The organism is Leptospira fainei serovar Hurstbridge str. BUT 6, from assembly GCF_000306235.2.
In the GTDB taxonomy this organism is placed as follows: Bacteria; Spirochaetota; Leptospiria; order Leptospirales; family Leptospiraceae; genus Leptospira_B; species Leptospira_B fainei.
The window spans coordinates 168981-226651 of the sequence record NZ_AKWZ02000011.1; the positions used below are offsets into that span (position 1 = coordinate 168981).

At 43.0% G+C, this 57671-nt stretch carries 46 protein-coding genes (2 of these 46 cut by a window edge); 16 read left to right on the forward strand and 30 right to left on the reverse strand.

Going from position 1 to position 57671, the window contains the following annotated elements; genetic code table 11:
* The 7 genes from LEP1GSC058_RS18525 to LEP1GSC058_RS18555 form a co-directional block, all read right to left on the reverse strand.
* On the reverse strand, positions 1-563 hold the beginning of the coding sequence (locus tag LEP1GSC058_RS18525) for an MFS transporter (RefSeq protein WP_016551207.1). 883 nt of this gene lie to the left of the window's left edge; the window shows 563 of its 1446 coding nt (coding positions 1-563); its start codon is at positions 561-563; the stop codon falls past the left edge of the window.
* On the reverse strand, positions 548-1837 hold the full coding sequence (locus LEP1GSC058_RS18530) for an alanine racemase (RefSeq protein WP_039948810.1): 1290 nt from the start codon (positions 1835-1837) through the stop codon (positions 548-550). Before LEP1GSC058_RS18530 ends, LEP1GSC058_RS18525 begins: the two co-directional genes overlap by 16 nt.
* 52 nt (positions 1838-1889) lie before the next feature.
* Positions 1890-2510, reverse strand: a complete 621-nt coding sequence (locus tag LEP1GSC058_RS18535; RefSeq protein ID WP_016551376.1) for a trimeric intracellular cation channel family protein — start codon at positions 2508-2510, stop codon at positions 1890-1892.
* Between the two features lie 4 nt (positions 2511-2514).
* On the reverse strand, positions 2515-3318 hold the full coding sequence (locus LEP1GSC058_RS18540; RefSeq protein ID WP_016551265.1) for an SDR family oxidoreductase: 804 nt from the start codon (positions 3316-3318) through the stop codon (positions 2515-2517).
* Between the two features lie 70 nt (positions 3319-3388).
* Positions 3389-4504, reverse strand: coding sequence for an MBL fold metallo-hydrolase (locus LEP1GSC058_RS18545; protein WP_016551250.1), 1116 nt, complete (start codon positions 4502-4504; stop codon positions 3389-3391).
* A 102-nt stretch (positions 4505-4606) separates the two neighbouring features.
* Positions 4607-4975, reverse strand: coding sequence for a hypothetical protein (locus tag LEP1GSC058_RS18550; RefSeq protein WP_016551347.1), 369 nt, complete (start codon positions 4973-4975; stop codon positions 4607-4609).
* 48 nt (positions 4976-5023) lie between these two features.
* Positions 5024-7258, reverse strand: a complete 2235-nt coding sequence (locus LEP1GSC058_RS18555) for an adenylate/guanylate cyclase domain-containing protein (RefSeq protein WP_016551190.1) — start codon at positions 7256-7258, stop codon at positions 5024-5026.
* Between the two features lie 214 nt (positions 7259-7472).
* Between LEP1GSC058_RS18555 and LEP1GSC058_RS18560 the strand changes: the two genes are divergently transcribed.
* Entirely contained in the window at positions 7473-7952 is a 480-nt protein-coding gene (locus LEP1GSC058_RS18560) for a peroxiredoxin (protein WP_016551214.1), read from the forward strand.
* 1 nt (position 7953) lies between these two features.
* A complete protein-coding gene (locus tag LEP1GSC058_RS18565; protein WP_051133844.1) occupies positions 7954-9750 on the forward strand; it encodes a M61 family metallopeptidase in 1797 nt (598 codons plus the stop codon).
* Here the strand turns inward: LEP1GSC058_RS18565 and LEP1GSC058_RS18570 are convergent.
* On the reverse strand, positions 9737-10489 hold the full coding sequence (locus tag LEP1GSC058_RS18570; protein ID WP_016551242.1) for an SDR family NAD(P)-dependent oxidoreductase: 753 nt from the start codon (positions 10487-10489) through the stop codon (positions 9737-9739). The two genes, LEP1GSC058_RS18565 and LEP1GSC058_RS18570, sit on opposite strands and share 14 nt — an antisense overlap.
* A gap of 95 nt (positions 10490-10584) precedes the next feature.
* Between LEP1GSC058_RS18570 and argB the strand changes: the two genes are divergently transcribed.
* Positions 10585-11457, forward strand: coding sequence for an acetylglutamate kinase (gene argB / locus LEP1GSC058_RS18575; RefSeq protein WP_016551066.1), 873 nt, complete (start codon positions 10585-10587; stop codon positions 11455-11457).
* Between the two features lie 130 nt (positions 11458-11587).
* Positions 11588-13336, forward strand: a complete 1749-nt coding sequence (locus LEP1GSC058_RS18580; RefSeq protein WP_016551251.1) for a GAF domain-containing SpoIIE family protein phosphatase — start codon at positions 11588-11590, stop codon at positions 13334-13336.
* A 32-nt stretch (positions 13337-13368) separates the two neighbouring features.
* Here LEP1GSC058_RS18580 and LEP1GSC058_RS18585 read toward each other — a convergent pair whose 3' ends face one another.
* Entirely contained in the window at positions 13369-14664 is a 1296-nt protein-coding gene (locus tag LEP1GSC058_RS18585; RefSeq protein ID WP_016551180.1) for an ATP-dependent 6-phosphofructokinase, read from the reverse strand.
* A gap of 113 nt (positions 14665-14777) precedes the next feature.
* On the opposite strand from LEP1GSC058_RS18585, the gene LEP1GSC058_RS18590 reads away from it, so the two are divergent.
* The gene (locus LEP1GSC058_RS18590; RefSeq protein ID WP_016551124.1) at positions 14778-15800 is read left to right on the forward strand and encodes an LIC_20087 family outer membrane protein; all 1023 of its coding nucleotides are present in this window, start codon (positions 14778-14780) and stop codon (positions 15798-15800) included.
* A gap of 397 nt (positions 15801-16197) precedes the next feature.
* Here the strand turns inward: LEP1GSC058_RS18590 and metH are convergent, their stop codons facing one another.
* The 11 genes from metH to LEP1GSC058_RS18650 all read right to left on the reverse strand — a co-directional run bounded on the left by metH (position 16198) and on the right by LEP1GSC058_RS18650 (position 28511).
* Positions 16198-19935 (reverse strand): methionine synthase, encoded by a 3738-nt coding sequence (metH, locus tag LEP1GSC058_RS18600; protein ID WP_016551299.1) that lies wholly within the window; start codon positions 19933-19935, stop codon positions 16198-16200.
* The gene (locus LEP1GSC058_RS18605; protein ID WP_039948814.1) at positions 19932-20231 is read right to left on the reverse strand and encodes an indolepyruvate ferredoxin oxidoreductase subunit alpha; all 300 of its coding nucleotides are present in this window, start codon (positions 20229-20231) and stop codon (positions 19932-19934) included. Before LEP1GSC058_RS18605 ends, metH begins: the two co-directional genes overlap by 4 nt.
* Positions 20232-20260: 29 nt before the next feature.
* On the reverse strand, positions 20261-21574 hold the full coding sequence (gene ahcY, locus LEP1GSC058_RS18610) for an adenosylhomocysteinase (protein ID WP_016551225.1): 1314 nt from the start codon (positions 21572-21574) through the stop codon (positions 20261-20263).
* Positions 21574-22614, reverse strand: a complete 1041-nt coding sequence (locus tag LEP1GSC058_RS18615; RefSeq protein WP_039948816.1) for an ArsR/SmtB family transcription factor — start codon at positions 22612-22614, stop codon at positions 21574-21576. Before LEP1GSC058_RS18615 ends, ahcY begins: the two co-directional genes overlap by 1 nt.
* 99 nt (positions 22615-22713) lie before the next feature.
* Positions 22714-23250, reverse strand: a complete 537-nt coding sequence (locus LEP1GSC058_RS18620) for a DUF1564 family protein (RefSeq protein ID WP_084680437.1) — start codon at positions 23248-23250, stop codon at positions 22714-22716.
* A 71-nt stretch (positions 23251-23321) separates the two neighbouring features.
* Positions 23322-24071: a FecR family protein gene (locus LEP1GSC058_RS18625; RefSeq protein WP_039948818.1), complete on the reverse strand. Its 750-nt coding sequence runs from the start codon at positions 24069-24071 to the stop codon at positions 23322-23324.
* A gap of 98 nt (positions 24072-24169) precedes the next feature.
* Positions 24170-25195, reverse strand: coding sequence for a DNA-methyltransferase (locus LEP1GSC058_RS18630; protein ID WP_016551217.1), 1026 nt, complete (start codon positions 25193-25195; stop codon positions 24170-24172).
* Between the two features lie 181 nt (positions 25196-25376).
* A complete protein-coding gene (locus LEP1GSC058_RS18635) occupies positions 25377-25937 on the reverse strand; it encodes a hypothetical protein (RefSeq protein WP_016551291.1) in 561 nt (186 codons plus the stop codon).
* Between the two features lie 61 nt (positions 25938-25998).
* Positions 25999-27027 (reverse strand): FecR family protein, encoded by a 1029-nt coding sequence (locus LEP1GSC058_RS18640; RefSeq protein WP_016551367.1) that lies wholly within the window; start codon positions 27025-27027, stop codon positions 25999-26001.
* Positions 27028-27062: 35 nt separating this feature from the next.
* Positions 27063-27587 (reverse strand): RNA polymerase sigma factor, encoded by a 525-nt coding sequence (locus LEP1GSC058_RS18645; RefSeq protein WP_016551121.1) that lies wholly within the window; start codon positions 27585-27587, stop codon positions 27063-27065.
* Between the two features lie 171 nt (positions 27588-27758).
* Positions 27759-28511, reverse strand: a complete 753-nt coding sequence (locus LEP1GSC058_RS18650) for a DUF547 domain-containing protein (protein WP_156860736.1) — start codon at positions 28509-28511, stop codon at positions 27759-27761.
* A gap of 150 nt (positions 28512-28661) precedes the next feature.
* On the opposite strand from LEP1GSC058_RS18650, the gene LEP1GSC058_RS18655 reads away from it, so the two are divergent.
* Complete coding sequence (locus LEP1GSC058_RS18655; protein ID WP_016551102.1) at positions 28662-28970, forward strand: hypothetical protein; 309 nt, start codon at positions 28662-28664, stop codon at positions 28968-28970.
* A gap of 65 nt (positions 28971-29035) precedes the next feature.
* Here the strand turns inward: LEP1GSC058_RS18655 and LEP1GSC058_RS18660 are convergent, their stop codons facing one another.
* From LEP1GSC058_RS18660 to LEP1GSC058_RS18675, 4 genes are all read right to left on the reverse strand, one after another.
* Positions 29036-29314 carry a TIGR04454 family lipoprotein gene (locus LEP1GSC058_RS18660; RefSeq protein ID WP_010409878.1) on the reverse strand — a complete coding sequence of 93 codons (279 nt, stop codon included), beginning with the start codon at positions 29312-29314 and terminating at the stop codon, positions 29036-29038.
* Positions 29315-29388: 74 nt separating this feature from the next.
* The gene (locus tag LEP1GSC058_RS18665) at positions 29389-31290 is read right to left on the reverse strand and encodes a glycoside hydrolase family 5 protein (protein ID WP_016551335.1); all 1902 of its coding nucleotides are present in this window, start codon (positions 31288-31290) and stop codon (positions 29389-29391) included.
* A gap of 6 nt (positions 31291-31296) precedes the next feature.
* Positions 31297-32178 (reverse strand): patatin-like phospholipase family protein, encoded by an 882-nt coding sequence (locus tag LEP1GSC058_RS18670; protein ID WP_016551222.1) that lies wholly within the window; start codon positions 32176-32178, stop codon positions 31297-31299.
* A 574-nt stretch (positions 32179-32752) separates the two neighbouring features.
* The gene (locus LEP1GSC058_RS18675) at positions 32753-33970 is read right to left on the reverse strand and encodes an MFS transporter (protein ID WP_016551362.1); all 1218 of its coding nucleotides are present in this window, start codon (positions 33968-33970) and stop codon (positions 32753-32755) included.
* 146 nt (positions 33971-34116) lie between these two features.
* On the opposite strand from LEP1GSC058_RS18675, the gene LEP1GSC058_RS18680 reads away from it, so the two are divergent.
* Positions 34117-35394 carry an acetyl-CoA hydrolase/transferase family protein gene (locus tag LEP1GSC058_RS18680; protein ID WP_039948820.1) on the forward strand — a complete coding sequence of 426 codons (1278 nt, stop codon included), beginning with the start codon at positions 34117-34119 and terminating at the stop codon, positions 35392-35394.
* Positions 35395-35556: 162 nt separating this feature from the next.
* Positions 35557-36666, forward strand: a complete 1110-nt coding sequence (locus LEP1GSC058_RS18685) for a GGDEF domain-containing protein (RefSeq protein WP_016551101.1) — start codon at positions 35557-35559, stop codon at positions 36664-36666.
* Here LEP1GSC058_RS18685 and LEP1GSC058_RS18690 read toward each other — a convergent pair.
* The 4 genes from LEP1GSC058_RS18690 to LEP1GSC058_RS18705 all read right to left on the reverse strand — a co-directional run bounded on the left by LEP1GSC058_RS18690 (position 36624) and on the right by LEP1GSC058_RS18705 (position 45213).
* On the reverse strand, positions 36624-38057 hold the full coding sequence (locus tag LEP1GSC058_RS18690; protein ID WP_016551193.1) for a sodium:solute symporter family protein: 1434 nt from the start codon (positions 38055-38057) through the stop codon (positions 36624-36626). The genes LEP1GSC058_RS18685 and LEP1GSC058_RS18690 overlap by 43 nt on opposite strands.
* A gap of 82 nt (positions 38058-38139) precedes the next feature.
* Positions 38140-43416, reverse strand: a complete 5277-nt coding sequence (locus tag LEP1GSC058_RS18695; RefSeq protein ID WP_016551221.1) for a trifunctional serine/threonine-protein kinase/ATP-binding protein/SpoIIE family protein phosphatase — start codon at positions 43414-43416, stop codon at positions 38140-38142.
* A gap of 6 nt (positions 43417-43422) precedes the next feature.
* Complete coding sequence (locus tag LEP1GSC058_RS18700; RefSeq protein ID WP_016551282.1) at positions 43423-44085, reverse strand: transmembrane-type terpene cyclase; 663 nt, start codon at positions 44083-44085, stop codon at positions 43423-43425.
* A 3-nt stretch (positions 44086-44088) separates the two neighbouring features.
* Positions 44089-45213 (reverse strand): oxygenase MpaB family protein, encoded by a 1125-nt coding sequence (locus tag LEP1GSC058_RS18705; RefSeq protein WP_016551220.1) that lies wholly within the window; start codon positions 45211-45213, stop codon positions 44089-44091.
* A 102-nt stretch (positions 45214-45315) separates the two neighbouring features.
* On the opposite strand from LEP1GSC058_RS18705, the gene LEP1GSC058_RS18710 reads away from it, so the two are divergent.
* Positions 45316-46704, forward strand: coding sequence for an OmpP1/FadL family transporter (locus LEP1GSC058_RS18710; protein ID WP_016551100.1), 1389 nt, complete (start codon positions 45316-45318; stop codon positions 46702-46704).
* Positions 46705-46724: 20 nt separating this feature from the next.
* Here LEP1GSC058_RS18710 and LEP1GSC058_RS18715 read toward each other — a convergent pair whose 3' ends face one another.
* Positions 46725-47555 carry a hypothetical protein gene (locus LEP1GSC058_RS18715; protein WP_016551262.1) on the reverse strand — a complete coding sequence of 277 codons (831 nt, stop codon included), beginning with the start codon at positions 47553-47555 and terminating at the stop codon, positions 46725-46727.
* 416 nt (positions 47556-47971) lie between these two features.
* Here LEP1GSC058_RS18715 and epsC point away from each other — a divergent pair, with 416 nt between their 5' ends.
* The 5 genes from epsC to LEP1GSC058_RS18740 all read left to right on the forward strand — a co-directional run bounded on the left by epsC (position 47972) and on the right by LEP1GSC058_RS18740 (position 54235).
* Complete coding sequence (gene epsC / locus LEP1GSC058_RS18720; RefSeq protein WP_016551318.1) at positions 47972-48877, forward strand: serine O-acetyltransferase EpsC; 906 nt, start codon at positions 47972-47974, stop codon at positions 48875-48877.
* Positions 48878-49117: 240 nt separating this feature from the next.
* Positions 49118-49354, forward strand: coding sequence for a hypothetical protein (locus tag LEP1GSC058_RS18725; protein ID WP_016551081.1), 237 nt, complete (start codon positions 49118-49120; stop codon positions 49352-49354).
* A 2-nt stretch (positions 49355-49356) separates the two neighbouring features.
* Positions 49357-50778 (forward strand): TolC family protein, encoded by a 1422-nt coding sequence (locus tag LEP1GSC058_RS18730; protein ID WP_016551308.1) that lies wholly within the window; start codon positions 49357-49359, stop codon positions 50776-50778.
* The gene (locus tag LEP1GSC058_RS18735) at positions 50771-53938 is read left to right on the forward strand and encodes an efflux RND transporter permease subunit (RefSeq protein WP_016551227.1); all 3168 of its coding nucleotides are present in this window, start codon (positions 50771-50773) and stop codon (positions 53936-53938) included. The genes LEP1GSC058_RS18730 and LEP1GSC058_RS18735 overlap by 8 nt, the downstream gene beginning before the upstream one ends.
* 105 nt (positions 53939-54043) lie before the next feature.
* Positions 54044-54235 carry a YgaP family membrane protein gene (locus LEP1GSC058_RS18740; RefSeq protein WP_016551142.1) on the forward strand — a complete coding sequence of 64 codons (192 nt, stop codon included), beginning with the start codon at positions 54044-54046 and terminating at the stop codon, positions 54233-54235.
* A 149-nt stretch (positions 54236-54384) separates the two neighbouring features.
* Here the strand turns inward: LEP1GSC058_RS18740 and LEP1GSC058_RS18745 are convergent, their stop codons facing one another.
* On the reverse strand, positions 54385-54651 hold the full coding sequence (locus tag LEP1GSC058_RS18745) for a metal-sensing transcriptional repressor (protein ID WP_016551377.1): 267 nt from the start codon (positions 54649-54651) through the stop codon (positions 54385-54387).
* Positions 54652-54943: 292 nt separating this feature from the next.
* Between LEP1GSC058_RS18745 and LEP1GSC058_RS18750 the strand changes: the two genes are divergently transcribed.
* Together LEP1GSC058_RS18750 and LEP1GSC058_RS18755 are read left to right on the forward strand one after the other, a co-directional pair.
* Positions 54944-55441: an Hsp20/alpha crystallin family protein gene (locus tag LEP1GSC058_RS18750; RefSeq protein ID WP_016551328.1), complete on the forward strand. Its 498-nt coding sequence runs from the start codon at positions 54944-54946 to the stop codon at positions 55439-55441.
* Between the two features lie 63 nt (positions 55442-55504).
* Positions 55505-57671: the 5' portion of a cation-translocating P-type ATPase gene (locus LEP1GSC058_RS18755; RefSeq protein ID WP_016551111.1), read on the forward strand. It continues 431 nt past the right edge of the window; the window shows 2167 of its 2598 coding nt (coding positions 1-2167); the start codon lies at positions 55505-55507; its stop codon lies off the right edge, out of view.

Consider the following 57671-nt stretch of genomic DNA (forward strand, 5'->3'; position numbering starts at 1 on the left):
CTCCGAGATAAAAAAAGACCGCTTCCGGTTCCTATAAAAATTGCCGGTAAAAGTAAACCCGACAAAAGACCTAAATTTGCAAAAAACAATCTCCAGCCGAAAATTTTATTTCTTTCCTCCCTCTCAAAGGAAAGTTCTCCACCCAAAGCGATATGTGGCACAGCTAAAACCGTCATAAACGTGTTTACAAGAGAATACATTCCGAGCAGATAAAAAAACTTCCCGATCTGGGATTCGATGACGGGCGGAGTGAATAGAAAATACACGCTTACCCCGAGAAGCAGACCGCCTCCGATAATATAAGGTCTTCTTCTTCCCATTTTCGAATCGGTTCGATCCGAAATCGCACCCATCAAAGGATCGCTGATTGCGTCCCAGAGAATCGCGAACAACATTGCAATTCCGAAGAGTGAAGGCCTTAGGCCTACGACCAAAACGTAAAATTCTAAAAGATAAATTTGAGCAAGAGTTTCAACTGCGGTTATTCCGATTTCTGTCGATGCATATCCTGCTTTTATACCGTTTGTAAGCGACTTTGCTTTCGAATTTAATTTAGAAAGCATTTCCAAATGCCCGTCAATTTCCCATTGCGCACCAGATGAATTTCTCCCATTTCTGCCATAACCTTTTCGCTTTGGGTCGGGCGGAAAAAAACGTGATCGTCCGGATAAAGATTCGTCGCTTTCGATCCGTTTAATATTCCTTGATTCGTGCTCGCGCCGAAAAGAGAATTATCTTGAAGACCTTTCGGAGACTCTTTCTTTGCTAGAAAGGCTCCCCCGTACGTAAAATAAGTGACCTGTAAATTCGGGTCCCATATAGGAAAAAGAAAGGAAATCGATTCCAAAAAAGGAATCGTAGTCCCTTCCAACCTTTTCAATACCGGAGTCGCGATAAACACGGCGGGCGCATGGTCTTCAAGGCTATCCACATCAAAGTCCGTCGGCTTTACAAGAGCGGAACCGACCGAAACATCGTTTACGATTCCGATATGATTTTGATAGAATCGATACGTTTTACTTCCTCCTCCGTTAAAAATAAGATCTCTCTCGAATAATCGAGAATGGTTATTTTTCCCCAACTTCATAAAAGAAGAATACTGCTCCAATGATCGCCTTAGAGCATCTTCCATTCCGCTAATCTTGTTCCCTAAAACCGTCGGGGCCGAAGCGACATGAGGTTCATATCCCATAAACCCGGAAAAGGTCAGATGTTCAGGATTGGCAGAAATCAACCGCAGAACTCCGTCTATCGATTCCGGATTCGGAAAACCGCCTCGATGCAATCCGATATCGATTTCCAAATTTAAGTCAAGTTTGCACTTTTCTTTTTTAGCGAACTCGAGATATTGAATTGCTCGATCCTCCGTGTCCACTAACCAATGAATCTTCTCTACTTCTGCCTTGGAGGTTTTATGAAAGATTTGCGCCAAGGCCAAGGCCGGCATCGGCTTGCCTAAGAGAATATCGAATTTACGAAATTCAGGATCCTTCAGCAACATGACGATATCTTCCGAATGAAAAACCATCAGACGATTACTATCCGTCGCTCGGACTATATACCGCAGTAAATCAAGGGACGGTAAGGACTTTACCACGATTCTATATTTAAGAGGAGGTCGTAACTTTTCCTTTAGAAGTTTCAAGTTCGAATCAAGACGATCTAAATCCAGTAAAACGACGGGTTTACCGGGCCCGCGTTGTTTAAGTTCTAGGTTTAGAGATTTGAAATATTCAGAATAAGGAATTCCCCCGTCCTTGGGCTTTAGAAATCCCAAGAATACGATACATATAAATAAAATCGTTAGAACCCATCTGCGTGAATTAATTCCGTGCATGCTTTTACCGATCTATTCGAAGTTATTTGGAGACGCTCTATTAGACTGATTTCTATTCCGGCAGACGAAATTTGGGCAAGGCGAGATTGTATCGAACCGCAATAATTCGAATAAAAATGATTAGCGCTGCGGAAAGCCCGGTATTTAGATCGACGTTTACGTCAGCTTTACTCAACAAAATGTAGAGTATCGACCCTGCTAGACAGGCTGTAGCATAAATTTCTCGGCGAAAAATCAAAGGTACTTCATTGATGAGAGTATCTCGAATTACCCCGCCGAAAACGGCGGAAATCATTCCAAGGATGGAAGCTGCAAACGGATTCACTCCGTACGAAAGGGAGATTTTGGTTCCGATAACCGTATAGATGCTAATTCCTACAGTATCAAAAATAAAAATCCAACTCCGATACCGCACTAGAAAGCGAGTGAAAATGATCGTTATTAAGAAACCCGCGAAAATCGCCCAAAGAACGTTGGAATCCCGAACCCAAGATACCGGATAATTCCCGAGCGTTATATCTCTTAGAGTTCCCCCTCCGATTGCAGTGATAAAACCGGTAAAGAAAACGGTAAACGCATCATTGTGATGGCCTTTCTTTTCCGAAGCGGCCAGCGCTCCTGAAATGGCGAAGACTGTGACCCCGGCTAAATCGAAATACGCAGAAAAATTCAAGAACTTAGACCGTATATACGGCTTGTTTTTTCTTGCCTTTGCTTCTAAGAGCCGGTCCTAACATAATGCCGAGAAACGGAAAGAACGCTACTAACTTGGCAAGAAACCCTCTTGAACTAGGAAGAAGAATTTCTAAAGGTTTATTAGGAATTACTTTTTGAAAGATGATATTCGAAACGTCCTCCACGGCCAAATATCGATTTCCGGAGAAGGTCAAGGAAGCCGATTCGTAATCCTTTTGTAAATCAAGCATTGGAGTTTTTATCGCGTCAGGACATACCGTCGTTACGAACACGTTTTTCGGCCTGAGTTCTTCCGCGGCCGCTAGAGAAAACCCTCGCACGGCAAATTTCGAGGCACTATAAAGCGTCAGCCCCGAGATAGGAACGACCCCTGCAAGCGAAGCGATATTGATGATATGACCTCCCCCCTGATCGATCATACGTAGAGACGCTTCCCTTGTTCCGTACATTAATCCTTTTGAATTGATGTCGATATGTCGGTCGATATCCTTCGGTTGAGTTTCGTAGATATAACCCGGGAGCAAATAACCGGCAACATTCATCAGAATATCCAATCGCTCCCATTTTTTATACAGGAGATTCATAACCTTCTTCCAATCCGCAGCGGAACTGATATCCAATTTCGAGGTAATAACCCTGTTTCTCTCCGCTTTCCATTTCGACGCAAACGCGTTTAACGCTTTTTCGTTAATATCAGTTAGAAAGATTTCATGCCCTCTCGCAAAGGAATCTTCGGCGAGTTTTTGTCCCAATCCGCCGCTAGCGCCGGTAATTAATATTTTCATGCATTTTTCCTTATATGCCTTGATTTCAGTACGACTGCAAAATCAAGACTAATTCCTCGATTCGTTAACTTTAAACGTCGGACCGAATCGGATCGCCGAATTGGAGTCGACCGAACGAGAACGTAGGATTCGTGCCCGGGAAGAGCCAAAATCCCGCCATTTCCGAGGATGGAACCACATTATAAAAATCGGGATTTCTCGAGGATGCTCCTGCGATTTCTTTTTCTAATACCATGGAAATATATTGATCAAGTCCGATCTCCAAAGTATTCCCATTTAGAATGACTTCCATGCCGGTTGTCTTTGCATATTTACGAACGCCCGGAATGCGAGATTTGGTCGGAGCATAGCTATCGGCGGAAACGCCGTTTTCGCTCGAAACGAAAATGCCTTCCGGAGTGTGAGCGACCAAACTATGATTTCCGTAAGTATGCCCGGGAGTTTTGATAAGAGCAACTCCTCCGCCCAATTCAACATCCGAATCCAAAAGAACGATTCGATTCATGGAAATTCCTCCCGAACCGTTCGGACAATACCAGTCTGCTTGCGGCGGTAAGAGTCCTTGAATTGAATTCCATTCTTCCCGCATAACTAAAAGTTTCGCATTGGGAAAATATCCGGGCTGCCCGTTCGCGCCTAACCATTTCCGCAAATCCTGGGTATGCAAATGATCGTAAGAAATATAATCCACCTGCGACGGAGCAATCCCGGAGTCTGCAAGACATTCCTCTACGGTATTCAAGATAGGAGCAACGATTTTCTTTCCGAAGTCTTTAAACGGACCGAAGCTTTCGGCAAATCGTTTAAAGAAAGGCGTTTCGGAATTTCCATCAAGGTCCGAAGGAGAGAATAAGAGAGTTTTAACTCTTTCCAACGTTTTATATTGCACAATGAAAAGACGATTTACTATATGCATCAGCGGAGTAGGAAGTGCAAACGCATTTAAGAGACCGTACTTAGTAGGATAAGGAACTTTGATCAAATCATAGGATTTATAAAAGATAACTTGCGGGCCGGAAAGAATTCTTTCCCTAAATCTTCTCGCTCGTTTACGCACATCTTCAAGTCGATCGACCGGAGCAGGGAGATTCCGCGAACCTAGGAAATCCTGAATAGGCTTAATTGTACGTTCCTTCTTTGAAGAAGAACTTGTTTTCTTTGTTTTAGAAGCGGTCGGTTTTACCATGGATTTCCTCGGAGTCTATTCTCACTGATGGAACCGCTTCTTGTCAACTAGGAAGGCTTAACTATGCGGTCGAGTTACATAGTTAAGCGAACATGGATTAGTTTAGAAGGGTTTATATAGAGCGATGTAACCGACGATTGCTCCAAGGAACGGAAGAGCGAACCATAAAAACTTTGCAAAGGAAGGCTTTTTATAGAATAGAGTCAGTAATCCGCCAAACAGTAACCAAAACAAGAATTTCGCAATGATCCAACCGGGCCATGGCCAAATGATCCCTAATCGTGCCAGCATACCGAACCCGCCGAGCAAAATTAAGAAAAGCCCGATTCCGTGGGTAATCGCAATCAATTTTTTTTGCGCGTTCTCCTTCGTACCTCCCCCAATTGCATGCAGCGCAATCCCGCCGAACGCCAAAAACAAAAATAAGATTCCGAGAATATGAACTAGTTTGTAAACTGTGTAAGAAATCATCGAGGATAGATTCGAGCATCGCCTTCCCGCAGGAAAGCGAAAAAACGCCTATTTTTCCAGCAGATGTTGTACGCCGACCCAATTTCCGAGCGGTGGTGTTTCTATATATTCTTGGCAGCGTTTACGATACAATATTGCGACTATATCTTCGGGAAAAACCTTCAAAGCTTGCTCGAAGTTTACTAACGCATCTTTAAAATTACCGACTTTATATAATATAATCCCGCGCGATACTAACGGTAATGTAGCTTCCTTAAGTTTGCGAATATGCGGATCGTCGGCCTCATAAACTTCGTAAATAATGATGGGCTGGCTTTTGCCCTTCACGACAACGGAATCCACTTCGCGAATTGCAACATCGTCCGAAATTGTTAAGCTAGCTAATGTATGTTGGGTTATTAGAATGTCGGCCTTATACAAGCTCGTAAGACTCTCCAATCGAGAGGCCACGTTTACCGTGTCGCCTATCACGGTCGTATCTAATCTGTCGGAAGAACCTACGGTTCCCAACATTAGATTGCCTGTGTTGATTCCTATTCCGATTCTTACTCCCTTTAGATGTCCTCCCTTAACTTCTACATCCAGTTCGCGAATCCGTTTCTTCATCGCGATCGCAGCATATACGGCACGGTCCGCAGCAGACTTACCTTCCCATTGGTCCGGAGACTGAACAGCTCGTTCTGCGGAGAAAAGCGCCAAAATCGCATCCCCCATAAACTTATCCACGAAGCCGTCGTATTTTTGAATCAGAGGCTCCATGCTAGCCAAATAGCCGTTGATAAATCGGAAATTTTCCTCAGGAGTCATTTTTTCCGAGATCGTTGTGAAAGACCGAATATCGGTAAACAACACGCTCATTTCTCGAAGAGCGGAGTCTCCCAAATTCACGTCCACTGCGGAATCTTTTCCAAGCACACTTAAGAATTGCATAGGCACAAATCGAAAAAAAGCGTTTTTTTGTCTGGCCAATTCCAGCTTTTGATGACTGAGTTCTATGTTTAAATCTTCGGACTGCTTATATAGTTCGATGAAACGATTCGCTAAAATTGTCGTTAAGGATATTACGAATAAAAGATATGCGAATTGCGTAAACCGAATTCCAAGCTGGAAGAAAACCGAATCGAGTATATCGTAGACCGCAATAAATACGATGACGAACATACTGATTGCCATTAAAGAAGCGTCTTTCTTACGCAGATACACCGCCTTCCCGATGAAATACAAAAGATATGCCAACGTGGGTACCATTGAAAATTGCCAAAGACGCAGGCTTGTCATGAGGTACCGAAACGGCGCCAATAAGGAGAAGAAGAAAATCACGAAACTCCAACCTGCAATTATCAGGATCGGAAGATTGGGAAGAGCTCGCCCGTAAAAATAATCATGCAGGAAAAGTAGAAACAAGGAGGCCAATAAAGCAACGGATCCGTATTCTAACCTTGTTATAATGGCAGTATCGGCAATAACTTCGAAGGAAAGAGAAGAGCGACAGAGAGAATAAAGCGCCATCGCGATTGAAAAGACGCCGAAATAAAGATTGTATTTATCCGTGGTCCGTTTCGAAAAAATCAACAAATGATATAAACCGAAAAAAACGTATATCGTATTTAAACTTAGATTTAATAAGACACCTGCCTCTCGCGTAAAATCAGCGCTTTTGTTTATCGAATAATCGCCGTCCACGTAAAAACCCAGATCCGGATTTCGCGGAGCTAAAAGTTCAGGAAGGGAGACTGCCGGCGCGTCGCCGATTAAACGAAATACTAAAATATTCGTCCCCTGTCTTAATAGACTGGAATCCAAGGGCAATCGAAGTTGACGAATCGTTCTTCTCCGATCTATCCGTCCGTCGGGAGCCAAATGAACTTCGCTTTTTAGCAAATGCCCGTTCAGAAAAATTTCCCAATTTTCCCCTATGGAATTGATGAAGAGTGAAATCGGTTCGATGAAGGAAAGTTGCTTTGGATCTTCCTGCAACGTGAAACGGGTCTGAAGAGTAAATTCCTTCGTCCCGGTGGAAATCGGACTATCATAAATCGCATTCAAAACGATGGGAAAAGATTCGATCTTCCTGACTTTATTGGAAGATTCGTCGAATCCGTTTTTATGTTCGGGAAGAAACCCTTCTAAAGAGTACCAATCAAGTCGTTTGAGATCTATATCTTTCCAATGCGATGCCGATATGGTCTCCTCGGCGATCAAAGGAAGACAGAAAATTAAGGAAAGAGAGAGAAACCAAGAAAAAATCGAAATTTGAACATTCGTCTTCTGTTTAAGCGACATGCGTTAAGTTTATATTCCTATTCCCGGAAGGGATTTCTGTTAAAGACCTTTCCAAAAGACGGGGCATGTATGTTTCGGCCACCCTGGCGTTCCGGAACGAGGTAATCTATTTGATGAGCAAAAGCATGATAATTCAAGTTTTTTACGGCAATTTTTTCCTTTTCCCCAACGGGAAATTTAGTACAACTATCCTGAGAAGAGGAGGAAGACGCTCATGGTGGACAAATGGGAAGGCAAGAAATTGCCGGATGTAAGCTTAGAAAGTAGTACCGGTGGCACAGTTCATTTACCGAAGGACGCCGAGGGTTCCTGGACCTTGTTGTATTTCTACCCCAAAGACGACACTCCCGGCTGCACCAAACAGGCCTGTTCCTATCGAGATCATTTGGAAGACTTTCGGAAAGCGGGCGCAAAAGTTTTCGGAATCAGTTCCGACTCCTTGGATAGTCATCAGAATTTCATTAACAAATTCAATATAAGTTTTCCTCTTCTATCCGATCCTCACCAAACTTTGAGCGGACAGTTAGGAGTTTATGGAGACCAGGAATGGCAAGGCCGCGTATTCAAAGGATTGTCTAGAGATACGTTCCTTGTAGGCCCCGACGGTACCATTAAAAAAGTTTGGAGAAAGGTGGACCCTACTAAAACAGTTTCCGAGACTCTAGATGAAATTTTAAAGGCGGCGCGAGCCTAACGTGGGAATTAAGTATTCTCTAGACACTTATCTACCACATCAACATTACCTACAGGTGGAAATGGAGGTCCACCCGAAGAAGAAAGAAACCTTTCTTTCCATTCCTACCTGGTCCCCTGGGTCGTATAAAATTAGAGATTATGCGAAATCCATTCATAAAGTACGTTTAGTAAATCCTAAATCGGGATGGACCATAGAGCAAACGGATTTGGATACTTGGAAAGTATATTCCAAAGGCGAAACGTTTCGCATTTCGTATTTAGTATTCGGCTTTGAACATACGGTTCGCACGAATTATTTCGCCAATGAGTTTATTTTAATTCATCCGCCCGCAACATTTCTATACTGCAAAGACTTATTGAATTCCGAAGTGGAAGTTTCCTGGAAATCCCTTTCGCCGTTCAAGCACTGTCATACAGGATTGAAGCGAAAAGAGAACGCGAAGTTAACTTGGAAGGCTTCAAATATCGACGAACTATTCGATAGCCCGATTCTTCTGACTAACGAAAAAGAAATCCGTTTCGAAGCGCAATCCTGTAGCTTCGATCTTGTCGTTCTGGGACATGTCTCGAGCGCGGAAAAACGAAAAATAGCCGTTGATCTTTCCAAAATCGTGGATACGCAAATTCGATGCATGGGAGGCACCGAAAATTCGTATTATTTATTCATACTTGATATGACGGAAAACCTTTATGGAGGATTGGAACATCTTAATTGTAGCGTAAACCAGTTCGATCCCCTCGGCGCATTTTCGGGAGAAAACTATCGAACTTTAATCGAGCTTCTTTCCCACGAATATTTTCATCATTGGAACGTAAAACGGATTCGGCCCATCGCATTGGGACCGTTCGATTACCAAAAACCCAATCTAACTAAGGAACTCTGGATTGCGGAAGGAATTACCAGCTTCTTTGACGCTTATTTTCTTTTATTATGCGAAATATATAATCCTCAGCAATATCTGAACAAGCTCTGGAAGGACATTCGAGAGTTGGAGGATTCCGAAGGCGAAGGCTGGATGAGTTTGGAAGACTCCAGCTTTACCGCATGGACTAAATATTATAATCGCCCCCTTGATCCGAATTTCGGAAACACCGGGATCTCGTATTATACGAAAGGAGCAATTCTATCATTGAGCTTTCAGTTATTCATTCTCGCAGAAACCGGAGGGGAGAAGTCATTGCTGGACGTCATGCGGGAATTGTATAAAAGCTATTATTTGGAGAAGAGGCGCGGATTCACTAAAGCCGAGTTTTTTCAAGCGGCAAAGAAAGCCGTAGGCGTGGATTTGAAACTCGAATTCGACTCTTATATAGTCGAACCGAAAAGAATACCGATCGAGAAATACCTGGCTAAAATCGGAATTGAAAGGACTTCTTCGCAGCCTAAGTTGGAACCCGGTTTTAGAGCAAGGGAAGAAAAAGGAAGGTTGATTCTTAATAAGATCAACCTTTCCAAATCAATCAAAAATTCCGATCTAAGCACGGGTGACGAATGGATTTCCATCGATGGATTACGAGTCCTACCCAATAATTTCAAGGATTTATTAAAGAACTATAAACCTGGAGAGAAAGCCGAACTTTTAATCGCAAGACGCGGAGCAATTCTGAAGCGTAAAATTCAATTTGATAAAAAACCGTCGTCTAACGAATTTTGGATAAACGATAAAGTCGACGAAACCGCTTTATCCTTGCGAGAAATATTCTTATCTTCCAAACCGGCGCTAAATTCGATAAGCAAAGTGGAATCAAAGAAGAAAAAAAACGGAGTCGCTGCAAAGACAATTAAATCGCGGTGATCCCTCCGTCCACAGCCCAATTGGCTCCGTTAATATAACGAGAGTCGTCCGAAAGTAAAAAGGAAGCGACTCGCGCTATCTCTTCGGGACTCGCAATCGTTTTTGTCGGAGTCATAGAGAGTATTTTTTCCCGATGATCATCTACCTGATCTTCCCGGATTCCCATTTTTGTTTCTATATATCCGGGACTGATAGCGTTGGCAGTGATTCCGAATTCTCCCCATTCCGCAGCTATGGATTTTACGAAACCGGCTAAGCCATGCTTCGATGCGGAATAAGCGACCGACAAAGCTCTCCCTTTGATCGAAAGGGACGAGGCGATATAAATCAAACGGCCGAATTTTTGAGTCGATAAGATCGGTAAAAGCGTCTGCGTAATTTGAAAAGCCGAACGAAGGTTAACCGAAAATATCGCATCCCATTCTTCTAATGTGACTTCCGTAATTTTATGATATGGCCCGCCGTACCCGGCGCAATGTACAAATCCTGTTAAGCGACGTTCTTGTCCGGGAGAAGTCAGATTTTCCACCAACGATCTACATTCTTCCTTCACTCGAACGGCGGAAAGTAGATCTATGGAAACGAAAGATTCTCCCGACTCGATTTTTGCCGGGGGATTCTTATCCCAATTCCAGACCGAGAAGCCGGCGGCAGTAAAATTTCGAACTAAGGCTCGCCCTAATCCTCCGCTGCCGCCTGTAACTAAAATGGAACCGAATTCTAAAGGATTTTTTAACAAATGCTTACCGGTTTTAAAAAGATCGATCGATAGAGAAGAAGCTTTCCCGTATTTCCGAATCGACAGGGAGAGGCGGAGCGATTTCCCTGTTTGGTATGGAACAATCTTTCGAGCGGGTCAACCATATTCTTGAAGCCCTTCCTTACATCACAAAATACTCGGGGAAGACCGTCGTGATTAAATATGGCGGCGCGGCTATGGCAAAAGCGGATTTGAAAGAATCGTTTGCGAAGGATATAGTCCTGCTCAAATACGTAGGAATTCATCCAGTGATCGTTCATGGTGGCGGGCCGGAGATCAATAGACTTTTAGACTCGCTTCATATTCCGACCGAGTTTGTTCACGGCCATCGAGTAACCAACGCCGAGACGATGGACGTCGTGGAAATGGTTCTAACCGGAAAAGTGAATAAACAGATTGTTTCGATGATCAACGCCGAAGGAGGAAACGCCGTTGGACTTTCAGGAAAAGACGGCAACCTGGCGGAGGCTTCCAAAACAAAAATTGAAATCGAGGTAGAAGGAGCGGTTCCTCAATTAGTCGATGTGGGATTGGTCGGTAAAATAGACAAGATCGACCCGACAGTCGTACTATCTCTCCAGGAAAAAGGGTTCATTCCTGTGATTTCCCCCGTGGCAGAATCGACCCGAGGAGAATCGTTAAATATTAATGCGGATACTTTCGCCGGCGAACTTGCCGGGGCTCTCAAAGCTGAAAAGCTAATTCTTCTCACCGACACTAGCGGAATTTTAATCGATGGAAAACTCGTAACCGGCCTAAATAAAGCGTTGGTAAAAGATTATATTCGGAAAGGAGAAATAACGGGCGGTATGATCCCGAAAGTCGAATGTTGCCTTTCCGCAATCGACCATGGAGTCCGCAGAACTCATATTATAGATGGAAGAGTGCCGCATTCGATTCTCATCGAAATTTTCACCGACCAAGGAATCGGATCGTTGATAGAGTGATAAATTTCCTCAACTTCGATCTGCGTGCCGGAAAGTTCCCGAATCTCCTTGACAAAGCAGAGCTTTAGGCTGAAATACAATTTCTCCGAAGCCAGAACCCTTATTTTTGCGAAGTCACTGAACTAGCCTCATGAGTTTTAAGCAGCTCTCTCTTTCCTTAATTTCCGATATCACCGCCCGCATCAACTCCACCGATAATTTGGAGGAGTTGCTCGGAATTATCATAGAAACTACCAAAGACGTTTTAAATACCGAGGGATGCTCCTTGTTACTGTACGATAAGGAAGAAGATTGCTTAGTATTTCAAATTGCCAAGGGCGACAAAGGGGAATCTCTTACCGAATTGAAGGTTCCTAGAGGTAAGGGAATTGCCGGCATGGTTCTAGAAAGTTTGGAACCCGTGATTACGAACGATGCGGCTAATGACCCTCGTATTTATAGAAATATCGATCAAGCGGTCGGATTTACGACTCGGAATCTAATTTGCGTTCCTATGAAAACTCAGGGAGAGATTCAAGGGGTATTAGAAGCCGTCAATTCGAACGAACGTCCTGATTTTACTTCGAAAGATATTAAAATTTTAGAATATCTCTCGGACTTGGCGGCGATTGCAATTCGAAATAGACGCTTAATCAAAGATCTTAAAGACAGGGCGAGAGAACTCGACTGCTTGTACCAGATTTCCCAGGCTATTTCGAATATCAGCGAGTTGGATCAGTTTTTAAACCTGACCGTCCATTCGATTTCCGACGTTCTAGGCGCAGAAAGGGTTTCGTTAATCTTCCAGAATCCGCGAACTAAATCTTTCGAGCTTTCTAAATCGGTCGGTTTTGGAATCGAAGAGGAATCCCAACTTGTGGACGAGTCGCAGGGAATTCTGAATCGGATTCTTTCAGACGGAAAACCTTTGCTTGTTCAGGGACAAACCGATATCGATCCGAACCTTTTAAATCCCATACGATATAAAACAAGATCCTTTGTTTCAGTACCGATCAGGCAGGATGGAAAAATTATCGGAATATTAAACGCAGCGGATAAAAAGAGCGGGGACAGTTTTTCTCCGCAAGACCTTTCCATCTTAAGTACGATATCGAATCAAATTGCTGAGGCTTATAATAGCCTCCTTGTCAAAAATCAAAAAGAAAAACTGACTTCAATCCGACGAGATATGCAAATAGCTTCGCAGATTCAGCTCAATTCGCTGCCAAGCATTCCCAAAAAAATGCATTTGTTGGAGATCGAGACAGCTTATACGGCTTCCAAAGAAATCGGGGGAGATTTTTACGATCTTGTCTATCATAACCCGGACGAAATCAGCCTTCTGATAGCGGATGTCTCCGGAAAAGGGATCTCCGCCGCTCTTTTTATGGAATTTTCCAAAACGATTATCGCGGGTGAAGTGGCTCGAAATTCATCCACGAGCATCAGTTTAATGGGAGCAAATCGTATTATTCAGGAGAAATCAGGATACTTTATGTTCGTAACCGTAATGCTGATTCGAATCAATATGCTCAAGAAAAGAATCCGTTACTCCAGCGCAGGGCACAACGAGCAACTTTTATACAAAGCGAAAGACAAGAAAGTTATAATGCTTTCAGGAAAAGGTATGCCCCTCGGAATCAAAGAATCAGAAATTGAGGAGCACGAAGTAGAATACCAGCCCGGAGATTTGGTCGTTCTCTATACCGACGGAGTTAGTGAAACGACAAATGAAGCCCGGGAAATGTACGGATTAGAAAATCTTGCAAAACTTATCGAGCGAAACGGGGACATGCCCGTAGAAAATCTGAAAGATTTGATTTTGGATACTACGGATGCCTTCAGGGGAGAAGCTGACCCCCATGACGATTATACTCTTGTTTTAGTCCGACTGAATTAAAGATTTCATCGTCGGTTTTGTAGGAACTATGACTATCCGGCAATCATCCGAGGAGGCTGTCCGGTGGAAGCGAGGAGCGTCCGCCATAATGTGCTCTTATTCGGCTGCAAGACCTTCCTTTCCTGAATGGCAAGATCAATGGGCAAATGAGTGAATACATTATTCCAAATTCCGATCACCATATCTGTTTTTCCCGCCATGCCTGCGTGAACCGCATTTTGGGCGAGAAAGCCGCAGAAAATAGAATCTTCCGGATTTGCAGGAATGGATCGGATTATATAACTGGGATCGATGTATTTTACGTTGGTTTCTATATTCTCTTTTTTAAAATACTCGATGATTTTATTCTTTAAAAAGACACCGATATCACCGAGTTTCAAGTTTCCGGACGCATCCCTTTCTTCATTTCTTCCGAAGAATTTCTGACCGGCGCCTTCGGCAACTATGATGACTGCATGCCTTCTTTTTAAAATTCGATCTTTCAGAATTTCTAGAAAGGCGCCCTTTCCATCCAAATCAAAATCGACCTCTGGAATCAGACAATAATTCACATTCTGAGACGCGAGAGCTGCATTGACTGCAATGAATCCGGAATGACGACCCATTAGTTTTACGACCCCGATTCCATTAGGGGCTCCTTTCGCTTCAACATGGGCACATTCTACCGCCTCCATCGCCTTCGAAAATGCCGTAGAAAATCCGAATGTCTTTTGAACATAGTTAATGTCGTTATCAATGGTCTTGGGAATCCCTATGACGGAGATTTCTTCATTGCGTTTTTCGATTTCTCGAACGATTTCTTTTGCTCCACGTAATGTTCCGTCACCACCGATGCAGAATAAAACTTTCACTCCGTAAAGAGCAAGCGTATCAACCATATCTTCGGGAGCCTGATTTCCTCGCGATGAAGCTAGAATAGTTCCACCGTCCGCGCCGATATGAGCAACATTTTCCGGCGTCAATTCTACCGGACGATGAGCATAGCGTTTCACTAGTCCCTGATATCCGTATGGAAAACCGAGAATTCTTCGAACTCCGTAACGATATGTCAATTCCATTACGATTCCGCGAATTACATCATTAATACCCGGGCAGAGCCCTCCGCAGGTAACAATTCCTGCCGTTACATTTTGCGGGTCGAAATAAATTTTTTCTCGAGGGCCTGCCTGTTCAAAGAAATCCACTTCAGATTCGAGGTAATGCCTCCAATCCTCCCTGTTCTCAAAAACCGTTCTGAAAATAGCTTTTGATTCTTCCGGTGTATAATATTCATAACCGGCCGGACTCACTATTCTGCATTCGCCAAAATTCTTTATTTTTGTCTTCATCCCGGTTTTTCCTTACTATGATACATAGACGTTCCCTTTTTTTCGACGTTTCAAATCGATTTTTCATTGGCAAGAGGGATTCCTTCGTCATATATCATTAATAGAGGATGTAAATGGGAAGAAAGATTCTAAAAAAGAACTCAGCTCGTCCCATATTCCGGTCTGCCACCATTTTTTTCTTACCTGTTTTTCTTGGGTTATCAATGATTTATGGGGAAACAGATTCGGGTCTTCTTTGGGACTCGTTTGGTGTTTTTAGTTCATCTGAACGGTCTTCGCGAAAGGCCGCAAATAACGAGAAAGAAAGCGGTATGGGGGAAGAAAAACCCGTTTTATTCTTCTCCGCGCTTACTTTTAAAGGCCCATTCGAAGCGAAACTTTTGAGCGATTTCATTCCAACAGAAAATCAAACTTGGGAATCAATTCCGGGAATGAATACTCTGCTCCCGAAACCGCCGCAGACCGGTAGAGGTCGTCGAGAATTTTTTGCCCTATACCCGTCTCTGGGAAAAGAAGAAATTTTCGTCATGGCTTTATCGACCACAAGTCAGCCGAAACCCGGTTCGGGTGAGGCGTATGTAGGAGCAACGACAGAACGCCGAGCTTTTGATGCGTTAACTGACGTGCGAAGCCAAAGTACTCCGTTACCTGGCGCAAATCAAAATATTTCACGCGGAATAGATAACCAAGCCGGTAATTTATTACTAGGATATTTTACCGGTCATGCCGGAGTCCATATGGGCTTAGGAATGAGAATGGCTGGGAACGGTGTAGGGTTAGCCGTGCCGGAATCTGCTAGATCATCGATCGGAGTAAGTTATTCGATTTTTTCCGGAGCGAGCAATCAAAATCAATTAGATTTCTTTTTGCAAGTTTCGGGGGTTAAACGCTTTAATGACAAAACGTTAATTCCTGTCGAACCGACTGTCACGTTTAAGGGCTGGCCGCAAGGGTATGAATACTATGTTAACCCAGGGTTTTCGGTTTCTACCCGAAATCTACGTTTTGAAGGTTTAGTTCGCGTTCCCCTCCACCAACCATTTCCAACCACAGACGGTATGCTTACGTCCGAAATCCAAGGACAGTTAGGAGTAAAATACAGTTTTTCCGAAAGTTCCCCAAACCTACCCAAATGATGGGATCGGGGAGTTTGTCGTAGTTACTACAATTTCCTATTATCGGGTAGGATATATCGTCGTAGTTCCTACAAACCCTGTTTTTCAAACGAGAGTTTTAAATCTAACTTACTAATAAGATGCTTCTTCCTCGAAATCCGAATGGTCTTTAATAACTTTCCCCGATCTTCTGTAAAAACCTCAATCCAAGTTTCATTTACTGGACAGGCGTTATCCTCACAAGCCCACTCACTAGCTTTCAGGAAAGCTACAGATCCTCCAATTCTCTTTCGAATCTCCGATGCTAACCATGGATGGAATGAGAATTCCGAATCTGGATCGCAAACTTCCGAAAATTCAGAGTGAGTCTTTAATATCTGTGTAGGAACTTCTACCCTCATCAAACCGCTCCTTTTCATTAGACTGTAGGAACGACTTCTTTGGGATCGTACGCTAAATTTGGTGAAAGCCATTTTTCAATTTCAGCGATACTTGTATTTTTGCGCTTAGCATAATCCTCGATCTGATCACGATTAATCTTCGCGACAGCGAAATATTTCGACTCAGGATGAGCAAAATACAGCCCACTTACCGAACTCGCCGGCCACATTGCAAAATGCTCGGTCAAGGTTATGCCCGTGTTCTTTTCAACCTGCAAAAGATCAAAGAGAGTACGTTTTTCCGTGTGGTCCGGACTTGCCGGGTAACCGGCAGCTGGGCGAATGCCTTTGTATTTTTCTCGGATAAGATCTTCCACAGGGAGATTTTCATCAGAAGCATATCCCCAATATTCTTTTCGAACTTTAAGATGCATATATTCAGCGAATGCTTCCGCTAATCGATCTCCTAAAGCTTTCGCCATAATTGAATTATAGTCGTCCAATTTTGAGTCAAAGATCTTTGCAAATTCTTCGACTCCATGCCCCGACGTAACGGCAAAACCTCCGATATAATCGATTAATCCGGACTCCTGCGATGCAATGAAATCGGCCAAGCAATAATTCGGCTCCTCTTTGCCTTCCTTTGAAATCTGCTGACGAAGCGTATGAAAAACAGCAAGAATCTTCGATCTTGTTTCATCTTCGTAAACTTCAATATCGTCGCCAACGCTATTGGCGGGAAAAATACCGATCACTCCTTTCGCCCTATAACGTCGATTCTTAACGATATCATCTAAAAGCTTACGCGCATCGTCGTATAACTCTTTCGCCTGCTTTCCGTAAATTTCACTTTCAAATATGGACGGGAAGCGGCCTTTTAATTCCCAGGCTTGAAAGAAAGGCGACCAATCAATATATGGAACCAAAGTTTCTAATGAAATCTCCTCATCGAAAACTTTTATTCCCGTGATATTCGGTTTTGAAATCCTAGTCGTATTCCAATCGGAAACAAATCTGTTTTCTCGCGCTTCCTCGATCGAAACTAACTTGCGCTCGCTTCTTGTATTGAAATAAATCTCGCGCTGAGATTTCTGATCTAACCTAATCTGTTCAACATATTCGCCGCGCAACGACGGATTCAATAACTTCCCTACAACATTTACGACTCGAGAAGCGTCGATCACATGAACAACCGGATGGTCGTATTTTTCCGCTATTTTTACCGCAGTATGTGCGGAACTCGTAGTAGCTCCGCCGATAAGCAACGGAACAGTAAAACCGGTCCTTTGCATTTCGGAAGCGACATATACCATCTCGTCTAAAGATGGAGTGATCAAGCCGGATAATCCGATTATATCCGCCTTTTGTGCTCTAGCTTCCTCTAAAATTTTTTCGCAAGGAACCATCACGCCTAAATCTACTACATCGTAATTATTGCAGGCGAGAACCACGGAGACTATATTTTTGCCGATATCATGAACATCGCCTTTCACCGTCGCAATCAGAAATTTTAGCTTTTGCGAAACTTGGGCCTGTTTTTTATTTTCCTCCTCCATAAACGGCAAAAGATAAGCGACTGCCTTTTTCATAACGCGAGCGCTTTTTACGACTTGTGGAAGAAACATTTTTCCGGAACCGAATAAATCCCCGACGACCCTCATTCCGTCCATCATCGGACCTTCGATGACACTCAATGGTCGTCCGTATTTTACTCTAGCTTCTTCCGTATCTTGCTCAATGAATTCAACAATTCCTTTAACTAGTGCGTGCTCAAGTCGTTGTTCAACGGAACCGGATCTCCATGCGTCTTCTTTTTTATCGACCTTATCGCCGGCCTTGACCGTTTCCGCAAAATCAATTAATCGTTCCGTTGAGTCAGGTCTACGATTCAAAAGTACGTCTTCGACGAGTTCCAATAGATCTTTCGGTATCTCCTCGTAAACTGCAAGCATCCCGGCATTTACAATAGCCATATCTAAGCCTGCTTGAATCGCATGGTATAAAAAGGCAGCATGCATTGCTTCCCGAACAGGATTATTTCCTCGGAAGGAAAAGGAGATATTACTCAATCCTCCGCTAACTTTAGCCCCTGGACATTTTACTTTAATTTCGCGAATCGCTTCAATAAAATCGACTGCATAATTATTATGTTCTTCTATTCCGGTCCCGACGGTTAAAATATTTGGATCGAAAATAATGTCTGACGGAGAATAATCCGCCTCGTTAATTAATAATTCATAGGCTCTCTTACAAATCCTAACCTTCTCATCTTTACTGGCCGCCTGTCCTTGTTCATCAAAGGCCATGACGATAACTGCCGCGCCATATCTTCTAACTTGGCGAGCTTGAGCTATGAATTTTTCCTCCCCTTCTTTCAAAGAGATGGAATTCACTATCGGTTTTCCTTGAATACACTTTAACCCTGCTTCCAATACAGACCATTTAGAGCTGTCGACCATGAAAGGTACTTTCGCGATATCCGGTTCTACTGCTATCAAGTTTAAGAATTGAGTCATTGAAGCTTCGCCGTCGAGCAATGCTTCGTCAAAATTGATATCTATTATATTTGCACCGGCTTCTACCTGTTGTAAAGCGACTGCAACGGCTTCTTCGAAATTTCCATCTAAAATCAGTTTTTTAAACTTTGGCGATCCGGTAACATTCGTTCTCTCGCCAACCATTATAAATCCCTTATCCGGCGTAAGGTTTAAAGGTTCTAATCCGGACAATCTCGTGAATTCCGCGATCGTCGGTATTTTTCTAGGTGGATTACCGGAGACGGCTTTTGCCGCTGCGGCGATGTGATCAGGAGTCGTTCCGCAACACCCGCCGGCAATATTCAACCAACCCGCCGCTGAAAATTCCCCTAAAAATTTTCCGAATTCTTCCGGAGTCTGGTCATAACCTCCAAACGCGTTAGGGAGTCCCGCATTCGGATAACAACTAATAAAACAATCTGCCACTCTCGAAAGTTCTTCTATATACGGTCTCATTTCAGCTGCGCCTAATGCACAGTTAATTCCGATTGATAACGGATTTGCATGGTAAACGGAATTATAGAATGCCTCGATTGTTTGCCCAGAAAGCGTTCGACCGGAAGCGTCAGTGATCGTCACGGAAAGAGAGACCGGAAGTCTTACTTTGAGATCCTCAAATACATTTTCTATTGCTACGATCGCAGCTTTAAGATTCAGCGTATCGATATTTGTTTCCGGAAGGAGCAAATCCACTCCTTCCTCAACGAGAGCCCGTACTTGTTCGTAAAAGGTTTCTACTAACTCATCGAAGGTAACAGCGCGAAATGCAGGGTTATTAACGTCTGGGGAAAGGGAAAGAGTCTTATTTGTAGGCCCAAATGCACCGGCTAAGAAAACCGGGCGATTCGGTGCCTGCAATTTGAATTTTTGAATAGCAGACTTAGCTATCCTAACGGCCGTCCGATTAAGTTCGTCGACGATGGATTCCATCGCATAATCCGCTTGAGAAATATTATTCGCATTGAATGTGTTCGTTTCTATTATATTAGCGCCGGACCGCAAAAATTCCAAATGGATGCTTTCAATTATATCCGGCTTAGTAAGTACGAGTAGGTCATTATTTCCCTTTAAGGAAGACGTATGAGTTGCAAAACGCTCTCCTCTATACGCCGCCTCATCCAAATTATGTCGTTGGATCATCGTGCCCATTGCACCGTCCAAGACGAGGATCTGCTCTTGTAATAGAGTAATCAGTTCTTTCGCTTTCGAATTTGTATATGCTGGGAAATTTTTCTTCATAGTGATTTAGTATTGCACGGTTCTTTTAGTAAAGGCTGTTTCAACTCACGAATAACGGGTAAGAACTTCGACTCAATCGCATTTTTTAAGATCCAGTCTTTCCAGATCGGCGGGACTTCATCTTCAGGGAAAATCGCGTTTGCGGGACACTCCCGCAAACAGTCGTTACAATGGATACAAATGTCCGGATCGATCAGAACAAGGCTCTCGCTTTCCCGAAACGCTTCAACGGGGCAGGCAGCGGCACAGTAAGTATACTTACACCCTACGCAAGGTTCAGTAACTACGTATGCCAAAATCTGCCCCCGTTTCGTATCTTTACCGATTAATACCGGTAATGTTCTGGTTTATATGGTCCTTCGATTGGCACGCCTATGTATTCCGCTTGTTTCGCGTTCAACGTCGTAAGACGAACACCTAACTGTTCCAAATGCAAAGCGGCAACTTTCTCGTCCAATTTCTTGGGTAGACGATATACGCCTATTTCATACTTGTTATTCCACAGTTCGATTTGGGCCAATACTTGATTCGTGAATGAGCAGGACATTACAAAAGATGGGTGTCCAGTTGCGCATCCAAGATTCACTAAGCGTCCTTCCGCTAGAACAATGATCGCTTTTCCGTTAGGAAACGTATATTTATCGACCTGCGGCTTGATTTCCAATTTGGTAACGCCTTTTTCAGAATTTAGGCGCGCCATTTGAATTTCAGTATCGAAGTGGCCAATATTACAGAGAATTGAACCGTCTTTCATTGCCTTCATATGCTCGAGAGTGATGATATCATCATTGCCTGTCGAAGTTACTACAATATCAACCGCCTCAATTACATCTTCTACACGAAGAACTTGATATCCTTCCATTACAGCTTGTAGCGCACAAATTGGATCGATTTCAGTCACAATTACGCGCGCTCCGAAGTTTCTTAAAGAAGCAGCGGATCCTTTACCCACATCTCCATAACCACAAACCAAAGCAACCTTACCTGCAAGCATGATATCGGTTGCTCTTTTGATTCCGTCTGCAAGAGATTCTCTGCATCCATAAAGATTATCAAACTTTGATTTAGTCACAGAATCGTTAACATTGATTGCAGGAATTTTTAATTCACCTTTCTTTAAAAGTTTCTCGAGCCCTTTCACGCCTGTAGTCGTTTCTTCGGAAACCCCTTTGATGTTTTCAAGAAGTTTTGGATACTTTTCATGTATATACATGGTTAGATCGCCGCCATCATCGAGAATCATATTTGGGCCCGCTCCGTTTTCAAAGAATAGAGTCTGCTCAACACACCACCAATATTCTTCTTCGGTTTCTCCCTTCCAAGCAAACACTGGAACACCTGATTTTGCAATCGCAGCTGCAGCATGATCTTGTGTAGAAAAAATATTACACGATGACCACCGAACCTGTGCTCCTAATTCTGTCAGAGTTTCAATGAGAACTGCCGTCTGAATCGTCATGTGCAGAGAGCCTGCAATACGGGTTCCTTTCAGCGGTTGTTTCCCTTTATATTCTTGACGTAATGCCATTAGGCCAGGCATTTCTTTTTCTGCTAGAATAATCTCTTGGCGGCCCCAATCGGCGAGCGAGATATCCTTAACCTTATAGTCTAAACCTTTTTCTTGCGCTGCAGTGGACATTAAAGTCCTCCTTTTTTCTTAGCTTTAATAATTAATACTTTGAAGTATTTCTGAGATTCAATTTCTTGCACGGACTCAACTATAAAACCCGAATCTTCTAACCAATCACTTAAAAGCTCCGGCTCAAAACCCAACCATAGATCTGCAAAATTATCGCGCATAAACTCTTGATTATGTTTTTTAAGATCTACGATAAGAAAGGTTCCGCCATCCTTAAGAACTCGATGTACTTCTTTCATTGCTTTAGGCGGATTAGAAATATGATGTAACACCATCGAAGCTACTACAGCATCGGAGGACTTCGCTAACTCCCTGGGTAGCATTTCAAGATCTGCCGCAATGAAGTTTACTTTTGGATTATTCAGAAAAGTCAGGCTTGCTTCTCGAATCATACTTTCGGAGGAATCAATACCTATAACCTCCTGACTCTTAGTTAGAAGATAAGGAATTAACCCGCCGGGTCCACAACCTAAGTCAAAGGTCCTACATAACGAATCGGGTAAAAGCTGGAGAATTTTCTTTCTATAAAGCAGAGGATCTAAGACATCCTGCTGCAAATTTTCCCAATCCTTTGCGACAAAATCAAAATAACGAGTGGTCTTAAGATCCCTTTGCTTTAGTATTTCTTTTGCTTTTTCAATATCCCTTACTGAGTAAGGCAGGTCTCTTTCATGAGACATTAGGATATTGAAAATTCGAATTTGAAAATTATTCTCGACTGTCGGATCTTTGACTTTGTAATAAACCCATGAGCCTTCCCGCTGAAAATCGAGGAATCCCGCATCCGCTAATATTTTCAAATGACGGGAAACTCTGGATTGGCCCATCGCCAAAACTTCGGTCACTTCCTGGACGTTAAGGGGTGCGATTGACAAAATCAGCAAAAGCCTAATTCTAGTTTCATCTGAAACCGCTTTTAAGGCAGCGAGGATTTCTTTAGATGGCGAATTTGCGCTATACTGGAAATCAGGTTGAACCGGAAAATCTACTAAACCCTTTTCGGTTAATGGCGAAGTATTCAAACTTTGCAAATCAAACATCTCTCTGGTTTTACCCACCTTTTCCTGATATCAAGATATCTTGATTTATTCAAGCTAAAAACTGCGCTTAGTTGGAAAAATGCGATCAAAGTGAGGAATTCAAAGAATCGACCAGGAAATTGCTCCTCTCGCCAAATAGAACACGGTCGGTTCGAGTAGGCAGGTTAGCGATATCTGTTTAAGAGAGTGGTCGATCTCTCGATAAAAAATGGAAATTCCCGGTCGTGGCGGCATTTTACCTTTCCAAAATAGAGATATTATCTTCTGCCAAATGGAATTTTGATCCATTTCAATTAAATATACGATGAGGAAATTAATAGAAACTCCGTGAGCAAGCGATAAGGTTTTCAATTCTTGATAATCTTCTTCAAATGGCCGGTAACTATAACGAATCAAATTAAGTCCCCGATCTTGAAACGTAACTCGGAGGCGATTTTTACAAAGACCCTCGTGAAGGTGCAGAGACAATTTGTATTTAAATAGCAAGTGCGCAAGATATTCAGAAAAGTTTCCGTTCCAGCTCAACCAAACTTTTTCCCATATTCGCGCGGGGATTAAAACTGTAGATGGGGTGTTATGACGGCGTATCGTGACTGTTTGTCTTTGTTCGCCCCGAAATGTAGCTATTGAATGCATAATAGTAAACTTGTATCATTTTTACTCGCTTGCGCAAAAAAAAAATTCCAGATCTTTGAGCGGGGATTTTTCTACTCCTGATTCGCCTTCGTATTAGCATTATGCAATAATTCTTGGTTCTTAAAAATCTGATCCCTAAGAATTTTATAATTTTCTTCCTTCATTCTACGAAACTCGTCCATAATCTTCATCTTTTCCTTCATAAAATCTTGCAATGGTTGTTTCAATAAACCTGTAGGAGAAAAGACAATCTCTTCGTCAGAACGGACGGACGTCGTGTTATTGGAATCAGTCGAAACGCCTACTTCTCCTTCTTTTACAAAAATGCCGTTTGGAATATTTGAATCTTCGTGATCGGGATTACTTGCACGTTTCTGCTCTGATTCTTCCCCAATAACAAATTGGGTACCTCGAACGCCTGCAGTATACGAAGCCGATGTAATTACAAAGTTTTCTTTTTTCGAGTTTTTATCCACTTTCGCAAAAACCTTACCGGAAATAAGGTCGATAGTTGACTTATTTTCTTTCGCCGACGATGAAAGTTCCGAAATTTGAATTTTGGTATATGGCGATATCCTGATAACCGAATTTGATCCGATCTGAAGATCGACCTTACCGTTTATCGTTTCAATTTGATCTTGCTTTTTAAGAATTGTATTCTTTTTCACTTCGCTCTTTTTGCCATTCTGAACATAAAAAGCGTCTCCAGTAACAAAAAGGACCACGGCAATTTCTTCGGCCGATTCGATCGGCAAAATTGCCATAGATAGTCCTAGACAGAAACTCGTAATTATTTGCTGACCAACAGCATGAACTTTCATATAGATTACCTTCTGCCCATTGCAAGTAAACTCGTACAAAGAGAAGTAAACTTTAAGTTATATTTTTTAAAAAATATTGTAGCCTATGAAGATTTAACTCAACAATTTTTTGCCTTTTGGGGTTCGAAAGGGACGTGATTTACCGTGTAGGATAAATGACTTTTACGATGGACCGAATGCACACTTTCCCATTTAAAATTTCGCTCTTGGGCAGTCACCACACCTACATTATAATTTTCATTGATGTGAATCGCATTTTTTCCTTCCTGAAAACGCCTAGAAATGAAATCCGCGTGCTCACGCCATCTCCGACTTAATATCTCAGCGGATATTTTTATGGAATCCTCAATCCTCAACTTCCCAATCTCCAATACCCCAGAATCGACATCAAACCCGATACTATTTCGTGCAGCCAATATCGCTGCTAAAGAAGTTGTTCCAGTCCCTACAAACGGATCTAAAACTAAATCCCCTTTTATCGATAGCATATTCACTAATCTATACGCGAATTCGAGTGGGAAAGCGGCCGTTCTGTTTCGTGTAGTTGCTCCTACACCTTTCATAATCTGTTTTTCACCTTTAATTTCCCAGATATCGGAAAACCATTTATTCCTTTCTTCCCAGAAAAAAGCGCTTTCTCGTCGGAGTTCTAATTCAGTTTTTGAGAATATTCTTTTGCTACCTTTTCTGAAGATTAAAATATATTCATGTTCGTAAGTGACGTAAGCGCCGACTGGAAACATCCCTGATCCCATAAATTTAGTCGGTGAATTGGTTTGTTTTCGCCATAGAATATCCGGAAGACAGGTAAAGCCCAATTTAAGGCAGGATTGAAGAATTCGAGAATGGTTTGAAAATAACTGAAATTCTTGCTTAAAGCTGCGTGTCGCGTCGCCAATATTAATAACAAGAATCCCACCTTCCTTTAACACTCGGAAACTCTCTTTCCAAACTGCATCGAGTTGTAAATGCATCCTCTCGAAGGCTTCGCTCGCTTTACTTTCCGAAAGTAATTTTTTTATTTTAACATCCCATTGCTTAAAAAGATCGTCCCACATTTGTACCATTGGGTAAGGCGGTGAAGTTAAGATTAAATTTACGCTCAGATCCTTCAGGACTTTCATTTTGCGAGAGTCCTTTAAATAAAAGACGTGAGTAGTTTGTGTCGGAATGATAGGACTGATCACTGTGTTTTCTTGAACCTGCGCGGAATAGGTTCTATCTTTCGGAGAGCTAATCGTAAAACGAAAAAATAAAGAACATTTAAAGAAAACCGATCTGTAAGACCAACTGCCGGGTCATTCGTCACTTTTTACCATGCATTTTTTCATCGATCAGTTTATTCAATAAATCCGCCAATTCCTGAAATTCATCCCCATGGCGTAACCTTATTCTTTCGACCGGCTCCCCGTCTAATAATGATCTTAAATTCTTTTTAATATTATAAATCGGTCCGGCCATTTTATGCGAATATACAATCACAAAGATCGCTGAGAGAAATAGATATAAAAGTGAAAATAAAAGGATCCCTCTAAACTGAATCGTGAACATATCTAAACTATGATCGTAATCAGGGAGAGCGATGTCTCGTTCGACAAATTTTTCCTTCTCCTCGCCATTCACGAACTCAAACCCTTTTTGATAGACTTTGACTGTATCCTCTCGGAGTCGAAAAACGACGCCTTTATCATACTTCGTGGAATGCGTCCAAAAGAGAAACCCTAAGGTCAGAAATAGCCCCAAAAGAAAGAGCAGCGAAAAGTTTAGAAAGAATCGTAATTGAAAATCCTTATCTATCAGATAATTGACAAGGTGTCTTTTATATCTAGAGGGTTTATGAGATGGATTAGGGGTTTCTTCCGGCATTGCAATTCCCTTCTTAGGTAGCTTCCCGGAGAAATTACCCTGTGTCAAAAATATTTCTTATTTACCGAACTTGAATCACTTCCTGAACACTATCTCTCGGGATCCGAATTTCCTTTTGGAGCGTTTGAAGATATAGGAAATCGCCATCCATATCGATGATGACTCCTTCTAACGAAGATTTATCAGTCAAAACCACTCTCTCAAATCTCTGGTATTCCTTAAAAAGTTCGTCTTTCGTCGAAAACGATTTTGTAGTGTCTCGAGGGATCTCTTCTACCGTTAGCCGGGTAAATTCGTTGCTTAGCTCAGTCAACTCGGAAGAGGTTAGAAACGATCTCTGGAAGCCTCTGGAATTTAGACGAATCCTCTGGCCCGGTTCCAACACCTGCTCCCCCTTATCCGCTTCGTTACCTCGGATAGCGGCGACCCGGCCCTCTAATACCGAAACCTGCGTTCCGAATTCTGCACTTTCCGTTACTGAAAATTTCGTACCCCGAACTTCAACAACCCCGTTCGAAGTGAGAATTTTAAAATCCTCTTTTTTAAGATTTTTGTGAATGTGTGTGAGAAGTTTTCCGGAGTGTAATCGAAAAGTTCTCTTTTGGTCGTCCACTACTTCTAAGTCAGTTTCAGACTCTAAAAGCATCGCTTCACCTTTTGCGACTGAAAGTGAGAGGGTAGAATTGCGGTCCGTAGAAAGAACCTGCCCCTTTCCAACATTCTCACCTTCATTAAGTGCTAACCGATCCTTTGAACCGGCTGCCGAAAGATAAACTTTACCGTTTAAATGGAGTACGAGAATCGAAGAACCGGAGGTCGTCTGTTTGAAAGCTTTTCCCGTTCTAAGAAGAAAAAGTAAAGGAGTAATTAGAATAACGGCTGCTGCAAGAAAATACCAAGCTTTATGTCTAAACATTTTTACGCTTGTCGATGAGGCTTTCTTATAAATTTCTTCGAAGGAAGAATTTGATAAAGGTTGGTCTACCCAAGATTTGGCGATAAGAGAATTCAATCTGTCGATCGACGGAGTTAAATCATTCGATCCACCTTCAATCGCTTCCCTTATTCTTTTTTCCAACTCTTCGTCCATTCTCTCCAACTCTTTCTTTCTAATATCTTGCGCTCTTATGCTCCGGGAATGATCTGGCGTTCCTTTGCGATTTCTAAAAGCTTCCCGGTAGCCCGAACAACCAGGCGCGAAGCGGTAGCAACGGAAATCCCCATTACTTCGGCAATATCTGTTAACGTATAATTTTCAATATTCTTCAATACGATTGCATATCTTTCGTCCTCTTGAAGTGCACCCAGGCAATCCTTGAGCCTTGCTTCCAAGTCCGAAAGTTCCGCTTTACGAACAAATGTCGGACCTTCTTCCTGAAAGACTCCCATATCCTCCGTTCCGGCTTCCCGAACAGTGGAAAATTTCTTTGCATGGTTAATCGAACGATTTCTAGCTATTGTATAGAGAAGTTTAAGGGATTGTTCCCGATTAAGATCAGAATCAGCGTATTTCTTAAAGAAGTTGAGGAAAGTATCCTGCATTAAGTCGGAAGCAATCTCCGGATTTCCGGTATATTTATATAGGAAATCAAAAATTCTCCCGCTGGATTCCCTATAAAGGGTTTCCATAAAATCTTTCCGGGACTCCATTCAGCAATAATCCTAGCAGGAAAACCTAATTCAAGTCATTTCCGACCCGAACGAGCGTCTGCTCCTTTTTCCGATCCCTTCCACCTCCAGTGTTTCTTATTCGTCCAATTTTTTTAACACCTAAGGAAAAAGGTTTTTCCACAAAGAGGAAGTTTTTCTAAAAAAAATCGCCTAAGGAATTTTATTCAGGCTCCAATCATAATCTTTAAATTTGATAGAAGTCCCGGATGGAATTGTGGAACCGCTATTTTTATTGTAAAAATCGATCAGGCTGCCCCCGTCCCGAGTGAAATCCTCTTTGAACCAATCAAAGATTTTGCAGAGATATAGAGTTTTCTGAGCTGAATCGTAATAGTTCCTACTAGGATCCTGCAAGAAAGCCTTGGAAATCTTGTTCAATTGGTCTTTGATATAGATCGACTTGAATGATTCGTTCAAAAGCGGAGGGCACCCCAAAGAGGCGCAATTGATCGCGATATGGATCCGGGGTTCCTTAAAATCCTTTCTAAGCTTTCCGTGTTCGATCCAGTCTAAGTTCCTACGCTCTCCAAGCAGCTCAAAGAATTCCTGTTTCCAAGGACTGGAAAGTAGGCTCCCGATCTCTTTAATACTTTTTACGGGAAAATGATCTAAGATCAGTTTTACGGTAAATGCGTTGTACGCATTTATTAGGAAAGTAAGTTTTTCCGATTCATTGAATTTAGAATATTCTGCCGAAGTTACCGAGCTTAGATTCTTTAGATAGGAATCGAACGACGCAATGTCTTTTTTAAATGCGACATAATCAACAAGCCCTGACCTCACATGTTTCTTCAATAGGGTATCCCAGACGGTATGCTTATGGTCGAAAGCGGAGAGACTCGAAGGAAGAATGGAAACGATAAGCAGAATATAATAAGATAGAAATCTTTGCATAAATATCATCCGGATTTTTCTCGTCTTTAACATGGATCCTTTGGAACCTGAAGAAGAAACCTTTCTCTTCAAAAAAACTCTATGATTCCGGCGTAAGAAAATCCACCAAGAAAAAGAGGTTTCGAATAAAATGACCGATATTGTATACGAAGCGAATCGATGAATTTCTTAAACGCAAAATTCGGCCTGCCGCTTATCGCAATTCTTTTCTTAGCCGTTGAGCAAGTCGGTTCCTCCCCCGCTAATATCTTTCCGAGAGAAACGCCGGAATCTAAGCCGCTATTAAGAGTTCTACCGGCTTTCAGGAAAGAAGAATGCGACTGGGCAATCCGTTGGGATATCTGTTTAAAATGCGTTCGAAATGGAGTTCGATATGCTCAGCGAATTCATTTTTTCCCCTCAGGACCTTACAGGGAACACGGTTGTTATACGGAAGAAAAGGGATTTTTTCTTTTGGAAGAAGATTAGAGGTATATACGAAAGAGATAAAATACCCGGGACCCTTATAGTGTCCCGGGTATTTGAAATAAAACTTATTTCTTACAGACTGCGAGAGCTTGGATATCCTTCGCTGACTTAAGACAACTCAATTCATATTTACCCGACATACATTCCTTAAGCAACATAGGGGCAAGAGACGGACGAAGTGAATTTAATTTCTCGATTTCTTCAGTAGATTTACCTTCTGTAAGATTCTTGAATAAGTCGTTCACTACGGGTTCGCATTCCGCTTGGCTAACCTTCGGGCCACCACAGGAAACAAGTACTGCGAGGACAAGCGCGGGGAAAATAACGAAGGATAGTTTTTTCATGTAAAACCTCTGCTTTTGGTTCTTTTAAGTAGTTTAAACTTCGCCATTTTACCGCCTCCCTTCCTTCTGGAAAGTTATTTTTTGGAAGGCAGAACGGTTATACCGTAATGAGAAATCCCTTTTTCTCCCTTGAATGATAGAAGCCTACTCTTGGAGTCGAATTTAAACGTTCCGGCGTTCACTAAAACTTCGAATCCTTTTTTATAGTGAATATCCGGTAAGAAAATTTCAGTTCCGGGCAATTCTTCTCCGTCTTTACGGAAAGAATATTTAAACAAAGATTTTTCCATATCAAAGTGGATAGCTTCCGGAATTCCTTTGGTCCGAATCGGATACGGTCTTGAAAACGCTCGGACGGCTCTCCCCCCATCTTTATCGATGTCGTGAGGGGTGTCGAGGGAGAACAGGGATAAATCCTCCTCATTCCAGCGATCGCCCAAACTATGAGTATTGTCAGGAGTATAATTCCATAAAGTATAATGCACAAATTGCTTTTCTAACGGAATCAGCATGCGATCCATGGCCGATTCTAAGGGTTTGTAATCCTGATTTAAAAAAGCCGTTCTTCCGTTAAGATCCATAGGAATCCCGGTCTCACCGATTACGGTCGGGCAATTGCCCATCTTTTTCAAAGACATCTCTTTAATCATTTTTACGGTATCTTCATAGGCGCTTTGAACGTTCTTTTTGCCGAATACCGGTTTTTGTTTAAAAATGTGAATCCCGAACCAAGGGAGGAAGCGTTTAAACATTAATATGGAAGCATCATACCAGTGAGTCGCATTCACAACACCGCTTTCACCTCCTTTGCTGTCCTCTTTCCATTCCATTTCCAAACGTGTAGGATCGCTCTCTATAAAAATAAAAAATCTTTTTTGAACCGATTGAATTCTCTTCTTGAACTGCTTTATAAAAGGAGTCATATACTCGGGAAAAAACTCCACCTTTCTTCCCCGATACTTGTAAAAATAATCGGATTTAAGAAGCATCGGAGCTCCGTTCGGGTCGTAATCCCAAACCCCGTGATCATGCCATACACATCGATTTCCTTTCTTCCAAAGGGGAATTCTATGAGAATTTAATTTCGTTTTTCTGACATTGATTCCTGCAAATCCGAGCATATATGAAATATTTGCGTTTAAAGATCTACCTTCAGAAAGAAACATCTCCTGGAACGGCGACGTGGCGACAACCTTCCCGAACCCAAATCCCGAAAATTCTCCAAGATTTCTCTTTCCGATCCATCCCGGGGACGGCTCGTTCAGGGAATCAAATCCTATTACATTTTTATATTTTACTAATTTCTTCGCAAGTTTGCAGATCGATTCAAAATAATGATCCTGAAGAAAATCCTGTACGTTTTTTCCGCGAATCATCAAATGCGGAGCAAATGTTTTCCCGCCGAAAAAAAGGGTAAACATCGTTGCACACGCATATTTTTGATAATTGAGCGGCCATGACATGCGTTCATAATTTCTGCCTTGGTGATGATGAACGATTGCGGTATCCGAATCTCGAATTTTACCGATATCCATTCCGATTTCTTCCAGCGTCCAACCGGGCGCACCATCCCCGCCCGTAAATCTAGACCAAACGTCTTGGTGCGGATCGATGAAAATATAAAAGCCTTTTTTCTCGGCTAAAGCGACCATCCGTTCCACATAGTCTAAATAAGCAAGATCGTATTTGCCCGGACCTTTGTGTTCTATCGCTTCCCAAGTAACTAAGAATCGTAAAAAATTAAAACCCCATTTCTTGAGACGATCCAAATGCTCTTTCGCTTGCGCTTCCTCTAACGGCCTCCCGACGAAGGATACATTTCTATGATCGTAAAAAGTAAGGGTTTGATCGAAATGCGTAGTTCCGTCCGGACGAAACGGAACTTTCGAACTTCCGGATAGATTCACTCCTCTCAATTGAAGTAGGAAACCTTCGGAATCGTAAAAATTTCCGTTTTGAGCGCTTAATTCTAACATGTTTTCCTAATCTTCCCCGAATTGGACTTTAGCGTCTTCATAACCGCGGCTAATTAAGTAATCAGCTTGAACTTGTGAGAAATTTAAAATACTTCCGAACCCTAAGGAAGTTCTCGGACCAATGACTCGAATTCTAATTTCTTCCTTTTCGGCAAAAGAAAAAACCGACTCTTGGAAGAAGCCCCTCTTCCCTCTTCTGCGCTTCTTTTTCTCATACTGCAGATTCGACATGACAGTTTGAAAGGAACCGATCAACGATAATTCGAACACCCTTTCTAGGCCGTCTCTCCTGCTTCGGGGCAACGGCATATTAACTCCTCCGACGGGCGAAAGCAACACTACAACGATATCCGTTGCTCCGCGCTCTACCGCAGGTAATATCGGAGTATTTGCCATAATTCCTCCGTCCCAATGCGGTTTTCCGTCCACATATTGCCAAGGAAATATAAGCGGGATAGCGGAAGACGCCATCACATGTTCGATATCAATATCTTTGTTACGAAAAAAAACAAGTTCGGCTGTTAAAATATTAACGGCGGTAATAATGACTTGAATTGGACTTTTGCGAAGATTCCTGAAATCCAGGTGCGAATATAAAAGATATTTGAGAGGGGTGGTATCCGCGAGCGGAGAGAATCGCCTAAAAATAAGATCTACGAAATCGTTCCAAATGGAATATTTCATCACCTTTTGGACTTCAATTGATTTCCATAGATCGATGATCTGTTTGGCGTTTAAACCGCATCCCATTGCCGTAGCTGTAATAGCTCCTACAGAGGTGCCGCAAACGATATCCGGCTTGAATCGAATTTCTTCTAAATATTTCAGGACGCCCGCTTGATATGCTCCCCGAGCCCCGCCGCCTGATAAAATTAAAGCACGCTTCATTCTCGAAGATCCGTTCGCCAGTTTTCTTCTCTGCGAGTAAATTTCAAGGCAGAATACTAGTGTTCCGAAATCTTCCAGTGTTAAGCGGAATGGATATTCGTTGCGTGGTAGGAAAAACGGAGGGGCCGGAAAGAAATGGTTCTCGAAATGTAGGAACTATGACACCTTTCAAAATCCGTTAGAAGAGCAATCGTGAAAAAATTTATCGCGTCCCGAAAGAAAAATTAGCAAAATTGAATATTTTGGAACTGAATAAGAGGAACTAAAACCTCCTGAGCGTCTGCATCTTTCGATTTCAAAACGAATTCTCAAATGCCTAGAAGTGACCAATTTCTAGAGCTCAGAAAGGCCAGTGGTCTGATGGTATTGCAATAGGTCCCAGAGGGCCTTTGCAAGCGGCTTGGGCTATTGCTCAGCCACCTCACAGGTCATTTTCTTGCTGCAACTATCGCTACTCAACTAAACCACCTCCTTTTACGTGTAGCCAGAACGTATTCTGTCTCATAAAAAAGTCAAGAAATGTCCGAAATTTTTTACGAAATTCCCGACAAGTTGGTACGAGGTCGGTAAGATTTTAGGAAACGATCTTAACCTTACGAGAAAGATACAGGCCGATTAAATTGAAACCAACTGCCAAATAACCGACGATATCAAACCTTGCGAACGAGCCGTCGGGAAGAGTGATCAAAACAAATCCTGCAATCGTTGCACCCAACCCTGTTGCGATGCTTTGTAAGCCGGAACTTACCGACATAAAACTTCCGCGCAATTCAGGGCGAACAGCCGACGTCATTAAAGCCATAGCAGGAATGATCCGGCCCGATACTAAAACCATAAAACTGGTAGTCACCAGAAGCGCCACGGGCAAAGGAACTTTGGGCAAATGAGTGAGCACAATAATCGGAACAATCGCTATGAGAACCATATTTAGAAAAACTTTATGTTTCCCGTATTTGTCCGCCATTATTCCGATAAATCGCGAAGAGAAAAAGGTGCAAAGGCCCCCGATCAAATATATCAACTGAACGTCTTGTTTTGAAAAGCCTACGTTTCTTTCCATATACACCGCAATCGAAGTGACTACCACGAACCCGCCTAAAATGACCGACATGAAAAAGACAATCGCTTTAATGTGATTTCTATCGGATAAAACGGCATACAGTTGTGAGAAATCCAAAGCTCGGGCTTTTGCCTGCTTTGATGGAATGCTCGGTAAATAAAAAATTGCGCTTAATAAAATCGGCAGACTCAAGGAGACCACGAACCCGAAACTGTAGTTCCACGAAAATCTATGAGCGATCCAAAGTCCGATTGGAACCCCGGCAACGGAAGCGACCGAGAATGCACCCATTACTGCACCCATCGCCCGTCCCCGTCTTTCGATCGGGAAGACATCGCCGATGATTGAAAGAACAATTCCGCCTATCATTCCGCCGAAAGTTCCCGCGATGATTCTCGCTGTTAAAAGGAAATAAAAAGAGTCAGCGATCGCACAAAGAATCGTTCCGAAAATGAAACCGGTGTATAGAAATATTGCGGCAGATTTTCGATTAAACCGATCGATGAAATTAGCCCCCAATAATGCGGCAGCCGCGGCGGCATAAGAATAAGATGCGAGAACAAACGAAAATACCGCCGTATCAATTCCGAATTGTTTTAAAAAATAATCCTGCAGCGGAAACATAATCATGAAATCCATGATATGAGTGAACTGAATGCTGGCTAAAAGGAAGATCAAAAACGGTTCGCTAAGAGCTGCTTTCGGACGGGCGACGGTAGAGGTTGACTCCATATACTACCACGCTTTAGAACGTAAAAAAGAAAGGGAGAAAATTTTGCTTTCTGACAGTTTCGCCGGATAAAAAATCCTTTTTTTAGAATATACTTTGCTGTGTGATCGGAAAGTTAGAATTTAGTCTAGTCGCCCCTTTCCACAATATGAATGTAAAATTTACCACAGCAGACCAAGCAGTTTCATTAATCCAATCTTACAATCGCGTCTTTATTCACAGCGTATTTGCCGCTCCACCTCTCTTGATCGAGGCAATGTCGAAAAGAGCTAACGAGCTTAAGGATGTGGAAATCGTCCACATCCATACGGAGGGTCCCGTTCCGTATGCGATGCCTGGGAACGAAGCGAGCTTTAGAACCAATGCTCTTTTTGTGGGCCCGAACATGCGAAAAGCAGTAGAAGAAGGACGCGCCGACTATGTGCCCGTTTTCTTAAGCGAATGCCCGGCTCTATTTCGAAGGGGAATTCTTCCTATTGATGTCGCACTAATTTCAGTCTCCCCTCCGGACAAACACGGATTTTGTTCTTTAGGAGTTTCCGTCGATATCGCAAAGGCCGCAGTCGATACCGCTAAGAAAGTTATTGCTCAGGTAAATCGCAACATGCCGCGAACGCATGGGGACGGGATTTTGCATATAAGTAAAATCGACGCGTTTGTCCAAGGCGACACCCCGCTATTAGAAGCGCCTGCAACTATTCCGGACGAAGTGGAAACGAATATAGGCAGATACATCGCCGGATTGGTGGAAGACGGTGCGACTCTACAGATGGGCATAGGCGCAATTCCGAATGCCGTTTTGACTTTCTTAACAAATCACAAAAATTTAGGAATTCATACTGAAATGTTTTCAGATGGAGCCATATCTTTGATTGAAAGTGGCGTTGTAAACGGTACCCGAAAGAAAACTCACCCGGGTAAAATCGTTTCCGGGTTCGTAATGGGGACGAGAAAACTCTACGATTTTATCGACGATAACCCTGAAGTGGTTTTATTAGATATCGGATACGTAAACGATACGTCGGTAATTCGTAAAAACCCGAAAGTTACGGCTATCAATTCCGCAATTGAAGTCGACTTAACCGGACAAATTTGCGCCGACTCGATCGGGACCAGGCAGTTTTCAGGCGTGGGCGGACAAATGGATTTTATCCGGGGGGCTTCCCTTTCGGAGGGGGGAAAGCCGATTGTTGCTTTGCCTTCTTCCACTTCCAAAGGCGAGTCCAGAATAGTCACAATGTTAAAACCGGGGGCGAGCGTTACGACCACGCGCGCTCATGTTCATTACATAGTGACCGAGTACGGAGTTGCCGATCTTTACGGAAAAAACTTGAGACAGAGAGCGGACGAGCTAATCAGAATCGCGCATCCGAATCACCGCGAATCCTTGGAGAAGCAAGCCGCCGAAAGATTTCGCGGGTTTTAAGAACGTTTGACAAAAAGCAAAACGGCTTACGACGAGGAGAAAGTTCAATTTCTTTCCGATCTATCCGCAACTTTCATTATGAAAAAAAGTATGAATTAGCATCGTTATGCGCTAAAGACCGTATGATCCGTTTCATTATTCCGTCTATGAAACTAATTGGATATGAAACTCTGGGATTACATCACCGAAGATTTTCTACGGGCAAAGTCTTCTCAAATTCGGGAAATTCGCGCATTAGATAACGGGAAGACGGTTAGAGTACTCTGCGTCTCTTCCATTCTGATATCACTCCTTTTAATTGTTCAAAACGTGATTTCGCCCGGATTGCCCGAAGGAAGTATTATCCAGCTTTTATATATCGCCTCGTTTACCGGAGTGGCAATTATTTCTTTCGTCTGGTATCTGCTCTTAACTCTAACGTCAAATTCTAGCATCATACGGTTTCTAACTAATTCCTACGGTTTTATCGCCACATTCATGACGACTACTCTCACTCTGATAGATTTGGCGCATATCAAGGATTATTCCGCCTATTGCTTCGGTTTGTTGACTTTACCTCTTTTTATCCGGACTAGTCTCGCCACTTACATCGCAATCATAGCGGTCAACTTTACTTGGTTTTTGTTCGGCTATCATCTGATGCTAAATGAAGAAATCGATTTTAGCACATTGGCCCCTATCATCGCTTTTTCCATCGGTAGCCTTTTTTCTTCGATCGTAGTCGAACGGACAAGATTGAAAGGGAACTTTCTGCAGCTTGAACTTGAAGAATCGAATCGGAATCTTCGAGAACTTTCTCATAAGGATCAACTCACAGGTCTATACAACCGTCGTCATCTCATGGAAGCCCTGCAAACTATGGTTTCCGCCGCAAATAGATACGATTTTCCCGTCTCCGCTTTATTATTAGATTTAGATCATTTTAAAAAGACAAACGATTCGTTCGGACACCAAGTCGGAGATCGATTACTGGCAAGAATCGGCGGCTTATTATTCGGTTTAGTTAGAGATTGTGATATAGCTGCCCGGTATGGCGGCGAAGAATTCTGTATAATTCTTACGAATACCGCAAAAGATGGAGCTCTCTTTGTGGCCGAGAGAATCCGCAAAAGGATAGAAAACGAAACGTTCGACGGAATTCCATGGAACGTGACGGTGAGTATCGGAGTTTCGATGCGGGAACCGAATCAGTCCGTCGAAGATTTTCTACGAGTCGCGGACGAAAAACTTTATGAATCCAAGTCGGCCGGGCGTAACAGGATATCGGCTTGAATCGATTCCCTTTTTTCCAATCTTGCAATCGGGAAAAAATTTCCGATTAATTGGCCAATAAAGCTGATTGCCAATCCGAGCAATGAAGCCGGAAGCCAATCCGGTCCCCAATATTTACAACCGATCCAAGCGGAAGTACCCCAAAACATCGCAAAAATCGAACCCGTTGCCGTCGAACGTTTCCAAAAAAGAGCGGAGACAAGCGGAACAAATAATGAAACCAAACTGATCGAAGAAGAATCGGCGACAAGTTGATAAATGTTCGTCTGGCTCAAAGCCATTGCCGTCGATATCACGGTGACCGATAATACAGAAAATCGTAATATTCTTAATAATCTAGCTTCTCCGGGGTTTTTAAGAAGAGGACGAATCAAATTCTCGCCTAAGACGGTTGCCGGAGCGAGAATAGCTCCGGAGGCGGTACTCAGAATAGCGGAGAGTAATGCACCGAAAAAAAGAATTTGAATCAAAAGAGACGAATGGATCAACACAACTTGCGGAAGAATCATTTGACTATCGCCTGCCGCAATATCCGGGTAAACTTTTCTCGCGAAGTATCCGGCCAAAAGCGGCAGAAAAGCTACGGTTAAATACATGAGCGCTCCTAAATAGGAACTGTAGACTGCAACCTTCTCGGATTTGGATGACATGACTCTTTGAAAAATATCCTGTTGCGGAATAGACCCTAATCCTATGGTAATCCATGCGGCAATATAAGCTAAAACCGCTTTCAATTCGAGCGGTGGAAAGAAATTGAAAAAGCCGGGCTGCGAATTCGAAAGAACGGTATTAAAGCCGCCGGCTTTCTCCTTTAAATCCCAAACTAGCACCGCTAGCCCGACCACGATCAAAATTGTTTGTACAAAATCGGTGATCGAGATAGCCCACATTCCTCCTACGTACGTGTAGATTAGTACCACGATCGATGCGAGCAGGATTCCAACATACATTTCGAAACCGAACAAAGAATTGATGACGATCCCCATCGCGACTAGCTGGGCCGCTATCCATCCGAAATAAGAGGGAATCATGAACAATGCCGAAAGAAATTCGATTTTCTTCCCGAACCGATTCCGATACAAATCTCCGAACGTAAGGATGTTCATTCTGTATAAAGGTCGGGCAAAAAATAATCCCACTAACGAAAGGCAGAGCGCCGCGCCAAAAGGATCTTCGATGACGGCAAGAACCCCGCCGTCCACAAATTTTGAAGATGCTCCCATCAAAGTTTCGGAACCGAACCAGGTTGCAAATAATGCCGAAGATGCAAGAAAGAGAGGTAGTCGTCGACCCGCTAAAACATAATCCTTGGAATTTCTCACAAATCTTGAAGAGATCGCTCCTACAAGCAGCGTGATGAGAATGTAGAATATGACAAAGAAACCTAACAACTTTTCGATAGCCCGTCCGTAAGATTTTTCACGCTTCGCGGCCAGAATCGGTTTTACGTTTTAAATTATCGAGTTTAAATCGCTACTCGATATTCAGAATGATAAGCGTAATATCGTCCTGCACCGGAGTCTCACGAAGAAATTCATATACTCCGGCGATGATTTTCTCCGCCTGCCGATCTGGATCGAATTGTACCGTAGATAGCACCGAATTTAAGAACCGTTCCTCGCCGTACTCGATTTTATCCGAATCGAATTGTTCGAAAATTCCGTCGGAGAATAAATAAAGCCTATCTCCGGACTGGATATTGAATTCGCTATTTTTATAAGGATAATCTTTTACAAACCCTAATATCGCCCCTGTTTTAGGGAGATCCTTCGTTTCTCCGTCGCGCAGCAAATATTGAGAAAGGTGTCCTGCAGACGCGTATTTCAGCTTCATCTCATTCAAATCTAAGTCCGTCAATGTCGCCGTAAAATACAGAGTTTTGTATTTAGTTAGAATCGCATTATTTAATTCTGATAATACTTCCCCGGGGTCGTCGAATTTGAATTTAAGATTTTCGTATTCTCCCTTGATTGCCATCGTAATCAAAGCCGCTTGGACTCCATGTCCGGTCGCGTCCGCCAGGAAGAATCTGTATTTGCCGTCCTTTACTACCGATAAGTCGTAAAAGTCCCCGCCGACCTCGTCCATAGGTAGATAGTTGACCGAGTAACGTAAACCCGGTATCGTAAAATGTTCCGGCAGAATACTCCTTTGAATCCTCTTGGAATATAGCATATCCTTCCGAATAATTTCCAAGGATCTTGCCAATTCATCCGTTCTCTCGGCGACTTTCTGTTCCAATTCGGAATTCATGGACGTGATATCTTCGTAAAGTTTCGCGTTCTCCAAAGAAATTGCGGCTTGCGCCGAAAGAATTTCCAAAATTTCCAATCTATGCTGATCGAAAATTCCGGATGTCAGACGATTCTCCAAATAAAGAACGCAAAGAATTCTACCTTGTTTCGTAATCGGCATGCATAATAGCGATTTGGGTTTGCTTCGTCTTACGTACGGGTTGACGGAGTATAAAGGATCTTTTGAAGCGTCTGCGAGTAAAATTCGTTGTCCCGATCTAAAACAGTAGTAAACCACTTCCGTAGGTAATAGATGGCCTGCTTCATCTAGCGTCATCGGCTTCGGTAGAAACCCCTGCTCTTCGATGTCGGACCCCGCTCGCAAATACAATTCTCTACCGTCCGGAAGCACCAAAAAACCTCTAGTGGCCGCGGCGCTTTCCATGATCATGCGAACCAATTGTCGCAAAAGTTCGCCCAACTCAATCACTCCCGAAATACTTTGAGAAGCTTTCAAAACCGTCCGCAAATCAAGATTATGGGAAGTGGCGAGTATGGAATCGGATAATACCCTTTCCAACGAATGCTTGCCGCTGGAAGAAGCTCTAAGTACTTCTTCAAATTCTTCCTTTAAAGAATCTACGAGAGATTTTGCTCCCCAATATCCGTAAAGTCTAAGCGCATTTTGTAGAAGAAATTTTCCGTATGAAAGACGGTCCTTTCTTATATTCCAGCGAGCGGCGTGTTCAAAGACGACGGCTTTCCGAAGGTCGCTGCTCTCGTACTCTGCCTCCTTAATCGCAGATTCATAATAAACGCTAGCCTCTTCTTCTTTACCGTATAACTCGGCAATTTCGGCCTTTAATACGGAAGCATAAGCGCTGAATGCAGCGGGATAAATTTTTTGCCATCGAGAGAACAGCGACCGTGAATTCCGTAGAAAAAGTTTTTCGGAAAACCTTAATTTTTGACCTAAATCCGCAAATTTAAGCAATAATAGGGATTTATAAAATCTATATTCGGAATATAGAAATAGAATTCTGGACTTTTCCACATCTTCTTTATATTTATCTAAAATACGCTCCGCTTCCCGATAATTTCTGGATAAATATGCGGAAGTTCCGATAAGGGTCGCATACCATGAATTCGCGGTACCGTTTCCGGCGTGAGAAAGAACCGAATCTTCGAATTTTTTATCGCTAAGTACCGATCCCTTAAAGCGTATCGATTCCGTCGTCTTTCCTTCGATGCGGTCCACGTAGGATTCGGACGTATATAAAAATATATTCAAAATATCGTAATTGAGTTTCGATCCTCTTTCGATATTTTCCCGAATCTTCTCCCTATAAGAATAGGAGTTTTCCGCGGAATAAAGTTGATACATATTCTGAGAAAAAAGAGCGTATCCCGCCCACAAATAATCTCCGTGCTGCAGACATTTATGATAAGATTCTTCCGCAAAATCCACGATCGCACGAAAAGGGTGCTTAAAATAATCCAATAGAATTGTGCGACCAAAAATATATCTTCCATAAAGATGATCCGCTTCGAAGCGTTCCAAAATCCCTTCCGCCAGTCTCCAATAACGCAAGGACAACTCGAAGTTTCCGGTGCCGGCTAAGATTACCGAACCGAATCCTGCATATCCGAAAAAGCTGGGGGGAGAATTCCCTTCCTTAAGGGTCAGGTTGATAAGCTTTAAATATAGATACGCCATAACGGTGGCGTCCATATGCTTTCCATAATTGAGTAAATTAACGATAATGTTAACCGCCTCCACTTTGTGCGGATTCTTATTTTCTTTTGCATTGATGAGTTTTTCGGGGCTCCTACCTCTACCGTAAACGATCATCTTTAAAAATTCGAACAGAAGCCCTACGACTCCCGGCTTCCCTCGAAACCGGATCCCGAGACATTCCAAAGCATCGACGCCGATTTTATATGCGGATTCAAGATCGTTAAAAACGTTCATCACCTCCAGCTGCATCAGGTATACGTCGACTTTCTCGATCGGACTCTCGGCCTTTCCCAATAATTCGGTAACGATTTCCTCCGCCTCTTCCCTCTTAGAGAGATAATAGGCGGATTCCGCCAAAGATTTCATAATGTTAAACGAAGTCTTTCTATCGGAACGCCAATGGTTTTTTCTTAAGAGCGATGAGATAAGTCTGAAAATCGAATATGCCGATTCGTATGCGGCGGCGGCTTTTGCCGCGTTCCCTGCTAACACGGTGTAATGAAAGAAATCCTCGCTGCCTTCCTCATCTTCGCGCAATTCTTGGGATCGTACGAGATGGCTTGCTATCTCCAGAACCAATGCCCCGTTACCCGACTCTTTTTCTCTTTCAATCAGAATGCGTGCGAGCCGCTTATGGATTTTACCGCGCTCGATCGGTTCGGTGGCATCCGAAATTCCCTGACTCATCCTGTCGTGAGAGAAGCGAAATTGTACTTCGGATAACGAAGAGAGAAGTCCCGATTCTTCGATTTTCCCCTGCGCAATATATTGTAGAGCCGGAAACAACATCGTTCCCGATTCGCGATAGAATAAAATACCTTCCTTTACGCTTTCCCGAATTCCGCGCGATAGCGAGTCCGGCGTATCCTTGAAAAAATCGTATAATATTCTAAGATCAAACTTCGCACCGATGCATGCGCCCACTCGCAATACGAGCGCAGTCTCTTCCGGTAATCGTGCAATCCTTTCGAAAACAAGATCGAGCACGTTTTCTGTGACGCCTCGTTGAAGAATCCGATCCCATTCCGGAACGTAACGGGACGTAGTCTGATTGAACGTCAAACAGGAGTCCTGAAATAGCGACTTTAAGAACTGATGTAAAAATAAGGGATTACCGTCGGTCTTGGATATTAATATCTCGACTAACTTATCGGCATCGTTAGCGTCTATATACAAACTATCCGTAACGTACTTACGAACGCTCTCCCGACTCAACGGGCCTAGCGTGATTTCTCGGACTTCCAAACCCGAAGCAAGTTCCTTTCCTTTTAAACTGGCAAACTCGCCTTCTTCGATACGACTGGCTAAGACGAATAACAAACCTTCCCATTCTTCGCTTTGTAGAATAAACTCGATTAAGGAAACCGATGCAGGATCCGCCCATTGAACGTCGTCCATCAGTATGACGGCCGGATTCTTTTTATCAAAGCACAGGCATAAAAACCGAAGGACTACTGCGAATAAGGTCTTTTCATCCCGGGCTTTTTTCCGGTCCTTTGTCTTGTCATTAACCCCTAGAAGGTTCACTAGGTCGGGCAAAAAATGAAGTAATATCTCGAAATTTTCACCTAACGTTTCTTTAATATAATTTCGAAGACGTATTATTTCCTCTTCCTTACGCTCCAGGATCGTTCGAAGCAGGTCCCCCATCATTTGTCGAAATGCGAAATAGGGAATGCCTCGCTTATCCTCCTCGAACTTTCCTCGAATCAATTGAACCGAATAAATGTCCAAATAGGAGATCGCATCCTCCACCAAAGTCGTCTTTCCCGTTCCGGATTTTCCTCGAACAACAACAACGCCCCGCTTACCGGATGTGACTCCGACTATAGCGGCTTCGATAGTCTTTCTTTCCTTTTCCCTATCGTAAACCCGATCCGAATCGCGAAACCCGGTCCTCTGTTCGTAGATCCCGGGCAAAAATTCGGAAAGCTTTCTTCTCGAACGTAAAGATTCCTTAATATTCTTTAAATCATGATTCAAACTTTCGAGAGAGCGGTATCGTTCCTCCGGCATTTTAGAGAGCAATTTGTCTATGACATCGGAGACGGCTCTCGGGATATCGTCCCGTAATTTGGTAAGAGAAACCGGAGATCGAGCGATATGATAATGGATTAATTCTAAGGGATCATCGGAATTGAACGGAGGAACTCCCACAAGAATCTGATAAAATAGCGCTCCCAAGGAATATGCATCGGAACGGGAATCGACTGCACGATTTAAGCGTCCGGTATTTTCGGGGGAACAGTATGCAAGTAGATCGAAGGTGTAGCGTTGGGGAACATACCCTCCTTTATCCGAGAGTAAAAGAGAGGCGCCCCCTAGCCAGGCTAGTTTCGAGACGCGGGATTCCGGGTCATAAAAAAAGGCCTTAGGAGAAACTTGATTATGGACGATTCCGACTGAATGTAATTTAAAAAGGTTTTCGGATAATGACAAAGCCATCTCCAGAAATTCCGCTACTTCGATTTTAGGATTTCCAGTGAGTCGCTTTTCCAGCAGGCCAAAAGAAATGTTTTCATAAACCAGACAGATTCTTTCGGCAACGTCTACCATCATTTCGGGTCGTAAAATTCCCGAGTCGGACACTAACTTTCCGAGTTCAAACTCGTTTACGAAATAGAAGGAGGAAGCTTCCTTAGCGTCGCTTTTTTGGACGCGAATGATTTTAGCATCTCGGGCGGAACCGAAAAACCCCCGGTAGGTAACGGAGAAAGAATCCTCATGGATTTGTTCCCCCAATTCATAGGGAATTTTTTCGGTTTTCGCCTTAGCCATGCGTCATTAACTTAGTCGTTTGAAATTTATTAAATAATATGAATCGGCGATAAAACAAAGCACACCTAAAATCAGTACGAAATACTCCGTCGGGAAGTAAAGAAACAAGAAAACCGTAAAAAAAGCGTTTCCGACCAATTTTGCCCAAGAAACAGGATGCGAAAAGAGAGCCGGATTTTTCATCTTAATAAACAAAAGAGGATACAAGCCCGAAATAAATAAATTCAAAATATACGCGGAATTTGAACCGGTAAATAAATCGTATCCCCCCTTATGGAATGCATAAATTAACGTCCCCCAGGAAATTACGAGAAACGCGAGAAGGAATCGATACCCTATGTCGCTTATAGGAAAGGACAACTGCTTTTTACCGTATCGAATCACATGATAGAAAATGACGACATCGAGTACGAAGGCGAGCCGATAGCCCCATAGTAAAATGGCGCCCATCGGCTCTTGAATCACATAACCCCAAAGAAATTCCCAAATGATATTTCCGCATGCGATGAAAACGGGCATTTCTACGAAATGGGATTTAAACGGCGCTATTACTAAAACGAGATACATATAAGCCCAAAATACGACTCCGAGAAAGAGCAGAATATTTTCAGCTAGAGTGTATCTTCCAAAAAGGTCCGGGTCCGAGAAGATTTTGTTTAGGAATTCCATCGCTCATACCCCCCAATTTTCCCGTAACGATGGCGGAATCCAAAAACGGGCTCGCTTTCCGTCATAATAAAAATGATCCATAGAAAATAGAAGTTTAGATGAGAAAAAGGAAACGAGCTTTCCGAATCCTTTATCCTCATCCAAATGAAAATCAACGTCCACGAAAATTCTTTCAAGGAAGCCCCCGAGCAAGTCTTTAGGAGGCCAGGGTAGCCCCAGCACTTTAGAAGTATCTTCCCCCATGTAGGTTTGTATGAAGTAAAGCGGAAGATTATCGAAAAGATTTCCCGGAAGCATATATTCCATAAAATCAATAAGGGATTGAGTCAAAATCTTCCCCGCCTCGGATGACTTTCTTTGGTCTAGGAAAATCGATTCCCCCAGAGCATGGGCGTCCGAAAAACTTTCCGGGCAAAGCTCTAATTTTACTCCGATCAAATGACCCACGACTCTCCATAAATGGATATAAGAATCTTTCTCCTCGTCCGTTAAAAGAATACTAGATTGGGCTAGGCCTTCTATTACTAAGCTTGAAAATGATTGAAGAGTTCCGGCCATATCCTCCTGATTTATGGGTTTACCTAAATCCGGGTTCCAGTCGGAACTTTGAGAAAGAAAGTATCGAATAGAAGCATGTATCAAACGAACTTTCTGGGAAACTCGTATGCCTCGCCCATTAGGACCTAACCCATCGGCTTGCAGAACGGAAATAACAAATTGAGTCGTTTCCATTAATCGCCGATTTACATTGGAAAGGGATCGATTTTGTTCCACTAGACGGCCCGTTTTCAGAAGTACCTGAGCGCCGTCTCCGCACGAATATGCCATTGGAAGAGACTTAACGCAGAGCATCATTAAAATCTGCCCTCCAAAGCGACTAAATATGCCTTGAGCCTGCCGGATTTTATTCTGATCCGTCCAGTCCGGCAGCACTTCGGTAGTTTCGAAATATTCTTCGAAGTATGGCGGAAGCCCCGGGGGAATCGGATCGGAGTTTTTAGCGAGAAAATCGAAAAAAAGTAATGTCTTCGGTTGATCGAATGCGGATTCATTAAAATATTTTCTAATAATCTCATCTGCAATCGGATCCGTTTCTTGTCGCAGCGCTCTAAGTTCCTTCGTATCCATTCGTAGTACCTCCGATTCTTGCTTTCCAGGATTGGCAACTGTAATATCCGGATTTTAAAAAGAAAGCACTTGTAAAAAAAACCGGAACGAAATCCTTGTTTCATGCTTGCGCCCGAAACTCGAAGAAAACGCCTCTTTTCGCTAATATTCTTATGTACGATATTGACTACTCGGGATCTTCTTTCAGTCGGGATCTTTCAACCCTCCCATAACGCTCGATACGGCGGAATGGGAGGAACAAATTTAGCAATAGGCGGTTCACCGATGGACATCGGAACGAATCCGGCCAATTTGGGACTCTCTTCAAAAAAAGAACTCGAATTCGGAGTTTCTTTACCTTACATTCGTTCGGTATATACCGATAAGCTCCAAGATCCCGATCCTAATTTAGCTTATACGAATTCTCAAAATTATAATGTACTTGCGCCACTACCGTACATAGCGATCCGGATTCCTATTACGGAGAAATTAACGTACGGCGGCGGGGTCTATGTTCCCGGTGGAGGGAACGGAAACGTTAGCGAATTGAATCGCGCAACCCCGAACGGGCAAACTTTCCAAAATTGGTCCGGGCTAAACATTTCGGGTCCGATCGGCGATTCTAGAAGAATTAAGGAATCCTATTCGAGCACATTTTACGTAGTAAAGAATACTCATGCTCTTTCTTACAGAATCGGAAATCTATTGGTCGGGGCGGGAATAGAAGGTATTTACTCGCATCAAATAGCCTATCAAAAATACTATGATCCGACCGGATCGGTCGAACTTCCCGGCCAGGGTTTCTACTATAGAAGTAGAAACGCATTTTCTCTCGGTGGAATTTTCGGACTGACCTATCAGCTTACCGAAAATATTAAGGCCGCCTATTCTTATCAAACATCCGCAAAACTTCCTCTAGATGGAGATATGCAGATCGGAGCAAATCCGGGAAGAACGGGAGTCTCGGCAGCTTTCTATCTTCCGGAACGCCACGGACTCGGCGTTTCTTACGGTACGGAAAAGTTTCGTATCGGAATGGACTTCCTTTATTATAATTACAGCTCTTACGTAACGACCTATAAACAAGTACTCGCTTCTTCTTGGTATCCTTCTCCATTCGGAAATACCAATACGATTCCGCAGAATCTAGATTATCATGACGCTTGGGCTGCGGGAATCGGCGGAGAATACGAATCCGATTCTTGGGTCTATCGAGCGGGCGCTCGCCACAATACCGCCGTGTTACGATCCGACGGCACGAATGCTCTTCAGGCAGGAATCATGGTCCAAGATTTAATTTCGGTCGGCCTAGGCTATAAAAGAGATAAATGGAAATTCGATTTTACCTTTTTATACTATCTCCCCGCGCGGGTCACGGGACAACTTACTAGCGATTGGACACTTCTTCATACCGCGTTCGGCCCGACGGACATCAGATTACAGGAATTTCAACATTCTTTAAAGTCGGATATCCCTGCCTTAATGTTCGGTGCAAATAGAACCTTTGATTAAAAAGCGGATCAAAAAGCGATTCAAGAATTCCTTTTTTTTAGCTTCAGGAACAAAATGGAAATCAAACTTATGAAGTCGACGATCGGTAATAAAAGGATTAAAGGATGCAATAGTCCGAGTAATACGAAGATCAGCAAAAAGAAGCAACTGAATGCGCCCCCTCGAATCCCTGCGGCAATCAAGGGATCCAATCGATATCGCACCGCTATAAAATTATAATATGCAAGAAGAATAATCTGCCCGGCAAGAATATGGATCGGGCCGAGAAGAATTTTATCGTTCTTCCAACCGAAAAAGAGACTATCCGAAAAATGGAAAAATCGTAGAAACCCGTCGGTAAAAAATAAGATCCAAAGTCCTAAACAGAACATATAAAACGCGAACAGGAATCGATTTTTATGCTCAAACTTTAGCTCTTTCCCGATTTGACTTTCTATTTCGTGTAATTCATCCTTTAACGACTTCCGAGTAACGATGGCCCCCAAAACATCGATCATCGATTGTACGGCGAGATAAAAGAGAAAAAAAAATCTGAAAGAACTCGGAACCGACGAGGAAGGAGTTAAGAAATAAAATAAAAACGCGACGATCGAATAATAGAGCGCTATAAACAGTCTAGCCGGAACGGACGCGGCGGCGAACGAAATTAACATCCTCCCTTTCCAATACCATATTGCGAATATATAATGAAAAAGAGCCAAGGCGAAAGTAAATAAAATCTCCTGCTTTTCCTCAAAGGCAGAAAGATAAGCGAATCCCTGCCAAATCAAAATCCAAGTTCCGACGCAAAGATTCCAAAAACTATTCCATCGTAAAGATCGACTAACTAACGTATTCGATAAAGTTTTCATCGGCGTCTCTTCCTTTCTCTCGGTCGCCTATCTTTTCTTTGCGCAAAAAGGATTCAAATATCTTTCAAAATCTCGCATCTAATTCAGGATTTCTTTTTTAAACCGAATTCTACCGACTAACAAGAAACGGATTTGATGCGTTTGCCGTTCGAATCCAAACCTTCCGCTCTAGTCGAAAAAAACGACTCAGAAAGATAAACCGTAAACGATGCGATATTTCGAAGAATGAAAACCTCGAGTCTCGATTTCGATATTGCACATGACGAAAGTTCGAGTCGCGTTGCCTTCTATTCACAAGAGAATTTAGTCTAATATGCTGAAATAACTCGCGAACCTGTTTGAATTTTGTTTACTATTTTTCGTTTTAACAGAATATCATCCATAATAATAGAATACGCGTAAAGAGAGGACGAACCATGGGTTCAGATGCATTCAATCGAACTTCCCTCAAGAACCAATCAGATGATCCGCAGTATAGAAATTTTCTAGAATCTATTTATCAGAAACAAAGTGAAAACGCACATCGATACGGCGGCCGGCAGGTAGCAAGCAACTTTATCCAGGACTTATTCAATATCATTTTTGCGGGTTATTTCTCCGACTCGACATTTAGCGATATCGTACAAGTGGAAGATAACGTTGCGTTATTTATTTCCGAAGCCAAGGATAAACTTCAGCCTTATTTACTTTCGACTTCTGTCTCAAGCGCTCTTAACGTTAACGATGTACTCGCAAATTTTCAGAAGAATCTTCCGAATTTATACGAGCTTATTTGGCAGGACGCATTGGCCGCCTACGAAGGTGATCCTGCTGCGGAAAGCGTAAAGGAAGTCATACTTGCCTACCCCGGTTTTTATGCTATTGCAGTTCATAGAGTCGCAAATTTCCTTCACGGTTTAGGAGTCCCGATCTTTCCAAGAATGTTAAGCGAATATGCGCATGAAAAAACCGGCATCGATATTCATCCTGGAGCAACGATCGGTAAGTCTTTTTTTATGGATCATGGAACCGGAATCGTCATCGGAGGGACCTCGATTATCGCCGATAACGTGAAAATTTACCAAGGAGTAACGTTAGGCGCCTTATCTGTCAGCAAAAACATGGCGAAATTGAAGCGACATCCGACGATCGAAGAAAACGTAATTATCTATGCCGGGGCCACTATTCTAGGCGGGGAAACTGTCATCGGACGAAACAGTATCATCGGCGGAAACGCTTGGTTAACGCAAAGCGTACCTTCCTATTCCATCGTATATCAAAAAAATGAGGTACGGGTCCGAAACTCCCAAGAATTGGATAACGTGATCGATTTTTCGATCTAAGTCGCATATCTTTCCCGATTTCTTATATACGGATTTTCCGGTTATCCGATCCGATGAAGAGAGTTCGGGCCTTCTCTCTCATCGTCACGTCTCGAAGGCATTGTTTCCAACTCCTCCCGTTTCGGAATAGAACCCCCTCTCTCTCTCTTTCCGTTTTTTTGATTCAGATACGATAAAAAACATTGACAACCAATATACCCCCATAGGTATATTGTAAATAACATACCTATGGGGGTATATATGAAAACGGAAACAAATTGGCATATCGAACGATTCCTTTTCTTAATCGGGGGTATTTTTTCTCTGATCGGAGTATCGGTCGGCTTCTTTATCACGCAATGGGGTTACCTGCTAAATCTCTTGGTCGCTTTGAATATGATTCTATATGCAGGTACCGGTTTTTGCCTGATGGCATTTCTACTTAAAAGAATAGGGGTCCCTACCGGATGCAAAATCACCCCGATTAGGGAGAAGTAAGAATGAACACCCTCGTTAGAGCCCTCATACTCTTGGGGGTATATCTAATTAGCATTTCCTCGCCAAAAGGTGACGAGAGCCTCGGATTTCCGGAAATCTGGGAAAAAGTAAAAACGAATTCACCTTCGATAAAAGCGAAGGCCCTCGAAGTGCGGGCCGCGGAGATCGCAAAGGAAAATTCGGATATGCACTGGCTTCCTAGAATCTACACCGATTTAAGAAATTATAATACCGACGATCCGGGATTGAATTTCCAAGGCAAACTTGGGCAGAGAGCGGCGAGAGAATCAGACTTTTCCACTCTTAGCGTCCGACAAAGGCCGTCCAATTATTTGGATTCCAATAATCTTCCCTATCAGAATTTGAATCCGAATTCTTTGAACATCGCCGCCAAGGATACTTTAAATCATCCCGGGAGCAATACCTATTCTCGAGGAACTCTTGGAATCGACGTGGCTCTTTACGAAGGCGGATCGAAGAGCAATCTTTCTAAAATGAAACAAAAAATAGCGGACGGGAGCAGGTATGAAGCCGCATATATTCTAAAAAAAGAATATTATGAAACTGCCGTCGCTTACCAATCGGTTCGAAACGTGTTCGAAGCGAGGGACGCTATCGAACGCTTAATCAAGAGAATCGATCAATTTTCTAAATTCTATAAGATCGGAGCTTCGGGAAATCCCACAGAATATTCCGGCGCTTTAGCGATCAAGTCTCTTCGGTTGAAATTAGAGGCGATGCGAGGAGATTACTTATCCAGAGGACGGGCGGCTATGGAGATGTTGAAGTTACTCAGCGGTTTTCTTCCGGACAAATTTACTCCGTCGTCGGATAATAATATAAATTTTTCAGATAAATATCTCCCTTTTCCGAAGTCGGATTCCAATACTAGTACCTCCCTCTCGAATGCCTACTCGTCGTATGCGGAAAGCGCACTCATAGGAGTCGATGCGGAAAAAGCCAGATTTTTGCCGAAGGTAGGCGCCTATGCGGAAGCCTACGCGTATGACGGAAGCCGAACTACCGCGACATCGTACAATACCGGCCTTTACTTACAAATGAATCTACTGAATCCGTCCGATATCGGCGCGGTCAAGGAAGCTAAAACGAAGGCGGACGCTGCTCGTAAGAAAGCCGATGAAATTAGACTAAAGGAAGAAAGCAACTTTCGGGTGCTTCTTTTTCAAGAAGATACGCTGAGAAAGAATATTCTACTTTCGTTAGATTCGCTTAAAACGCAGGAAGAACAGCTCGACTTAAGCCTGCGACTATTTCGAACGGGAACAATTCATTCTTTGCAATTAGCCGACGTTTTCGGGAAAACTGCGGAGGCTTTAATTTCAAACGTCAATCTCAACTCGGAATATTTAAAGATTCGGGCGGAGTTAAACATGTATAATAATTTAGAGAATTATAATGAATAACACACGAGAATCCGCCTTAGGATTTGCGGGGAAACTCGCGGACCTTTTCATCAATTCGCGCCTTACTCCGGTCATTTCGATCGCGAGCATTCTATTAGGAGTGTTAGCGGTAACGTTGACCCCGAAAGAGGAAGAGCCTCAAATCTCGGTTCCGATGGTTGACATTCATATCGCGAGTCCCGGATTTGTCGCAAAGGAGACCGAAAGGAAAGTCGTTGAACCGATAGAACGAGCCGTCTGGGGTTTAGAGGGTGTCGAATATGTTTATTCGGCCAGCTCCGATCACGGAGCCTTAATTACCGTGCGATTTAAGGTTGGCGAACCGTTGGAACCCTCGCTTGTCAAAATACATCATAGTTTGATGGAAATTAAATCTTCCCTACCCCCGAACGTTTTAGAACCCAACGTTCGCTCATACACGATAGACGATGTGCCGTTTTTAGCGCTGACCTTTAGTTCGGAAACAAGAGACGATTTTTCGTTACGATCAACCGTTGCGCCGCTTGCTAGAGAATTATCCAGTACGCCCGATATCGCCCGCATGGAACTACTGGGAGGGCGAAAAGAAGCAGTCCGCGTAATTGCAGATCCGAAGAAAATGCAGGTTTTCGGATTAAGTATTTCTGATATTGCAAACGGAATCCGCGCAAACAATGGATTTATGCCTTCCGGTAAAAATTGGGGAAAGGATTTCCTGTACGATATTGAAATCGGAACGCCGATATCGAACTCTAAGCAGATCGCACTCACACCACTGGTTCGTCGAGGAGGCAATGTCGTTCGCGTGTCGGACGTAGCGGAGGTTCGCGACGGTGCGGAAGAAAAAGTTAGACAATCCTCGATCCTGGATAAATCGTTCGGTCCAGCCCACCGCAACGCGGTAACTATTTTATTTTCAAAAAGGAAAGGAACGGATATAGCGAAACTTTCCCAAGAAATACTTCAACGATCCAAATTTCTTGCGAAAGATCTTCCTGACGATATCGCGATGACGGTGTTACGGGATTATGGCGCTACTGCAGGCGATAAGTCAACGGAGTTGATAGAACACCTGTTGATCGCAACGTTTTCGGTTTCCGTACTAATTGCGATCTGGATGGGAATTCGAGCGTCATTTGTCGTTTCCATTTCGATTCCGGTCACATTATCCTTAACTCTCGCTCTTTACTACTTTTTAGGGTACACGCTTAACCGAGTAACCCTGTTTGCTCTTATCTTCTCGATAGGAATTTTAGTCGATGATGCGATCGTAGTGGTGGAGAATATCGAGCGACACCTAAAGCTAAAGCCCGGTCAGGGAATCGTAAGAACAACGCTAAAAGCAGTATCCGAAGTAGGAAATCCCACGATATTGGCGACATTTACCGTGATTGCGGCAATTTTACCGATGGCATTCGTGAGGGGCCTGATGGGCCCCTATATGAAACCGATTCCGGTCGGAGCAAGTTTAGCGATGATTCTATCCTTGCTCGTAGCTTTTATAGTAACTCCCTGGGCTTCCGTTCGATTCTTAAAGCTACATTCGAAGACCGAAAAGAAACCGGTCAAAGATTCGATGCTAAATTTACTGTATGAAAGTTTTACTGCCTGGCTGCTTTACTCCAGGAAAAACGCGATTCTTTTCGGGCTATCAATCATTATCCTTCTACTGACCTCCTTTAGTTTGGTTGCTTTCAAATTCGTGAAGGTAAAAATGCTTCCCTTCGACGACAAAGAGGAATTTCAAGTATTGATCGACTATGACCCGAAAACACCTCTTGAAAAAACGACTAAATATACTCGAATATTAGCTGATTCTATTATCAATAATTCGAATATTCAAAAAATCCAAATTTTTGTCGGAGACCCGGCGCCTTTTTCGTTTTCGGGGATGGTCAAACACAGCTTTTTACGAAACAAGGAATGGCAGGCGGATTTGCATATCGTTCTAAAAAATAAGAACGAACGGAATAAAAAAAGCCACGATATAATCGAATCATTGCGACCTAGCATAACCGAGTTCGGCGAACAAAATAACGCCATCACTAAGGTCTTAGAAATACCGCCCGGCCCTCCGGTGCTAGCTACATTCGTAGCCGAGGTGTACGCTCCGACGGAAAAGGAGCGAGAAGAGGTTGCATTTGAAATTCGAAAATCCCTATCCATGCAAAAGGGTGTCGTAGATATCGATTCGAGCTTACGCGTTCAAAGACCGACGATAGTTTTCCCGTTCGATTATGTTGCCGCAGGAAATTTAGGAGTTCAAGCCGTAACGATCGCACAGGCGGCAAATTACGTTTTTCAGGAAACTTCTTTATCCACCCTGTCCGAAACAAACCATTCGGAGGACGTTGTTATCTCACTTTCCTTAAAAGACTCGGCGAGAACTTCCAAAACTCCTTTTGCAAAACTGAATGTTAGCACTTTAGAAAACGGTTCGATTCAAGCGGATAAAGTGTTGGATCGACCTGCGATGCACGAGAATAGGATTAGAAATCGAAAAAACTTACGCTCTCTGGAATACGTCTTTGCGGAATTTTCAGGAGCCGAAGAATCACCAGTTTATGGAATTTTAAATCTCTCCGATAAGGTTAAGCATCCGACTTTTACGTCGGAGATACCGTCGGTATCGAACGAGGCGATCGTAAAATGGGACGGGGAATGGTTTATAACTTACGAAGTGTTTCGAGATTTGGGTATTTCGTTCGCGATAGTCATGTTGATCATTTACGTACTAGTACTAGGCTGGTTTCAAGATTATGTAGTTCCTTTAATCATCATGGCGCCCATACCGATATCGCTAATCGGAATTTTACCGGGCCATTGGCTTTTAGGCGCATATTTCACGGCCACTTCAATGATCGGATTTATTGCCGGGGCCGGAATCATCGTACGTAACTCGATCATCCTAGTGGATTTTATCAATTCCGAGCTAGATAGCGGAACGCCGCTCAGACAGGCAGTTATCAACGCCGGATTAGTAAGATTTAGACCGATGCTACTAACCGCGTCGGCAGTGGTAGTCGGAAGTTCTGTGATGTTATTCGACCCGATCTTTCAAGGATTAGCGATTTCCTTAATCTTCGGCGAAATTGCCGCAACGTTACTGAGCCGTTTTGCCATTCCCGCGATATATTATTGGTTTTTAATGAATCGAGGGTCTATTCCGAATAAGAATTAACGGAATATAATGTAAAAATAGATAATTATCAACTATCCTATTTAAGATTAAAGGTGGAAAATAGATTTTATAGGATATTGCTTGCTATTATAAACGGAGGTTTATATGAAAATCAACGAAGGTAATCTAGATAGGATTTTACGGTTGGTTGCGGGAGTAGCCATTATTGCTTGGGGTTTCCTAGCCCAAAGTTGGTTAGGGGCCATAGGAATCATTCCGCTTGCTACCGGATTGATCGGATGGTGCCCGCTCTACTCGGTACTCCATCTAAACACATGTCCGGTTAAAAAACAGTAAGAGTCAGATCTTTCGTTTGCTGACCTTGTCCGGTAAGGGTTAAGGTTAGCAAACAGGGAAACTTTTTTATAACGGGCTTCGGATATTCGGTCGACTACCCTTTTTATATAAGTTGCGGCCCGACTATGCTTCCCCCAACTACATTACGATTATAGAGAAAAGGCCGTTTTGATCGCCTTTCTGACATTCTCTCTTATATTCGAGGCCCCCTTCCTTTCTACGAAGCACTTCTCCATGTAAGCGTGCATATAAGCTTCGCCGAACTTCTTTAAGGCCTGGCTAGCCGCTTTCAATTGCATAAGCGTCTTCTCGCAATCCGTCTCTTCGTCAAAAAGGCCTTTTTCAATGGCTTCGAGTTGACCTTTGATTCTATGAATCCTATGAACTAGTTGCGTACGGACGTCGATTTCCTTCATATTTACATACCCTAATGGGTATGCTTACAGAGAATAGCGATCCGTCAAAGTAAAAAACTTTATCTATTCTGAATTCATTTATCCAAACGAATCACGCTTCCTGATTGGAAGTTGCAGTCATCCTTTAATATTTTAAAGACTTCAATCGTGGTCTTAAAACGCACTTTTGATAAAAATCATAAAGAAATCGAGATATTTATCATTTAATAGAATGAAGGCTTTGTGCTATATTATAATAGAAATTCACTTCTGATAGTTATTGAATCAGAAGGAGTAATCGAGGGATAAAAATATGGCAAATGCCGAAGTCAATCAAGTTAAACCGAAGGAAGGAAATGTGGAACATTCTAGATTCCTAGAACCATTCCAGCAATTCAGTCGGGAGATCGATCGATCTTTAGAGGACCTCTTTATGGATTTTGGAAATTTCAAACTTTGGGCTAGACCGTCATTCATGAAAAGCAGTCTTCCGAAAGTAAACCTTAAAGAGAATAAGGATTCTTACATTTTAGAGGCGGAACTTCCCGGATACAATTCCAAAGAAGTCGAAATCGGAATCAAAGGGCATGTCCTAACTTTAAAAGGCGAAAAGAAAGAATCGCACGATGAAAAAAAGGAAGAGTACCATCTGCATGAAAGCACACATGGAAGTTTCTTTCGTTCTTTTAAATTGCCCGAATCCGTTCTTGCCGATAAAATAAACGCGTCTATGAAAGACGGAATTCTTACTTTGACTCTGCCCAAGTCGGAAGATGAAAAAGGTCAAACGAAGAAGATCGAAATTAAATAAAGTTTTCTCCGTCGGTCAATAGGCCGCCGGATTTTAAAATCGAGGATATATTGATTTATCTGCATGTCAGTCGTCGACGCCGGTAAGCTCTCAGGCCTGACCTCCGAAAGAGCCAAGAAATTACTTTCGGAGGTCGGCCCCAATGAATTGCCGAAATTAGAGTCGTCTTCCCTTTTTCGGACGATCCTGTCCGTGTTGGAAGAACCGATGATTTTCCTCCTGCTGACATGCGGAGGTTTATATATACTTCTCGGCAAACCCGAAGAAGCCGTCGCTCTTTGTATCGCCGTAATAGCGGTAATTTCCATAACAATATTCCAAAAGAATAAAACAGAAACCGCGTTAGATTCGTTACGGGATCTTTCGATTCCGTTTGCAGTAGTAATTCGGGACTCGATAAAATCGTCGATTTCCGCGAAAGAAATCGTCCCGGGGGATTTGGTATTCATTCGGGAAGGGGAACGTATACCGGCTGACGGTTTTTTGGTTCAAGATCTTAATTTGCAAATAGACGAGTCCTTAATCTCGGGCGAATCAGTTCCCGTTGTTAAACGAAGCCTACTTGAGAGAACCGCTGATGATTCGGATCCCCTCGTCGAGGATTCCTCCCGATCCGTTTACGCGAGTTGCTTAGTAGTTGCAGGTGAAGGGATCTTTACAGTAACGGCGACAGGGTCTTCTTCACTAGTCGGAAAGATCGGCCAAGCTCTCGGAAAAATTCAGACCCTAGACACTCCTCTTCAAAGGCAGGCAAAAAAGCTAACTTTACGGATCACCATATTCGCGGCGGTTTTCTTTTGTCTTATCGTGGCCGGATTAGGTGTCCGAACCGGAAATTGGCTGGAGGCGTTTCTTGCAGGCTTAACGTTTTCCATGGCGATCCTGCCCGAAGAAATTCCTATTATCCTTACCATTTATTTATCTTTAGGGGCCTGGCGAATCTCGAAAGTCAAGGTCTTAACTCGAACCTTAGGGGCCATCGAAACACTGGGAGCGGCAACGATTCTTTGCGTGGATAAGACCGGAACACTTACTGAAAATAAAATGGAAGTTCGTAAATTATATGTTCCGAATTCCCAGGGCGGATCCTATCTGGATTGCAATTCAAATATGAGGATACTGCCGGAAGAATTTCATTCCATATTAGAATTTTCTTTACTAGCATCCAAACAAGATCCGTTCGATCCGATGGAAAAAGGGATCAGAAATCTAGGCATTTTGACATTGGCCGGAACGGAACATTTGCATACGAACTGGGATCTTGAGAAGGAATATCCTCTTTCCGACAAACTCGCCGCGTTAAGTTATGCCTGGAAACAAGGCGACAATCAAGATCTTGTTATAGGAACGAAAGGAGCGCCCGAAGCAATCTTCGATCTTTGCCATTTAGACGCCGATACGACTGCAAACTTTTCAGAAATCGTGGAAAGACTATCCTCGGAAGGTCTCAGAATTCTGGGAGTGGCCAAAGCTAATATACACTCCGAAAAATTGCCGTCGCAGCAGCATGATTTTATATTCGAGTTTTTAGGGTTGGTATGCCTGGAAGACCCGGTTCGACGAGAGGTGCCGGAATCGATTTCAAAGTGCATCGGAGCAGGCATAAAAGTCGTAATGATCACCGGCGATCATCTCGGAACCGCAAAAAGTATCGCAAAGAAGGCCGGAATTCCCTTCGCAGAATCCGTTTTAACCGGTGCCGACTTGAATTCTTTGAATGATGAGGCTCTTAGTAAAAGAGTCGAAGAGGTTGGAATCTTTTCTAGAATCACTCCCGATCAAAAACTGCGTATCGTTCAGGCGTTTCAGTCCAACGGAGAAATTGTCGCGATGACCGGAGACGGTGTGAATGATGCCCCTGCATTAAAGGCCGCTCATATCGGGATCTCCATGGGTAAAAGAGGAACGGCCGTCGCTCGAGAGGCCTCCGATATCGTTTTGTTAGACGACAGCTTTTCAGCATTGGTGGATGCAATCAGTCTAGGTCGCAGAATCTACGATAATATCCGAAAAGGAATTATCTATGTATTATCGGTTCACGTACCTATAGTAGGAATGTCGTTACTACCGGCAATCTTCGCTATTCCCCTATTCCTGTTCCCTGCGCATGTCCTTTTTCTGGAACTGATCATCGATCCGGCTTGTTCTTTAATTTTCGAAGGTGAAGAAGAGGAAAAGAACGGGATGCATCGACCTCCGCGAGCTTCCAACGATAGCATCATCGATCTCC

Coding starts and splice junctions, on each gene's coding strand:
- LEP1GSC058_RS18615 (WP_039948816.1), bottom strand. CDS start 22,614: ATGTTTGATTTGCAAAGTTTGAATACTTCGCCATTAACCGAAAAGGGT.
- LEP1GSC058_RS18735 (WP_016551227.1), top strand. CDS start 50,771: ATGAATAACACACGAGAATCCGCCTTAGGATTTGCGGGGAAACTCGCG.
- LEP1GSC058_RS18620 (WP_084680437.1), bottom strand. CDS start 23,250: ATGCATTCAATAGCTACATTTCGGGGCGAACAAAGACAAACAGTCACG.
- LEP1GSC058_RS18725 (WP_016551081.1), top strand. CDS start 49,118: ATGAAAACGGAAACAAATTGGCATATCGAACGATTCCTTTTCTTAATC.
- LEP1GSC058_RS18675 (WP_016551362.1), bottom strand. CDS start 33,970: ATGGAGTCAACCTCTACCGTCGCCCGTCCGAAAGCAGCTCTTAGCGAA.
- LEP1GSC058_RS18685 (WP_016551101.1), top strand. CDS start 35,557: ATGAAACTCTGGGATTACATCACCGAAGATTTTCTACGGGCAAAGTCT.
- LEP1GSC058_RS18585 (WP_016551180.1), bottom strand. CDS start 14,664: ATGAAGACAAAAATAAAGAATTTTGGCGAATGCAGAATAGTGAGTCCG.
- LEP1GSC058_RS18660 (WP_010409878.1), bottom strand. CDS start 29,314: ATGAAAAAACTATCCTTCGTTATTTTCCCCGCGCTTGTCCTCGCAGTA.
- LEP1GSC058_RS18700 (WP_016551282.1), bottom strand. CDS start 44,085: ATGGAATTCCTAAACAAAATCTTCTCGGACCCGGACCTTTTTGGAAGA.
- LEP1GSC058_RS18710 (WP_016551100.1), top strand. CDS start 45,316: ATGCTTGCGCCCGAAACTCGAAGAAAACGCCTCTTTTCGCTAATATTC.
- ahcY (WP_016551225.1), bottom strand. CDS start 21,574: ATGTCCACTGCAGCGCAAGAAAAAGGTTTAGACTATAAGGTTAAGGAT.
- LEP1GSC058_RS18630 (WP_016551217.1), bottom strand. CDS start 25,195: ATGAAAGTCCTGAAGGATCTGAGCGTAAATTTAATCTTAACTTCACCG.
- metH (WP_016551299.1), bottom strand. CDS start 19,935: ATGAAGAAAAATTTCCCAGCATATACAAATTCGAAAGCGAAAGAACTG.
- LEP1GSC058_RS18560 (WP_016551214.1), top strand. CDS start 7,473: ATGGTGGACAAATGGGAAGGCAAGAAATTGCCGGATGTAAGCTTAGAA.
- LEP1GSC058_RS18540 (WP_016551265.1), bottom strand. CDS start 3,318: ATGAAAATATTAATTACCGGCGCTAGCGGCGGATTGGGACAAAAACTC.
- LEP1GSC058_RS18680 (WP_039948820.1), top strand. CDS start 34,117: ATGAATGTAAAATTTACCACAGCAGACCAAGCAGTTTCATTAATCCAA.
- argB (WP_016551066.1), top strand. CDS start 10,585: ATGGAACAATCTTTCGAGCGGGTCAACCATATTCTTGAAGCCCTTCCT.
- LEP1GSC058_RS18650 (WP_156860736.1), bottom strand. CDS start 28,511: ATGATATTTATGCAAAGATTTCTATCTTATTATATTCTGCTTATCGTT.
- LEP1GSC058_RS18740 (WP_016551142.1), top strand. CDS start 54,044: ATGAAAATCAACGAAGGTAATCTAGATAGGATTTTACGGTTGGTTGCG.
- epsC (WP_016551318.1), top strand. CDS start 47,972: ATGGGTTCAGATGCATTCAATCGAACTTCCCTCAAGAACCAATCAGAT.
- LEP1GSC058_RS18705 (WP_016551220.1), bottom strand. CDS start 45,213: ATGGATACGAAGGAACTTAGAGCGCTGCGACAAGAAACGGATCCGATT.
- LEP1GSC058_RS18580 (WP_016551251.1), top strand. CDS start 11,588: ATGAGTTTTAAGCAGCTCTCTCTTTCCTTAATTTCCGATATCACCGCC.
- LEP1GSC058_RS18750 (WP_016551328.1), top strand. CDS start 54,944: ATGGCAAATGCCGAAGTCAATCAAGTTAAACCGAAGGAAGGAAATGTG.
- LEP1GSC058_RS18590 (WP_016551124.1), top strand. CDS start 14,778: ATGGGAAGAAAGATTCTAAAAAAGAACTCAGCTCGTCCCATATTCCGG.
- LEP1GSC058_RS18555 (WP_016551190.1), bottom strand. CDS start 7,258: ATGTCGCTTAAACAGAAGACGAATGTTCAAATTTCGATTTTTTCTTGG.
- LEP1GSC058_RS18665 (WP_016551335.1), bottom strand. CDS start 31,290: ATGTTAGAATTAAGCGCTCAAAACGGAAATTTTTACGATTCCGAAGGT.
- LEP1GSC058_RS18530 (WP_039948810.1), bottom strand. CDS start 1,837: ATGCACGGAATTAATTCACGCAGATGGGTTCTAACGATTTTATTTATA.
- LEP1GSC058_RS18635 (WP_016551291.1), bottom strand. CDS start 25,937: ATGCCGGAAGAAACCCCTAATCCATCTCATAAACCCTCTAGATATAAA.
- LEP1GSC058_RS18715 (WP_016551262.1), bottom strand. CDS start 47,555: ATGAAAACTTTATCGAATACGTTAGTTAGTCGATCTTTACGATGGAAT.
- LEP1GSC058_RS18545 (WP_016551250.1), bottom strand. CDS start 4,504: ATGGTAAAACCGACCGCTTCTAAAACAAAGAAAACAAGTTCTTCTTCA.
- LEP1GSC058_RS18670 (WP_016551222.1), bottom strand. CDS start 32,178: ATGAAGCGTGCTTTAATTTTATCAGGCGGCGGGGCTCGGGGAGCATAT.
- LEP1GSC058_RS18745 (WP_016551377.1), bottom strand. CDS start 54,651: ATGAAGGAAATCGACGTCCGTACGCAACTAGTTCATAGGATTCATAGA.
- LEP1GSC058_RS18625 (WP_039948818.1), bottom strand. CDS start 24,071: ATGAAAGTTCATGCTGTTGGTCAGCAAATAATTACGAGTTTCTGTCTA.
- LEP1GSC058_RS18645 (WP_016551121.1), bottom strand. CDS start 27,587: ATGGAGTCCCGGAAAGATTTTATGGAAACCCTTTATAGGGAATCCAGC.
- LEP1GSC058_RS18655 (WP_016551102.1), top strand. CDS start 28,662: ATGAATTTCTTAAACGCAAAATTCGGCCTGCCGCTTATCGCAATTCTT.
- LEP1GSC058_RS18695 (WP_016551221.1), bottom strand. CDS start 43,416: ATGGCTAAGGCGAAAACCGAAAAAATTCCCTATGAATTGGGGGAACAA.
- LEP1GSC058_RS18730 (WP_016551308.1), top strand. CDS start 49,357: ATGAACACCCTCGTTAGAGCCCTCATACTCTTGGGGGTATATCTAATT.
- LEP1GSC058_RS18640 (WP_016551367.1), bottom strand. CDS start 27,027: ATGGACGAAGAGTTGGAAAAAAGAATAAGGGAAGCGATTGAAGGTGGA.
- LEP1GSC058_RS18550 (WP_016551347.1), bottom strand. CDS start 4,975: ATGATTTCTTACACAGTTTACAAACTAGTTCATATTCTCGGAATCTTA.